The sequence below is a fragment of the Saccharopolyspora antibiotica genome (assembly GCF_047200635.1).
Classification (GTDB): Bacteria; Actinomycetota; Actinomycetes; order Mycobacteriales; family Pseudonocardiaceae; genus Saccharopolyspora_C.
Genome location: NZ_JBJZOI010000012.1, coordinates 1 through 56,082 on the forward strand (window position 1 = coordinate 1; position 56,082 = coordinate 56,082).

The 56,082-nt window shown below is 73.5% G+C and carries 56 protein-coding genes (1 of these 56 only partly in view); 21 read left to right on the forward strand and 35 right to left on the reverse strand.

All coding sequences use genetic code 11. The features are described from left to right. Nucleotides 1-90 precede the first annotated feature (90 nt). A complete protein-coding gene (locus ACL03H_RS11635) occupies nucleotides 91-1,056 on the forward strand; it encodes a hypothetical protein (RefSeq protein ID WP_412811186.1) in 966 nt (321 codons plus the stop codon). Nucleotides 1,057-1,221: 165 nt separating this feature from the next. On the opposite strand, the gene ACL03H_RS11640 is transcribed toward ACL03H_RS11635, so the two are convergent. The 5 genes from ACL03H_RS11640 to ACL03H_RS11660 form a co-directional block, all read right to left on the reverse strand. Beyond that, nucleotides 1,222-1,746 carry a hypothetical protein gene (locus tag ACL03H_RS11640; protein WP_412811187.1) on the reverse strand — a complete coding sequence of 175 codons (525 nt, stop codon included), beginning with the start codon at nucleotides 1,744-1,746 and terminating at the stop codon, nucleotides 1,222-1,224. Next, nucleotides 1,743-2,576: a RecB family exonuclease gene (locus tag ACL03H_RS11645; protein ID WP_412811188.1), complete on the reverse strand. Its 834-nt coding sequence runs from the start codon at nucleotides 2,574-2,576 to the stop codon at nucleotides 1,743-1,745. The genes ACL03H_RS11640 and ACL03H_RS11645 overlap by 4 nt, the downstream gene beginning before the upstream one ends. Before the next feature lie 84 nt (nucleotides 2,577-2,660). After that, complete coding sequence (locus ACL03H_RS11650; RefSeq protein WP_412811189.1) at nucleotides 2,661-3,533, reverse strand: PHP domain-containing protein; 873 nt, start codon at nucleotides 3,531-3,533, stop codon at nucleotides 2,661-2,663. A 179-nt stretch (nucleotides 3,534-3,712) separates the two neighbouring features. Next, nucleotides 3,713-4,282 carry a PH domain-containing protein gene (locus ACL03H_RS11655; RefSeq protein WP_412811190.1) on the reverse strand — a complete coding sequence of 190 codons (570 nt, stop codon included), beginning with the start codon at nucleotides 4,280-4,282 and terminating at the stop codon, nucleotides 3,713-3,715. A 21-nt stretch (nucleotides 4,283-4,303) separates the two neighbouring features. After that, the gene (locus ACL03H_RS11660; RefSeq protein ID WP_412811191.1) at nucleotides 4,304-4,465 is read right to left on the reverse strand and encodes a hypothetical protein; all 162 of its coding nucleotides are present in this window, start codon (nucleotides 4,463-4,465) and stop codon (nucleotides 4,304-4,306) included. Nucleotides 4,466-5,444: 979 nt separating this feature from the next. Between ACL03H_RS11660 and ACL03H_RS11665 the strand changes: the two genes are divergently transcribed. Then, a complete protein-coding gene (locus ACL03H_RS11665) occupies nucleotides 5,445-6,524 on the forward strand; it encodes a magnesium and cobalt transport protein CorA (RefSeq protein WP_412811192.1) in 1,080 nt (359 codons plus the stop codon). Between the two features lie 650 nt (nucleotides 6,525-7,174). Then, a complete protein-coding gene (locus ACL03H_RS11670) occupies nucleotides 7,175-7,666 on the forward strand; it encodes a CAP domain-containing protein (protein ID WP_412811193.1) in 492 nt (163 codons plus the stop codon). A 4-nt stretch (nucleotides 7,667-7,670) separates the two neighbouring features. On the opposite strand, the gene ACL03H_RS11675 is transcribed toward ACL03H_RS11670, so the two are convergent. From ACL03H_RS11675 to ACL03H_RS11705, 7 genes are all read right to left on the reverse strand, one after another. After that, nucleotides 7,671-8,510 (reverse strand): carbohydrate ABC transporter permease, encoded by an 840-nt coding sequence (locus tag ACL03H_RS11675; RefSeq protein ID WP_412811194.1) that lies wholly within the window; start codon nucleotides 8,508-8,510, stop codon nucleotides 7,671-7,673. Then, on the reverse strand, nucleotides 8,510-9,403 hold the full coding sequence (locus ACL03H_RS11680; RefSeq protein ID WP_412811195.1) for a carbohydrate ABC transporter permease: 894 nt from the start codon (nucleotides 9,401-9,403) through the stop codon (nucleotides 8,510-8,512). Before ACL03H_RS11680 ends, ACL03H_RS11675 begins: the two co-directional genes overlap by 1 nt. Continuing rightward, nucleotides 9,403-10,671 (reverse strand): ABC transporter substrate-binding protein, encoded by a 1,269-nt coding sequence (locus tag ACL03H_RS11685; RefSeq protein ID WP_412811196.1) that lies wholly within the window; start codon nucleotides 10,669-10,671, stop codon nucleotides 9,403-9,405. The genes ACL03H_RS11680 and ACL03H_RS11685 overlap by 1 nt, the downstream gene beginning before the upstream one ends. Before the next feature lie 271 nt (nucleotides 10,672-10,942). Further along, a complete protein-coding gene (locus ACL03H_RS11690; protein ID WP_412811197.1) occupies nucleotides 10,943-11,470 on the reverse strand; it encodes a YflT domain-containing protein in 528 nt (175 codons plus the stop codon). A gap of 80 nt (nucleotides 11,471-11,550) precedes the next feature. Further along, nucleotides 11,551-12,582 (reverse strand): CPBP family intramembrane glutamic endopeptidase, encoded by a 1,032-nt coding sequence (locus tag ACL03H_RS11695; RefSeq protein WP_412811198.1) that lies wholly within the window; start codon nucleotides 12,580-12,582, stop codon nucleotides 11,551-11,553. A gap of 17 nt (nucleotides 12,583-12,599) precedes the next feature. Next, on the reverse strand, nucleotides 12,600-16,184 hold the full coding sequence (locus tag ACL03H_RS11700) for a patatin-like protein (protein WP_412811199.1): 3,585 nt from the start codon (nucleotides 16,182-16,184) through the stop codon (nucleotides 12,600-12,602). A 174-nt stretch (nucleotides 16,185-16,358) separates the two neighbouring features. After that, entirely contained in the window at nucleotides 16,359-17,321 is a 963-nt protein-coding gene (locus ACL03H_RS11705; RefSeq protein ID WP_412811200.1) for an HpcH/HpaI aldolase/citrate lyase family protein, read from the reverse strand. A gap of 134 nt (nucleotides 17,322-17,455) precedes the next feature. Here ACL03H_RS11705 and ACL03H_RS11710 point away from each other — a divergent pair, with 134 nt between their 5' ends. Together ACL03H_RS11710 and ACL03H_RS11715 are read left to right on the forward strand one after the other, a co-directional pair. Further along, complete coding sequence (locus ACL03H_RS11710) at nucleotides 17,456-18,760, forward strand: magnesium transporter MgtE N-terminal domain-containing protein (RefSeq protein WP_412811201.1); 1,305 nt, start codon at nucleotides 17,456-17,458, stop codon at nucleotides 18,758-18,760. Further along, entirely contained in the window at nucleotides 18,753-19,280 is a 528-nt protein-coding gene (locus ACL03H_RS11715) for a DUF1003 domain-containing protein (protein ID WP_412811202.1), read from the forward strand. The genes ACL03H_RS11710 and ACL03H_RS11715 overlap by 8 nt, the downstream gene beginning before the upstream one ends. 53 nt (nucleotides 19,281-19,333) lie before the next feature. Here ACL03H_RS11715 and ACL03H_RS11720 read toward each other — a convergent pair whose 3' ends face one another. Further along, nucleotides 19,334-19,825: a MarR family winged helix-turn-helix transcriptional regulator gene (locus ACL03H_RS11720; RefSeq protein ID WP_412811203.1), complete on the reverse strand. Its 492-nt coding sequence runs from the start codon at nucleotides 19,823-19,825 to the stop codon at nucleotides 19,334-19,336. A gap of 274 nt (nucleotides 19,826-20,099) precedes the next feature. Between ACL03H_RS11720 and ACL03H_RS11725 the strand changes: the two genes are divergently transcribed. Then, the gene (locus tag ACL03H_RS11725) at nucleotides 20,100-21,239 is read left to right on the forward strand and encodes an Mrp/NBP35 family ATP-binding protein (protein WP_412811204.1); all 1,140 of its coding nucleotides are present in this window, start codon (nucleotides 20,100-20,102) and stop codon (nucleotides 21,237-21,239) included. A gap of 73 nt (nucleotides 21,240-21,312) precedes the next feature. On the opposite strand, the gene ACL03H_RS11730 is transcribed toward ACL03H_RS11725, so the two are convergent. Further along, nucleotides 21,313-21,939, reverse strand: a complete 627-nt coding sequence (locus tag ACL03H_RS11730; protein ID WP_412811344.1) for an O-methyltransferase — start codon at nucleotides 21,937-21,939, stop codon at nucleotides 21,313-21,315. Nucleotides 21,940-22,255: 316 nt separating this feature from the next. On the opposite strand from ACL03H_RS11730, the gene sigE reads away from it, so the two are divergent. The 4 genes from sigE to ACL03H_RS11750 all read left to right on the forward strand — a co-directional run bounded on the left by sigE (nucleotide 22,256) and on the right by ACL03H_RS11750 (nucleotide 25,700). After that, entirely contained in the window at nucleotides 22,256-22,840 is a 585-nt protein-coding gene (gene sigE, locus ACL03H_RS11735; RefSeq protein ID WP_412811345.1) for an RNA polymerase sigma factor SigE, read from the forward strand. Continuing rightward, the gene (locus tag ACL03H_RS11740; RefSeq protein ID WP_412811205.1) at nucleotides 22,837-23,538 is read left to right on the forward strand and encodes a zf-HC2 domain-containing protein; all 702 of its coding nucleotides are present in this window, start codon (nucleotides 22,837-22,839) and stop codon (nucleotides 23,536-23,538) included. The genes sigE and ACL03H_RS11740 overlap by 4 nt, the downstream gene beginning before the upstream one ends. A 142-nt stretch (nucleotides 23,539-23,680) precedes the next feature. Beyond that, nucleotides 23,681-25,222 (forward strand): S1C family serine protease, encoded by a 1,542-nt coding sequence (locus ACL03H_RS11745; protein ID WP_412811206.1) that lies wholly within the window; start codon nucleotides 23,681-23,683, stop codon nucleotides 25,220-25,222. Between the two features lie 91 nt (nucleotides 25,223-25,313). Further along, nucleotides 25,314-25,700: a sec-independent translocase gene (locus ACL03H_RS11750; protein ID WP_412811207.1), complete on the forward strand. Its 387-nt coding sequence runs from the start codon at nucleotides 25,314-25,316 to the stop codon at nucleotides 25,698-25,700. Here ACL03H_RS11750 and ACL03H_RS11755 read toward each other — a convergent pair. Further along, nucleotides 25,679-26,884: an MFS transporter gene (locus ACL03H_RS11755; RefSeq protein ID WP_412811208.1), complete on the reverse strand. Its 1,206-nt coding sequence runs from the start codon at nucleotides 26,882-26,884 to the stop codon at nucleotides 25,679-25,681. The genes ACL03H_RS11750 and ACL03H_RS11755 overlap by 22 nt on opposite strands. Before the next feature lie 66 nt (nucleotides 26,885-26,950). Here ACL03H_RS11755 and ACL03H_RS11760 point away from each other — a divergent pair, with 66 nt between their 5' ends. Continuing rightward, nucleotides 26,951-27,868, forward strand: coding sequence for a LysR family transcriptional regulator (locus ACL03H_RS11760; protein WP_412811346.1), 918 nt, complete (start codon nucleotides 26,951-26,953; stop codon nucleotides 27,866-27,868). 49 nt (nucleotides 27,869-27,917) lie between these two features. Here the strand turns inward: ACL03H_RS11760 and ACL03H_RS11765 are convergent, their stop codons facing one another. Then, nucleotides 27,918-29,498, reverse strand: a complete 1,581-nt coding sequence (locus ACL03H_RS11765; protein ID WP_412811209.1) for a leucyl aminopeptidase family protein — start codon at nucleotides 29,496-29,498, stop codon at nucleotides 27,918-27,920. Between the two features lie 132 nt (nucleotides 29,499-29,630). Beyond that, complete coding sequence (locus ACL03H_RS11770) at nucleotides 29,631-29,798, reverse strand: DUF3117 domain-containing protein (protein WP_009949794.1); 168 nt, start codon at nucleotides 29,796-29,798, stop codon at nucleotides 29,631-29,633. Between the two features lie 374 nt (nucleotides 29,799-30,172). Here ACL03H_RS11770 and ACL03H_RS11775 point away from each other — a divergent pair, with 374 nt between their 5' ends. Beyond that, nucleotides 30,173-30,961 carry an enoyl-CoA hydratase-related protein gene (locus tag ACL03H_RS11775; protein WP_412811210.1) on the forward strand — a complete coding sequence of 263 codons (789 nt, stop codon included), beginning with the start codon at nucleotides 30,173-30,175 and terminating at the stop codon, nucleotides 30,959-30,961. 44 nt (nucleotides 30,962-31,005) lie between these two features. On the opposite strand, the gene ACL03H_RS11780 is transcribed toward ACL03H_RS11775, so the two are convergent. From ACL03H_RS11780 to ACL03H_RS11790, 3 genes are read right to left on the reverse strand one after another with little or no spacing between them, the layout of a single operon-like run. Beyond that, entirely contained in the window at nucleotides 31,006-31,458 is a 453-nt protein-coding gene (locus tag ACL03H_RS11780) for an SRPBCC family protein (RefSeq protein WP_412811211.1), read from the reverse strand. A 5-nt stretch (nucleotides 31,459-31,463) separates the two neighbouring features. Then, entirely contained in the window at nucleotides 31,464-31,805 is a 342-nt protein-coding gene (locus ACL03H_RS11785) for a DivIVA domain-containing protein (protein ID WP_412811212.1), read from the reverse strand. Between the two features lie 36 nt (nucleotides 31,806-31,841). Beyond that, a complete protein-coding gene (locus ACL03H_RS11790; protein ID WP_412811213.1) occupies nucleotides 31,842-32,192 on the reverse strand; it encodes a PadR family transcriptional regulator in 351 nt (116 codons plus the stop codon). Between the two features lie 336 nt (nucleotides 32,193-32,528). Here ACL03H_RS11790 and ACL03H_RS11795 point away from each other — a divergent pair, with 336 nt between their 5' ends. Next, nucleotides 32,529-32,948: a hypothetical protein gene (locus ACL03H_RS11795; protein ID WP_412811214.1), complete on the forward strand. Its 420-nt coding sequence runs from the start codon at nucleotides 32,529-32,531 to the stop codon at nucleotides 32,946-32,948. Here ACL03H_RS11795 and folP read toward each other — a convergent pair whose 3' ends face one another. The 3 genes from folP to ACL03H_RS11810 all read right to left on the reverse strand — a co-directional run bounded on the left by folP (nucleotide 32,949) and on the right by ACL03H_RS11810 (nucleotide 35,216). Continuing rightward, entirely contained in the window at nucleotides 32,949-33,818 is an 870-nt protein-coding gene (gene folP / locus ACL03H_RS11800; protein WP_412811347.1) for a dihydropteroate synthase, read from the reverse strand. It lies immediately after the preceding gene. Between the two features lie 67 nt (nucleotides 33,819-33,885). Next, nucleotides 33,886-34,458, reverse strand: coding sequence for an LOG family protein (locus ACL03H_RS11805; RefSeq protein WP_412811215.1), 573 nt, complete (start codon nucleotides 34,456-34,458; stop codon nucleotides 33,886-33,888). Then, complete coding sequence (locus ACL03H_RS11810) at nucleotides 34,440-35,216, reverse strand: LOG family protein (protein ID WP_412811216.1); 777 nt, start codon at nucleotides 35,214-35,216, stop codon at nucleotides 34,440-34,442. The genes ACL03H_RS11805 and ACL03H_RS11810 overlap by 19 nt, the downstream gene beginning before the upstream one ends. A gap of 192 nt (nucleotides 35,217-35,408) precedes the next feature. On the opposite strand from ACL03H_RS11810, the gene ACL03H_RS11815 reads away from it, so the two are divergent. Further along, a complete protein-coding gene (locus tag ACL03H_RS11815; RefSeq protein WP_412811348.1) occupies nucleotides 35,409-36,320 on the forward strand; it encodes a slipin family protein in 912 nt (303 codons plus the stop codon). A gap of 1 nt (nucleotide 36,321) precedes the next feature. On the opposite strand, the gene dapE is transcribed toward ACL03H_RS11815, so the two are convergent. Beyond that, nucleotides 36,322-37,398: a succinyl-diaminopimelate desuccinylase gene (gene dapE / locus ACL03H_RS11820; protein ID WP_412811217.1), complete on the reverse strand. Its 1,077-nt coding sequence runs from the start codon at nucleotides 37,396-37,398 to the stop codon at nucleotides 36,322-36,324. Between the two features lie 198 nt (nucleotides 37,399-37,596). On the opposite strand from dapE, the gene dapD reads away from it, so the two are divergent. Then, nucleotides 37,597-38,586 (forward strand): 2,3,4,5-tetrahydropyridine-2,6-dicarboxylate N-succinyltransferase, encoded by a 990-nt coding sequence (gene dapD, locus ACL03H_RS11825; protein WP_412811218.1) that lies wholly within the window; start codon nucleotides 37,597-37,599, stop codon nucleotides 38,584-38,586. A 66-nt stretch (nucleotides 38,587-38,652) separates the two neighbouring features. Then, the gene (locus ACL03H_RS11830; protein ID WP_412811219.1) at nucleotides 38,653-39,567 is read left to right on the forward strand and encodes a CHAD domain-containing protein; all 915 of its coding nucleotides are present in this window, start codon (nucleotides 38,653-38,655) and stop codon (nucleotides 39,565-39,567) included. 6 nt (nucleotides 39,568-39,573) lie between these two features. On the opposite strand, the gene dapC is transcribed toward ACL03H_RS11830, so the two are convergent. From dapC to typA, 6 genes are all read right to left on the reverse strand, one after another. Next, nucleotides 39,574-40,671: a succinyldiaminopimelate transaminase gene (gene dapC / locus ACL03H_RS11835; RefSeq protein WP_412811220.1), complete on the reverse strand. Its 1,098-nt coding sequence runs from the start codon at nucleotides 40,669-40,671 to the stop codon at nucleotides 39,574-39,576. Continuing rightward, entirely contained in the window at nucleotides 40,668-40,988 is a 321-nt protein-coding gene (gene fdxA / locus ACL03H_RS11840; protein ID WP_412811221.1) for a ferredoxin, read from the reverse strand. The genes dapC and fdxA overlap by 4 nt, the downstream gene beginning before the upstream one ends. A 299-nt stretch (nucleotides 40,989-41,287) precedes the next feature. Next, a complete protein-coding gene (locus ACL03H_RS11845; protein ID WP_412811222.1) occupies nucleotides 41,288-41,653 on the reverse strand; it encodes a hypothetical protein in 366 nt (121 codons plus the stop codon). Further along, on the reverse strand, nucleotides 41,650-42,561 hold the full coding sequence (gene mshB / locus ACL03H_RS11850) for an N-acetyl-1-D-myo-inositol-2-amino-2-deoxy-alpha-D-glucopyranoside deacetylase (protein ID WP_412811223.1): 912 nt from the start codon (nucleotides 42,559-42,561) through the stop codon (nucleotides 41,650-41,652). The genes ACL03H_RS11845 and mshB overlap by 4 nt, the downstream gene beginning before the upstream one ends. A 121-nt stretch (nucleotides 42,562-42,682) precedes the next feature. Beyond that, nucleotides 42,683-44,392, reverse strand: coding sequence for an ABC transporter family substrate-binding protein (locus ACL03H_RS11855; protein WP_412811224.1), 1,710 nt, complete (start codon nucleotides 44,390-44,392; stop codon nucleotides 42,683-42,685). 162 nt (nucleotides 44,393-44,554) lie between these two features. Next, nucleotides 44,555-46,480, reverse strand: coding sequence for a translational GTPase TypA (gene typA / locus ACL03H_RS11860; protein WP_412811225.1), 1,926 nt, complete (start codon nucleotides 46,478-46,480; stop codon nucleotides 44,555-44,557). Nucleotides 46,481-46,837: 357 nt separating this feature from the next. On the opposite strand from typA, the gene ACL03H_RS11865 reads away from it, so the two are divergent. Continuing rightward, the gene (locus tag ACL03H_RS11865; protein WP_412811226.1) at nucleotides 46,838-47,008 is read left to right on the forward strand and encodes a hypothetical protein; all 171 of its coding nucleotides are present in this window, start codon (nucleotides 46,838-46,840) and stop codon (nucleotides 47,006-47,008) included. 46 nt (nucleotides 47,009-47,054) lie between these two features. Here the strand turns inward: ACL03H_RS11865 and ACL03H_RS11870 are convergent, their stop codons facing one another. From ACL03H_RS11870 to ACL03H_RS11885, 4 genes are all read right to left on the reverse strand, one after another. Next, nucleotides 47,055-47,378: a YciI family protein gene (locus tag ACL03H_RS11870; RefSeq protein WP_412811227.1), complete on the reverse strand. Its 324-nt coding sequence runs from the start codon at nucleotides 47,376-47,378 to the stop codon at nucleotides 47,055-47,057. 602 nt (nucleotides 47,379-47,980) lie between these two features. Next, a complete protein-coding gene (locus ACL03H_RS11875; protein WP_412811228.1) occupies nucleotides 47,981-48,820 on the reverse strand; it encodes an NUDIX domain-containing protein in 840 nt (279 codons plus the stop codon). Nucleotides 48,821-48,881: 61 nt separating this feature from the next. After that, nucleotides 48,882-50,270, reverse strand: a complete 1,389-nt coding sequence (locus tag ACL03H_RS11880) for a sensor histidine kinase (protein ID WP_412811229.1) — start codon at nucleotides 50,268-50,270, stop codon at nucleotides 48,882-48,884. Then, a complete protein-coding gene (locus tag ACL03H_RS11885) occupies nucleotides 50,267-51,004 on the reverse strand; it encodes a response regulator transcription factor (RefSeq protein WP_412811230.1) in 738 nt (245 codons plus the stop codon). Before ACL03H_RS11885 ends, ACL03H_RS11880 begins: the two co-directional genes overlap by 4 nt. Nucleotides 51,005-51,141: 137 nt before the next feature. Here ACL03H_RS11885 and ACL03H_RS11890 point away from each other — a divergent pair, with 137 nt between their 5' ends. The 4 genes from ACL03H_RS11890 (at nucleotide 51,142) to ACL03H_RS11905 (ending at nucleotide 55,119) form a co-directional block, all read left to right on the forward strand. Next, nucleotides 51,142-52,266: a LolA family protein gene (locus ACL03H_RS11890; protein ID WP_412811231.1), complete on the forward strand. Its 1,125-nt coding sequence runs from the start codon at nucleotides 51,142-51,144 to the stop codon at nucleotides 52,264-52,266. Continuing rightward, the gene (locus ACL03H_RS11895; RefSeq protein ID WP_412811232.1) at nucleotides 52,263-53,231 is read left to right on the forward strand and encodes an ABC transporter ATP-binding protein; all 969 of its coding nucleotides are present in this window, start codon (nucleotides 52,263-52,265) and stop codon (nucleotides 53,229-53,231) included. Before ACL03H_RS11890 ends, ACL03H_RS11895 begins: the two co-directional genes overlap by 4 nt. After that, nucleotides 53,228-54,085 (forward strand): ABC transporter permease, encoded by an 858-nt coding sequence (locus tag ACL03H_RS11900; protein ID WP_412811233.1) that lies wholly within the window; start codon nucleotides 53,228-53,230, stop codon nucleotides 54,083-54,085. The genes ACL03H_RS11895 and ACL03H_RS11900 overlap by 4 nt, the downstream gene beginning before the upstream one ends. Nucleotides 54,086-54,483: 398 nt before the next feature. Further along, entirely contained in the window at nucleotides 54,484-55,119 is a 636-nt protein-coding gene (locus tag ACL03H_RS11905) for a maleylpyruvate isomerase family mycothiol-dependent enzyme (protein WP_412811349.1), read from the forward strand. A gap of 408 nt (nucleotides 55,120-55,527) precedes the next feature. Here the strand turns inward: ACL03H_RS11905 and ACL03H_RS11910 are convergent, their stop codons facing one another. Beyond that, nucleotides 55,528-56,082, reverse strand: partial view of an ABC transporter ATP-binding protein gene (locus ACL03H_RS11910; RefSeq protein ID WP_412811234.1) — the 3' portion only. The gene runs 477 nt beyond the window's last position; 555 of the gene's 1,032 nt are visible here — the last part of the coding sequence; its start codon lies beyond the right edge, outside the window; its stop codon occupies nucleotides 55,528-55,530.

Sequence of the window (56,082 nt, forward strand, 5' to 3'; positions counted from 1 at the left end):
ACCGCGAGTTGTGGTGGGGTTGTTTTTGGGGGGGGGGGGGGGGGCCCCCCCCCCCCCCCCCGCAACTCCGACACCGAGTTCGGCACCCGGTTGCTCAGCGACGGCAAGTACCTCACCGCCACCGGGCACCGAGTGCTGGAGAGCTGGCGCTCGGACCTGGTGCGCACCCAGCAGTACGGGATCATGCCGGCGCTGAAGAACGCCGGGAACAACCTGCGCCGCCCGGACTGCTCCTACCCCTCGACGGCGGTGGGCGACGCGCGCATCGCGGTGATCGAGGACTGCCCCGGCGACCCGACGGACCGGCTGACCGTGATCAAGACGAAGCCGGAGGACGACGAGGAGCCCGAGGAGGTGGGCACCACCGTCCTCAACGCTTCGGACGCCACCGCCGTCGCCGTCACCCCAGATCTGGCGGCGGTCTACCTCCGGGATCGCGGAGCCCTCGTGGTCTACACGAACGCCACCGGCGGGGTGCGGGCCGACTACCCGGTGCCCGCGGACGGCGGCGCCGTCCCGCCCGGCGGAGTCGAGTCGCTCTCCCCGGACCGGACCTGGTCGGTGCGGCTGGGGCCGGTCGCGGGCCCGGAGCGGCCGCGCGCCGCCCGGGCGATCTCGGGCGCGCTCTCCCGCTTCGACGCCTCGATCACCGAGCAGCGGGTGTTCGCCGAGCTCTCCGGTCCGGCCTCGGGCAGGCCGCTGGCGGTGCTCGACGACGAGCAGTACCGGCAGGTCGAGAACGAGCTCGACGACGCGCCGGGGGTGCTGTCCGAAGGCCTGCTGTACTGGCACACCGGCACCAGGACGGTGGCCCTGGATGCCACCACCTTCGCTCCGCGCTGGACGGTCCCGGACGCGCTCGGAGCGGGCGCGGAGTTCGGCGGGCAGCTGCTGGTCCCGGTGCCGGGCGGGATCGCCGTGCTGGACCGGGTCACCGGTGCGCGGCAGCGGGTGATCCCGGTGGACCGCGGTCGCTGGCGCGGGCCGGTCGCGATCGACACCGCGGGCAGCACGCTGCTGGAGCAGCGCGGACCGGACCTGGTCGGCCTGGGCTGACCGGCTGGCGGGCGTCGCCGGGCGCGCCGACGGGCCACGCGCCCCACCGACAGCGGGTTCACCGGCGAGCGAGGAGCGGGGCGGAACCTCAGCTGCCCGCCGGTGGCGGGGCGGCGTTCCGAGCCAGCGGTGCTCGTTCCCGCCCCGGCTGGTGCGGAACGCGGGTCAGAGCCACCACCAGAACCACAGGATCCCGAAGACGACCAGGAGCTGAGCCAGCAGCGCGGCGGCGCCGCGGCGGTCCCGGTTCCGCTCCGCGAACCGCTGCAGCACCAGCGCCAGCACCGAGCCGATCACGTGGGTGGTGGTCATGCCGATGCCCGGACCGGCCTGGCCTTGCTGGTCCGCCCAGATCTGCACCGCGATCAGGGCGAGCGACACGAGCAGCAGCCCGAGCGCGAGCGATCCCGTCAACCCCCGGAACCAGGTCCCGGCCCGGGTCCCCCGGCTGGTGGCGGCGCCCCGCCGCCCCGCCGGTGCCTCGTCCGGCTCCTCGCCGTCGTGCCAGCGCACCTGCTGCTGGCGCAGCGGGCGGGTCCGGAACGGCACCGTGCCCGGTTGCTCCCCCGGGGAGAAGGAGCTCGCGCGCGGGGCGGGCGGCGCGTGCCGGTGCCGGCCACCGCGCTCTTCCTGAGCGGTGTCCTGCGGCCCTCGTCGGGGCATGTCCATGTCGTCCCTCTGGTCCCTCACTCGGCCAACCCGGCCCACGGCGCTTCGGCCGGGGCGGCCCGCTGCCCCTCGGGGCAGTGCGCGCGGAACTCGCACCACCCGCAGCGCGCGCCGGGCCGCGCGGGGAAGGTGCTGTCCCCGCCCGTCCCCTCCTCGAACGCATCGGAGGCGGTCCGGAGTTCCCCCGCCAGCTCCTCCGCCCGCCGCACGTGCCCGTCGAGGGAGTCCTCGGTGTGCTCCCAGCTCCCGACCCGGCCGGTGGGCAGGTGGTGCAGCTCGACCCGCCCGGTGCGGTCGCGCAGCGTCTTGCGCGCGGCGACCGCGTACAGGGCGAGCGCGCGCGAGTCGCGGGCGTCCTCGTCGGTGGGGGCGCGCCGCCCGGTCTTGTAGTCCACGATCACCAGCGCTCCGCCGCGCCGGTCGACGCGGTCCACCCGGCCTTCCGCGATGATCGTGCCCGCCGCGGCCGAGACCCAGCGCTCCACGGCGACCGGCTCCGCGGCGGGGTCGAGCCGCTCGACGTAGTCCGCGACCCACCGCTGCGCGCGCTCCCGGTGCTCGTCGGCCTGCCGGAGGTCGGCGAAGCCGTCGCTCTTCCAGCAGCGCCGGACCAGCAGCACCGCCTGCTCGGGGGTGCGCTCGGCCGCCGGCAGCTCGAAGAACGCCTTGAGCGCGTTGTGCACGACCGCCCCGAGGGTGGCGTTGGCGCGGGCGCCGGAGCGCGTCGGCGCGGGGCGGTCCAGGTAGGTCATCCGGAACTTGCGCGGGCACGCCTCCCACGTGGCGAGCTTCGCCGGGGTGACCCGGACCAGCTTGCCGGGGATGCCTTCGAGGCTGAGCTGTCCCTGCACCCGCTCCACCCTACGCAGGCGCGCGGTCGCGTCGCGTTTCCCCCTGCGACACCCCGGGAAAACCCCCCGACGGCGTCGTCGCGCTCAGTCCGAGGTGAGGACGGGGTGGCCGCTGCTGAGCTTGATCAGGCGCTCCAGCGACTCGGGGGCCGTGGTCTCCTGGCCGATCCGGATGGTCTTGTTGGTGCCGTGGTAGTCGCTGCTGCCGGTCGGCACCAGGTCCAGCTCGGCCGAGAGCGCCCGCAGCTCCTCGCGGGTCGGCTCGTCGTGGTCCGGGTGGTCGACCTCGATGCCGGTGAGCCCGCTGCCCGCGAGCTCGCGCACCACGTCGCGCCCGATCACCGGCCCGCGCGCCCGCGCGAAGGGGTGCGCGAGGACGGTGACCCCGCCCGCGTCCCGGATCATCTCGATCGCGCGCCGCACCGGGGTGTCGGTGCGCGGCAGGTAGTACCGGCCGCTGCTGCCGAGGTACCGGGCGAAGGCCTCGTCCACGCTCGTCACCAGCCCGGCGCGCACCAGCTGCCGCGCCAGGTGCGGACGCCCGCCCGGGGAGTCCGGCGGCAGGCCGGACATCAGCGCCTCCGGGTCGACCGGGAAGCCCTCCCCCGCCATCCGCTCGGCCATCTGCCGCAACCGGTCGCGGCGCTCCGCGCGCAACCGGGACTGCTCGGCGACCAGCGCGGGCGAGGTCGGGTCGAAGAGGTAGGCGAGCAGGTGGACGGTGATGGTCCGGCCCGCACCGTCCGCGCAGCTGCAGGACAGCTCGGCGCCGGGGAGGACGGAGATCGGGCGCGGCGCGGCGCGGACGGCCGCGGCGGCCTCGGCCCAGCCCGCCGTGGTGTCGTGATCGGTGATCGCGACGACGTCCAGCCCCGCGTCGAGCGCGGTGGCGACGAGCTCGGAGGGCGTGTCGGTGCCGTCGGACTGGGTGGAGTGGGCGTGCAGGTCGATGCGCAAGCGTGGCCTTTCCGTTCGGAGCCCCCACCGGGACTGATCACGGCCGCGCGGCGGACCGCGGGGAGCCCTTCCCCCGCGCACCAGTCTCGCCGATGGTCCCGGGACCGCACGCACCAGCCCACCGACGAGAACCGGGGCCGCAGGAGAACCCTGCGACCCCGGTTCACGAGCGACCGGACTCAGCTCGGAAGCTTGGCCTTCTTCTTGCCCACCGCGGCGCGCCTGGCCTTGAGCATGGAGAACCGCTCCTGCTGGGCCTTCTTCTCGCCGAAGACGAGGTAGGAGATCGCGTCCTCCACCTCGTCCGGGCTGGGCACGTACTCGATCCGGTTGAGCGCCTGGATCTGACCGGCCGACTCGACGACGAGCGTGCCGTAACCGAACATGCGTCCGGCCAGGGTCCGCTGGAAGGTGAGGTCGGTGACCTTGCCGATCGGCATCATGGCCACGTTGGTGGTGAAGATGCCCTCGGCGATCAGGAACCGCTTGTCGGTGACGACGATCCGCTCCACGTACCAGTCCAGAACCTGGTACGTGAACCGGATCAGCACGATCAGGCCCGCGTACCAGAGCACGTTCTGCGGCAGGTTCCCGTCCTGCGGCAGCAGTTGGGACACCATGACCACGCCGACGAGCAGCCCGATCGCCTCGAACAACTCCCAGACCAGGCTGGCCCAATGTCTGCGGAGCCGGATGACCCGGCGTTCGGTGTCGAGCAGGTACTCGTCTGGATCCCTCGGCGCGAACACGTCAACCGCCCTTCGGCGCTGCTACACGAAGATGTTCTGCATGAAGGTGATGACCGCCTGCGCAGCCCCTTCCAGGCTGGCCAGGATGTTGTTCACCAGGTCACCGGCCTGCTGTGGGGCGGAGAAGAGGAAGAAGAGGAGGAACGCGACCCCGGCCCAGGTCAGGATCTTCTTAAGGTTCACTGCGATACACCCCGTCCGAAATGCCATTGAACACGCTGGCGCCTGCCGATCTGTTGTACCGCACTCGGCGGCTGTAGGGCAGCATTGTCCCGCACTTGGGTCAGTCCCCAGCCGAACCGTCCGGAACGACTACCCTGCGTGAACACGATCTTAACCAACGGCCCAGCGATCCGGTCAGCCGGCGTGGCCCGATCAGCTGTCGGCAACGGGTCGTGACTGGCGAAACGGGAACCCGGGGTCCGGGCAGGACGGCCCGAGGTGCCCGACACGCCGATGCGACTTCGTACTACCGATCGATCGGCGGTACGAGACGACCCGGTGGAGCAGATCGAGACTCTCCGTGATCACCGCCCGCCCTCCCCGTCGACGCCGGGAGCTGCCCGCGCGAGCATCCGCCAGCCGGGCGATTGGTCGGTGCAGCCCAGTGACGTGGTGCTTTTCCCCGCCGGCGGGGACTCCGGCGCGCGGCGGACCCGGCCTGCGACCTTGACCACACCCGGAACCGGGACCGACCCCACCGCGAGCCCCCGAGCTCGGGTTCTCCGGCGCGCGGGCACCCGCTCGGCGCGTTCGCCCGCAGGGGAATCGGGCCAACCAGACGCAGCGGACTTTCTACGTCTTCCGGACAACGATGCGCGAACCACCCGCGCAGGTCGCGGGCCGGGCTGACCCGTTCCGCCGTGCGTCATCACACGCGGCACCGGCGCCGACCGGGCGGCGGCGGGCGGGTATCGTCAACGGCTGGCCGGTGCCGGCCACTCGCCGCGATGGCGACACGGGCAGAAGGAGGTGAGGGATCGTGAGCAGCAGTGCGGAGAGCGCCCTGCCGAGCAGTACCAACCGCATCCCCGCCCGGAAGGCCCGCGACTAGGCGGACTCCAGGCGCCGACCTCCGGGTCCAGCCGCGCCGGCGGGGATGCGCGATCCACGTGTTCGAGATCGCTCCGATCCGATTCCCTCCCCGCCCTTGGAGGTCGCCGTGCCCAGCCTTCCCTCGCTCGGACTGCGCAACCGCGCCGCTCGTGGCATCGCCCGCGCGGTCGCCGCACCGACCCCCTCCCCCGCCTACGTGATCGACTGCGGCGTCTACGTCGACGGCGTCCGCCTGCCGGGCACCTGGTCGCACTCCGCCGCGATCGAGGAGGTCCGCGCGCGCGGCACCGGTTTCGTCTGGATCGGGCTGCACGAGCCGGACGAGGGTCAGCTCAACGTGCTGGCCGAGACCTTCGGGCTGCACGAGCTCGCGGTGGAGGACGCGGTGCACGCCCACCAGCGCCCGAAGCTGGAGCGCTACGACGACACGCTGTTCATGGTGCTCAAGACGGTCCGCTACATCGCCAACGAGAAGCTCACCGCGAACAGCGAGATCGTCGAGAGCGGCGAGCTGATGGCCTTCGTCGGACGCGAGTTCGTGATCACGGTGCGGCACGGCAGGCACGCCAGCCTCGGCCAGGTGCGGGCCCAGCTGGAGCTGGACCCGGAGCAGCTGCGCCTCGGCCCCGCCGCGGTGCTGCACGGCATCGCCGACCACGTCGTCGACACGTACCTGGAGGTCACCGAGGCCATCCAGGACGACATCGACGAGATGGAGGCGGCGGTGTTCGCCCCGCGCACCAGGCTCGAGGCGGAGCAGATCTACCTGATGAAGCGGGAAGTCCTGGAGCTGCGCCGAGCGGTGATGCCGCTGGCGAAGCCGCTGCAACGGCTCTCCGAGGGGTACACGCCGCTGGTGCCGGAGGAGGTGCGCTCCTACTTCCGCAACGTCGAGGACCACCTCACCACCGTCTCGGAGCGGGTCGCCTCCTTCGACGAGCTGCTGACCACGCTGGTCGACGCGACCCTCGCCAAGATCACGCTCCAGCAGAACACCGACATGCGCAAGATCTCCGCGTGGGTCGCGATCGTGTCCACCCCGACCATGATCGCCGGGATCTACGGGATGAACTTCGACGTGATGCCGGAACTCGGCTGGAAGTTCGGCTATCCCGCCACGCTGCTGGTGATGCTGGGCGCCTGCGTGACGCTGTTCAAGATCTTCCGGCGGAACAAGTGGCTGTGATCGCGCGCCGTAACGGAATCGACCGTTCGAGCGATGGTGTTCGCGGAGGCTCGACCGCCGCGCGCAGCTCGCGCGGTCGCCGCACCACCGCCACCGTGCTGATCCCGGTGCGCGATGCGAGGAGCGAGGAGGTGGCCATGCCGATCGTCCGGTTCGACCGACCCGCGATGGGGCACCGGGTGCACGCCCGCCGCAGGCCACCGCTGACCAGATCGGGGAACGCGGAGCCAGGGCGAAGTCCCGTGCCGCGCCGGGTCCGAAAACCCGGCGCGATGTGGGCCGCGCCGCTCGACCGCTCGCGGGAGCGCACCTCGCGCTGATCCGCGCCCGGCGGCCGCGCCGACCCCACATCGTGAGACGACAGCTCGTCCTGCACCTGATCTCACGCTGCCGGGAGGCACCGCCATGACCCGTCTCGCCACGAACAAGATCGCCGTCCTCGCCACCCTGCTCATGGGGTGGATCCTGACGCTGTTCATCATCATCGCGCAGCAGTCCTGACACCATCCTCAATGGACTGATCGGTTCTCGATCGGGTGATCCGCGCCGCCTGCGCGGCTCACCCGTTCCGCCGGTTCCCGGCTCGGCGGCCGGAAATCCGGGTTAGAACTGTCCGCACCTGAGACCCGACTCGTCGAGGAGTGGTGCGGATGTCCGCCCTGTCCCGTCCCGCGTCCAGCAGGCCGCTCCTGCTGAGCGCGGTGCTCGCCGCGGCGCTCGCCGCGCCGTCCACGCAGGCGGCTCCGCCCGCCGGCGGCACGGCCGAGATCGTCGACCGCACCAACGCGGCCCGCGCCGAGTCGGGCTGCGGTCCGCTGGCGCCGGTGCCCGAGCTGGACCGCTCCGCGCAGGCGCACGCCGCCGACATGGCGACGAACGACTTCTTCGCGCACTCCGACGCCACCTCCCCCGCGAGGAGCGGCGGCGCCGGGCCCCCGGTACCGCTCCCCGAGGGCCGGGCGGGCGAGAACATCGCCGCGGGCAACGCCACCGCCGCCGAGACCTTCGACCAGTGGATGACCAGCCCCGAGCACCGGGCGAACATCCAGAACTGCGGCTTCACCGGTATCGGCGTGGGCCACGCCTTCGATCCGCGCAGCACCTACGGGCACTACTGGGTCCAGGAGTTCTCCGGGCCGTGATCCCTCACTCCTTCACCGCCCCCGAGGTGAGCCCGGAGACGATCCGGCGCTGGAAGAACAGCACGAACAGCACGATCGGCACGGTGATCACCACGGCGGCCGCGGCGATGGTGCCGGTCGGGTCCTCGAACTGCGAGTCCCCGGTGAAGAACTGCAGCGCCACCGGCACCGTGCGCGAGGCCTCGGTGGAGGTGAGCGAGATGGCGAACAGGAAGTCGTTCCAGCAGAAGATGAACACCAGGATGGCCGTGGTGAACACCCCCGGTGCCGCCAGCGGCGCGATCACCTTCCGGAACGCCTGCCCGGGCGTCGCGCCGTCCACCGCGGCCGCCTCCTCCAGCTGCCACGGGATCTCGCGGAAGAACGCCGAGAGCGTGTAGATCGCCAGGGGCAGCGAGAACGTGATGTACGGCAGGATCAGCCCCGGCCAGGTGTCGAACAGCCCGAGCGCGCGCTCGATCTCGAACAGCGGCGACACCAGCGAGACCTGCGGGAACATCGCGATGAGCAGGGAGGCCCCGACCAGCACCCGCTTGCCGGGGAAGGTCAGCCGGGCGATGGCGTAGGCGGCCATCGCGCCGAGCACCACCGCGACGGCGGTCGCGATCAGCGCGATGCCGATGGAGTTCAGCAGCGCGCGCAGGAACTCCCCGGTCTGGAAGATCGCCGCGTAGTTCTCCAGCGTCCACTCGGCGGGGATGAACCGGCCGTCGCTGAGCCCCGCGGAGGTCTTGAACGACAGCGACACGATCCACAGCACCGGCACCAGCGCGTAGACCACCACGATCGCGTTCAGCGCGGTCCACTTCGCCGTGTCGGCGGGCGTGCGGGTCCGGCGGCTCATCAGCGCCCCCCGTTCTCGTCGGCACCCGGCGCGGCGGCGCCGAACAGCTTCACGAACAGGAACGCGACCAGCGCCACCGCGAGGAAGATCAGCACGGACATGGTGGAGCCGATGCCGAGGTTCAGGCCCTTGATCAGGTTGTTGTAGGCCAGCACCGAGACCGAGGAGGTGTCCTGCGCGCCCTCGGTGAGCACCACGATGTTGTCGAAGACCCGGAAGGCGTCGAGCGTGCGGAACAGCAGCGCGACGAGGATCGCCGGCTTCATCACGGGCAGCATCACCCGGACGAACCGCTGCCAGCGGTTCGCGCCGTCGATCTGCGCGGCCTCCAGGAGGTCCTCGTTGACCAGCGCGAGCCCGGTCATCAGCAGCAGCGCCATGAACGGAGTCGTCTTCCACACCTCGGCGCCGATGATGATCGCCAACGAGGCCGCCCGCTCGGTCAGCGGTGCGGATCCCGGCGTGATCAGCTCGGCGAGGTAGCCGGTGTCCGGGGTCCAGGCGTAGCGCCAGCTGAACGCGGCCACCACGGTGACGATGCCGTACGGGATCAGGCTGACCGTGCGCACCAGGCCGCGGCCGATCAGCGCCCGGTGCATGATCAGCGCCAGCGCCATGCCGAGCACGAACTCGATCACCAGCTGCACAGCGGTGATGAGCACCGTGACACCGAACGCGGTCCACCAGTACTGGTTGCCGAGGACCGTGACGTAGTTGTCGAGGCCGACGAACTCCCGCTGGTCCGGGTACTTCAGGTCGAAGCGCTGGAACGAGAGCCACACCGCGTAGAGCACCGGCCAGCCGGTGACGGCCAGCATGACCAGCGCGGCGGGCGCGCACAGCGCCCAGGCCAGCCTGCGCTCGGCGCGGGCGGTGGTGTCCGGGGCGGACATCACGGCATCACCCCCTGCGAGTCGAGGGCGTTCTGGACCTCGGTGCGCATCCGCTCGGCGGTGCGCGGCGGGTCGATCTGAGAGGCGGGGGACAGCAGCTTCGCCAGCACCGTGGAGACGTTCTGGTACGCGGGGGTGATCGGCCGGATCGCCGGGTCCCGCAGCTCCTCCAGGATCGTCTCCCGCATCGGGTACTCCGCGGCCATCTCCGGCGCGGCGTAGACGGACTCGATGGTCGGCGGCACCCCGTCGTGGATCGCGGAGAACCGCTGGCTGTCCGGGCTGCGCAGGCACAGCGCGGCGTGGTGCGCGGCCTCCGGACGCGGCGAGTAGGCGCTGACGGCGAGGTTGAACCCGCCGATGGTCACCTTGCTGGGCCGCTGCGGGTCGGAGCTCGGGTAGCGCGCCCAGCGCACGTCGCGCGCGATCTCCGGTGCGTCCTCCTGCATCGAGGGGTAGACGAACGGCCAGTTCAGCTGGAAGGCGGCGTCACCCCGCTGGAACTCCAGCCGGATGTCGTCCTCCTGCTGGTTGGACAGGGACGGGCTGGTCAGGCCCGAGTCGGCGAGCGCCTTGAGCTGTTCGAGCGCCCGCACCGCTCCCTCGTCGACCACGGCACGGGTGCCGTCGTCGGAGATCAGCTTGCCGCCCGCCGAGGCGAGCAGGGTGTTGTACTGCACCACGTAGCCCTCGAACTGCGCACCGGGGATGAGGATCGTGGCGGGCTTGCCCTCGGCGTCGAGGCGCTTGGCCTGCTCGATCATCTCGTCCCAGGTGCGCGGGGGCTTGCGCACCACGTCGGAGCGGTACCAGAGCAGCTGCACGTTGGTGTTCTTCGGCGCCCCGTAGAGCTTCCCGCCGTAGCGCGCGGACTCCAGCGGGCCCGCGAGGGTGCCCGCCTCGGCCTGCGCCCGGTCCTCGCCGGTCCACTCCCGGATCCAGCCGGCCCGCGCGAACTCGGCGGTCCAGGTGGTGTCCAACCCCAGCACGTCCATGCCGTCGTCCTGCGCGGCGAGCCTGCGCACCAGCTGCTCGCGCTGGCCGTCGGCGTCGCGCGGCAGCTTGTGGTACACGATGTCGTACCGGCCCCGCGCTCGTTCGTTGCACTTGTCCACGACCGCCTGGAGGTTCTCCTCCGGCGCGTAGTACAGGTTCACCGTGTTGGCGTGCCGCGGTGGTCCGCAGGCCGTGACCGCGGAGGCGGCGAGCACCGCCACCCCCAGCGCCACGGCGCGCCGCACCGCGCTCCCGCGTTCGAGCACCCTCACCGTCGTCGGACCTCCCCAGACGTCCCACCGGTGCGGCAGGGGAGCGCGCCCGCGCCTCATCGCGCGCGGTGCCCGCGCCCCGTCGCACGTCACCGCCGCGCCGGGCTCCGGCGCGGTGAGAGCAACCTAGGCGCAGCGATCATCCCGGGCAAGACCCCCGCTCGGCGGGCCGGGAGGTGTTCAGCCAGTTCAGCGGGGGGAGGCCGTGATCACACCGGAGGCGAAACGTGATCGCGCGGAGGCATCCGGACCCCCGAACGGAGCAAGGGCGTCAGGAGGAGGCCTGGGGGCGCATCGCCAGGTGTGCCAGCAGGTTCCGGCCGTGTTCGGCGTGCCGGGGCTGGGCGAGGACGTCATAGCGGCCCGCGACCAGCTGGCTGGCCGAGGAGAAGTCCCGGCGCCCGCGCATCGCCGCGTACCCGGCGGCCGCGAACCCGATGCCGATCACGATCCCGCCACCGAGCCCGGCCAGCATCGAACTCAGCGCACCCGCCCCCGGCGGGGCCGCGATGCTCATGACCAGACCGATGAGCAGACCGATCCAGGCGCCCGAGGCGGCGCCGCCCGCGAGCACCTTGCCCCAGGTCAGCTTGCCCGTGACGCGCTCGACCAGCATCAGGTCGACGCCGACGATGGTGACCTCGCGAACGGGGAAGTCAGAGCCGGCGAGGTGGTCGACCGCGCGCTGCGCCTCCTCGTACGTTCCGTAGGAGCCGATCGGCCACCCGGTCGGCGGGGTGGGCATGTTGCTCGGTGAACCCGGCGCCGGCCGAGCCGAGCCGGAAAACGGGTAGGACACCGCTGACACCTCCGTGGAGCGCACTGGCCGACTGGGCCCGGTCGAGGCCCGATTCGTCCCCGATCGTCCCTGCCACCAGGCTACCCCGTCACCTCGGCGTGGAGATCGACTCGGGTGGCGGGTCGCAGCGACCACGGGTTCAACGGCACCCGGCCGCCGGTCACCGTCCACGCTCCCCGCCGCGCCGCGCGGCGGTCGGCCCACCAGCCGTAGACCAGCACCGCGGCGATGAACGGCACCACGTCGCCGAGCGCGAAGTCCCCGGCCTGCTCGATGCCCGGCACCCCGGCCAGGCCCCCGACCAGGACGGTGAGCACGTTGTTCAGCACGTGCAGCGCGATCGCCGCTTCCAGCCCGCCGGTGCGCAGCGTCAACCAGCACATCACGGCGGCCATCACCAGCAGCTCGCACCACACCAGCGGGTCGGTGTAGCCGTGGCCGAACAGGAACAGCACCGAGGTGACCGCGATCGCCACCCACGGCGTGCGGAACCACGCGGTCACGGTCTGCAGCAGGAACCCGCGGAAGGCGATCTCCTCGGCTGCGCTCTGGAACGGGATCACCAGCAGCGCCAGCGCCGCGATCCGCGCGTAGTCGGCCCAGCCCGGGAAACCCGGCCCGAAGGAGCGCCCGGTCAGCACGGTGAGCAGCGCGGAGAGCGCGAACGCCGCGCCGAGCACGACCAGCGCGCCGAGCAGGCACTCCGCCAGCCACCGCCAGCGCAGCCGCCCGGTCACCCCGAGCAGCTCGCGCGGGCTGCGCCGCTGCGCCCAGGCGGCGCTCAGCAGCGCGGCCGGCATCAGCGCGACGATCGCGCCGAACGAGACGAACAGCAGTGCGAAGGGGTCCTGCACCAGCGTCTCGACCAGCTCCGGATCCCACCACAGCGAGGCCACCCGCAACTCGGCGAACCCCGCCGGGAACAGCACGAACAGGCTCAGCGCGCTCATCGTCACGGCCAGCAGCACGAGGGTCAGCGCCCCGAACACCAGCAGCGCCACCAGCGGCCGCCACCAGCGGTGCGGCCGCGTCCCGTGCTCCCTGGCGAGCAGGTGGTAGGGGGTGCCGGTGGCCTCCGGCGTCGGTTCGGCCGCGGCCGGGAAGACGTCCACGCCTCGGATCCTAGTGTTCAGCCACCCGCCGCCGGAGTCACCGAGGCGGCACCCGATCGAGCGGAATCGGGGTTCGCCGCACCGGTTCCGGAGGACTCGCGCGCCGGACGCGGGCGGGGGCGCAGCAGGTCCACCGAGGACAGGAGAACCATGTGCGCGTAGGCGGTGGCGATCGTGGCGGGCACCAACCAGCCGACCGCCCCGACCGCGGGCTCCGCGAGCCGCAGCGCCACCGCGAACACCACCGCGGTCACGAGCGCCACCACCGCGCGCCCCACCGGTCGCAGGCCGAGCGACCCGAGCCAGGTCAGCAGCACCGCCACCAGCACCAGCGCCTGCGGCCCGAGGGTGAACCCGGTGTTCGCGACCCACCCCACCAGCGCGGTCGCGGCCACCGCGAGGAGCGCGCCCAGCGACCAGCGGGCCACTCCACTCCCGCGCCCGGCCAGCCGGAACCCGAGCCACAGCCCGGAGCCCGCCACAAGCAGCAGCGCCACCAGCACGCCCGCGTTGATCTCGAACGGGTCGAAGGTGAACGGACGCAGCAGCGACACCGACGAGGGATCCGGCGGCAGCACCGCGATCCGGGAACCGAGCCCGGTGGCGGGCTCGGCGAGCAGGCAGCGCATCGTCGCGTCCGGATCGGCCGGTGCCTCGGCGGGGCAGTTGAGCGTGTACTCCCTCGGATAACCGGCCGAGTCCGTCCCGGCGGGCGCGACGCCGCTGAGCACCACCGCGGTGGCGCCGAGGAGCCCGGCCAGCGCGACCCGGCGCGGCGCCGCCAGCGCCAGCACCACCAGCAGGAGCACCGGCTTGACCACCGTCATCGCCACCCGGCCCAGCAGCCGCAGCACCCCGGCCGTGCCGGGCCGGACCGCCCGGTAGGCCAGGAGCGCCGCGCGGGTCGCCATCGAGGCCAGCCTGGGCTCCCCCAGGTCCTCGACCCGCTGGCGGCCCACGTCGTAGCGCTCGACGTCGCGGATGAGCCGCCGGGGATCCGGCGTCTCCGGCAACCGGGGCTCGCCCGGATCGGCCCCGGGCGAGACGGTGTGGACGAAGGGCAGCTCCTGGGCGACGATCGTCCAGTGCAGCCGCTCGACGACGACGGCCTTCGTCGCGGTCAGCGGGTGCTCGTCGGCGGGATCGGCGAACATCGCCGCGAGCTCGGCGCGGACCCGCTCGGCGTGCCGCTCCCACAGCTCGCCGAGGAACGCCCGCCACTGCTCCGATCCGGCCTGCTCGGCGAGCTCGGCGCGGGTCGGGGTGGTGACGATCGAGCGCAGCCGCCGCGCGATGCCCTCCGGGCCGAGACCACCGCTGTGCCGCAGCAGCCTGGCGGGCACCACGAGCAGCCCGACCAGTGCGGACGCCGCGTCCAGCCGTCCCCACATCCAGTCGTTCGCGCGCCACCGCGCGGACAGGAAGGCACCGAAGTTGCCGAGGTCGCCGCCGCGCACCTTGTCCTCGACGCGCAGCCTGCCGCCGCCGCGCAGCGCGTCGAACGGGAGCGGTGAACTCGCGTCGCTCACCACCCGCAGGAAGTTGATCCGGTCCCCCGGCGAGCGCCCCACGTCCAGCGGGGCGGTGAGCACCACGAGCGCGCGCAGCACGGCGGGTCGGCGCGCGGTGGCCTCGAGCAGCCCGTAGCCGAGCTGCTCGGGCGCGTCGGCGCCGACGCGCGGCCCGGCGGCGGCTGCGAGCCGGTCGGCGATGCGGTGCAGCGCGGTGCGCGCCTCGGCGACCGCGTCCACCCCGCGCGGCGCCGCGTCCGTCCCCGGAGGCGCCGCGGACGCGAGCCCGGCGGCGAAGTCCTCCAGCGCGCCCTGGAAGCGCTCACCCCGTTCGACCTCGGCGAGCACGGTCTCCAGCAGCGGCCGCATCGCCGGGGGCAGCGCGTGCTGCAGGCGTTCGCGGCGCTCCGCGATCCGCAGCACCCAGCCCGCCAGCTCCCCGAGCTCCACGACCGGCTCCAGCCGGGCGCCGTCGACCCAGTACCGGTCGGCGTGGCCCTCCAGCACCTCGGCGAAGGTCCGCAGCCGGTACAGCGCCGACTTGCACGCGCCGATCACCGGCAGCCGCTCCGCGCTCGCCCAGCGGCCCAGGTCCCGCGCCCAGCCCAGGCACTCCTGGACCCCTGCCGCGAGCCCGCGCACGTCGTCGAACACCCGCGCGGGTCGTTCCGCCGCGAGCCGGGCGAGCCCGGTCGCCAGCCGCCGCCCCAGCACCGTGCGGACCTGCGGGGACCAGGCCGCCAGGGGTTCGCCGACCACCGGCGGGAGCAACCGCCCGTCCTCGCTGCCCGCGGGGCGCACCAGCAGCCGCAGCACCGCCTGCGCGTCCAGCTCGGCGCGCACCACGGCGTACTCCGCCTCGACCTTCCCCGCCTGCGCGAGCAGCTCCTCCTCCCGGTCGGCGGACTCCGTCGCCAGCAGCGGGGCGAACACCGAGCGGCGGCGCAGCTCGGTGCGCTGCACGGCGACGTTGTGCTCCTCGAGCGCCCTGATGTCGGCCAACAGCGATTCCTGGGACATGCGGGCGCTCATCGCCGTGGACACCACCGGCAGCGCCAGCTGGCGGCTCAGCGGGTGGCCCTCCTCCCCGGGGACCTCGGGTTCCGGGTTCAGGTACAGCAGCCAGCGCGCGCTGGGACGTTCGGTGGGGACCGCGGCCATCGCCCGCACGGCGGCGGTCACCGGGATGTTGTCCAGCACGCCGCCGTCGATCACCCGGAACGGCCGGGACTCGGGGCTGGTCTCGGAGAACACCCCGAACATGTCCGGCTCGCCGTCCGGCGGCGCACCGGTGCCGGAGTGCACCTGCGCGGGTTCGAAGGCGAACGGGAACGAGGAGGTGGCGCGCGCGGCCTGCGCCATCCGCAGCGCGGTGGCGGGGAACCGCTCCCCGGTGCCGAAGTCCGACAGCGGCTGCCCGGAGCGGCCGCGGTGCCGGAACCGGAACGAGGCGGTGCGCCGCTCCTCGACCAGCGGCCCCGAGCGGCCGTCGAAGTGCCGCTCCAGCACCGGGTCCAGCAGCGTCGCGGTGAGCAGCAGGTCCAGCCGGTCACCGAGGTTGCGGGCGTCCCGGGGCGCCGGGGTGAGCTCGGTGATCAGCCGGGCGAGCTCGGCGCGGAAGTAGTCGTCGCCCTCCAGCAGCGAATCCGGGCGGCGGTGCCAGAACTTGGGCACCGCCCGGCACATCGCCTCCAGGTCGGCGAGGCGCACCCACAGCTCGCGCATGTCCTCGAAGGGCATCCCGTAGACGATCGAGGCGGACAGCAGGGTCGCGTTCAGCCCGCCCGCCGAAGCCCCGGCGAGCACGTCCACGGTCACCGACTCGTAGCCCGCGAGACCGGCCAGCGCCGCCCAGGGGTGCGCGTCGTCCTCCCCCGGGGGCCCGGAATCGGTGGTGGCGCAGCGCAGCAGGTCGATCTCGGCGACCGCACCGCCGATCCACACCGCGAGGCTGGCCCCGCCGCGCATCGCCAGCGCCAGCCGCAGCTCCTGGTCGTTCTCGATCCCGCTCCCGGGGCCCGGCTCGCGCGAGCCCGGACGCTCGTCCGCCCGCTGCCCGTCCTGCCCGGCCCCCGGATCCTGGTCAGCCATGCCGCCGCCCCTCGGTCGACTCGGACGCCGGAATCGGGCCCGGGCACGGCGTCCGCTGCCCCGGCGATCGCTGTTGATCAGAACGTACCCCGCCGCACCGGCCGCGGGATCCTCCACACGGGCGGCGCGACGCGCACCTGCTCCGTTCGAGCGAACCCGGACGCAGCCCGGCGCTCAGCCCTCCTCGGGAGGGGTCCACGGGTCCTGGCGGACCATCCCGGCCGCGCGCCCCTTGTTCGCGATCACCAGCGCCATCTTCCGGGAGGCCTCGTCGATCATCTCCTCGCCGAGCATCGCCGCGCCGCGCCTGCCCCCGGCGTCCGAGGTGCACCACTCGTAGGCGTCCAGCACGTTCTCCGCGTGGTCGTAGTCCGCCTGGCGCGGGGAGAACAGCTCGTTCACCGCGTCCACCTGCCCCGGGTGCAGCACCCACTTGCCGTCGAACCCCAGCGCGGCCGAGCGCCCGCCCGCCCGGCGCAGGCCGTCCACGTCCTTGATCGCCAGGTACGGCCCGTCGACGGCCTGCACGTCGTGCGCCCGCGCCGCCATCAGGATCCGCATCAGCGGGTAGTGGTAGGCGTCGCCCACGTCGTAGCCCGACGGCTGCTCCCCCACGACCATCGAGCGGATGCCGACCGAGGCCATGAAGTCCGCGGGTCCGAACACCAGCGACTCCACCCGGGGCGAGGCCGCCGCGATGGCGTCCACCTCGACCAGCCCGCGGGCGTCCTCGATCTGGGCCTCGATGCCGATCCGGCCGACCTCCAGCCCGGTGGCGCGCTCGACCTGGCTCAGGGTGAGGTCCAGCCAGCGCACGTGGTCGGGCCCGGTGACCTTCGGCAGCACGATCGCGTCCAGGTTCTCCCCGGCGCCCTCCACGACCTCCACCACGTCCCGGTAGGTCCACCGCGAGGTGAGGTCGTTGACCCGCACGGTGCGGACCTTGCCGTCCCAGCCGCCCTCGTTGAGCGCGGCCACCACCCGGCTGCGGGCCTCGTCCTTGGCCAGCGGGGCGACCGCGTCCTCCAGGTCCAGGAAGAAGGAGTCCACCGCCAGCCCGCGGGCCTTGTCGATCATCTTGGCGCTGGAACCGGGCACGGCCAGGCAGCTGCGGCGGGCACGTCGGCGGTCGACCACGGGAACCTCCTCGTCGGGCCCGGCCCCGGCCGGGCGCGGGCACCAGGTATCTACCACGCGGTCGCCGCGCCCGGCTGGCACCGGGTTCGCCGCCGCGCCTGCCCAGCGGGTTCCCGCGGACTAGCCTGATCGCCGTGGCAGCCACAACCCGGGTCTACGCGGCGCGAGTCGCCGGACTCGCCGTGTTCGGTCCCGACGGCGAGTCCATCGGCAAGGTCCGCGACGTGGTCGTCGGGCTGCGCACCGCCGGCCAGGCACCGCGGGTGCTGGGGCTGGTGATGGAGATGGCGGCCCGCAGGCGGATCTTCGTGCCGATGCTGCGCGTGGTGCGCATCGAGCCGAACGCGGTCACCCTCGCCACCGGCTCGGTCAACACGCGGCACTTCCACCAGCGCCCCAACGAGGTGCTGGTGCTCGGGCAGCTGCTCGACGCCAAGGTCACCATCGCCGCCTCCGGCGCCTCGGCGGTGCTGGTGGACGCGGCGCTGGAGCAGACCCGCACCCGGGACTGGCGGTTGAGCAGGCTCGCCGTGCGCGAGCGCACCGGCCGGCTCGGCCGCCGAGGCCCGGTGCAGGTGCTGGAGTGGGACCAGATCACCGGCCTCGCCGCCATCGAGCTCACCAGCCGGCCGCAGGGCGTGGAGCAGCTGCTGACCCTGCTGGACTCGATGCGGGCCGTCGACGTGGCCAGCACCCTGCACGAGCTGCCGCCGAAGCGCCGCCACGAGGTCGCCGAGGCGCTCGACGACGAACGGCTCGCCGACGTGGTCGAGGAGCTTCCGGAGGACGACCAGAAGGACCTGCTCGGTCACCTCGGCGAGGACCGCGCGGTGCGCGTGCTGGAGGCGATGAACCCGGACGACGCGGCCGACCTGCTCGCCGAGCTGCCCGAGGTGGACAAGAACCGGCTGCTGGAGCTCATGGAGCCCGCCGAGTCCGCACCGGTCAAGCGGCTGCTGGCGTACTCCGCCGACACGGCGGGCGGCCTGATGACCCCGGAACCCGTGGTCGTCGGCCCGGACGCCACCATCGCCGAGGCGCTGGCCCTGGTGCGCAACGTGGAGCTGCCGGTCGCGCTGTCGAGCATGGTCTTCGTCTGCCGCCCGCCCTCGGCGACGCCCACCGGGCGCTACCTCGGCTGCGTGCACATCCAGCGGTTGCTGCGCGACCCGCCGTCTACCCTGGTCGCGGGCGCGCTGGACACCAGCCTCGCGAGCCTGCCCGCCACCGCTTCGCTGGCGGAGGTGACCCGCTACTTCGCCGCCTACAACCTGGTGTGCGGCCCGGTGCTCGACGATCAGGAGCACCTCATCGGCGCCGTGACCGTGGACGACGTGCTCGACCACCTGCTGCCGGAGAACTGGCGGGAGGGCGGACTGCCCGACGACCTGCACGCCGCGGGATCCCGGGGCGCGCCGAAAGCGAGCGACGATGCCTGAACTGCTCTCCCGGCAGCGGCTGGACCAGCCCCGGATGCCCCGCCGGTTCACCGTGGAGTTCGACCCGGAGCTGTTCGGCCAGGTCTCCGAGCGGGTGGCCCGCTTCCTCGGTACCGGCAAGTTCCTGTTCTGGATGACGGTGTTCGTCATCTGCTGGATCGGGGCGAACCTGTTCGCGGTGGGCCTGCGCTGGGACCCCTACCCGTTCATCCTGCTCAACCTGGCGTTCTCCACCCAGGCCTCGTACGCGGCACCGCTGATCCTGCTCGCGCAGAACCGGCAGGACGACCGGGACCGGGTCTCGCTGGAGGAGGACCGGGCGCGCGCCGAGCAGACGAAGGCGGACACCGAGTACCTGGCGCGGGAGCTCGCGGCGCTGCGGCTGGCCCTCGGGGAGGTCGCCACCCGCGACTACCTGCGCGGCGAGCTGGACCGGCTGCGCGACGACCTGCCCGGCACCGAGAGCCCCAGCGCCCGGAGGCGCCGCCAGGGCGCCGCCGACCGCGAGGATCGCGGGTGACCGCCGCCGCGGGGCCGGCGCCCCGGGCGCGGTTCGCGCGCGGGCGGTGAGGTTCAGGCCTGCGCGCGCTGCCCGGGTGGGGCGGGGACGCCGCCCGCGGCGAGCTTCTCGCAGGTGCGGGCGAACTCCTCCAGCTCCTGCGGCTCCGTCACCGAGAGGAAGTACCGCGTCACCCCGCCGAGGTGTGTTCCGGCTGCGGTGCGCAACCGATCCTCACCGGCGTCCGTGATCACCGCGAGCACTCCCCTGCCGTCCGAATCGACCCGGACGCGGTGGACCAGACCGATCCGCTCCAGCCGATCGACCAGCCGGGTCACCCCGGATCTGGAGAGCAGCACGGCGTCCGCGAGCTCGGTCATGCGCAGCCTGCGCTCGGGCGCCTCCATCAGCGCGTGCAGCACGTCGTAGGCGGCCAGCGTCAGCCGCTGCTCGGCGATCAGCTCCCCCTCCAGGCAGCGCGTGACGCGGGCGTGCGCGCGCAGGAAGGTGCGATAGGCCAGCAGCTCACCACGAGTGGGTAATCGATCAAGACCCGTCTCGGTCACGATGAGTGATACTACGGAGGGCAGTCACACGAATGCGAAGCGCCCCCGCATTTCACGATGTGAGCACGTCGGGGCCGGTGCCTGGAATAATCCAGCGCACAGCCCCACCGGACCCGCCGCGACGCCCCCTCCGGGGCCCCGGAACCGGCCGACGAGCCGTCACGCGCTGCGCACCTCGCCCGCGTTCGCCGGGCTACCGGCCCGTAACATCGGGGGCCGGTCCGTAGCATCAGGGGCAAGCACAGCCGCAGGAAGGGTCGGTGTCACCGCAACCGTGACCAGCACGCACTCCTCTCCCACCGAAGAGGCCGTCCGCCAGGCCCTGACCAAGGTCGACGACCCGGAGATCCACAAGCCGATCACGGAGCTCGGCATGGTCAAGTCCGTCACCGCGGGCGAGGACGGCCAGGTGGCCGTGGCCGTGTACCTCACCGTCCAGGGCTGCCCGATGCGCGAGACGATCACGCAGCGGGTCGAGGCCGCGGTGCGCGAGGTCGAGGGCGTGCGCGGGGTGACCGTCGAGCTCGACGTGATGAGCGACGAGCAGCGCTCCGAACTCCGCAAGAAGCTGCGCGGCAGCTCCGAGGAACCCCGCATCCCGTTCGCCGAGCCGGGTTCGATGACCCGGGTGTACTGCGTCGCCTCCGGCAAGGGCGGGGTGGGCAAGTCGAGCGTCACCGTGAACCTCGCCGCGGCGATGGCCCAGCGCGGCCTGTCGGTGGGCGTGGTCGACGCCGACATCTACGGCCACTCCGTCCCCCGGATGCTCGGCTCCGGCGGCAAGCCCACCCAGGTGGAAAAGATGATCATGCCGCCGCAGGCGCACGGCGTGAAGGTCATCTCCATCGGCATGTTCACCCCGGGCAACACGCCCGTCGTGTGGCGCGGCCCCATGCTGCACCGCGCGCTGCAGCAGTTCCTCTCCGACGTGTTCTGGGGCGATCTGGACGTGCTGCTGCTGGACCTGCCGCCCGGCACCGGCGACATCGCGCTGTCCACCGCCCAGCTCATCCCGAACGCCGAGATCCTGGTGGTGACCACCCCGCAGCAGGCGGCCGCCGAGGTCGCCGAGCGCGCGGGCGCCATCGCGATGCAGACCCGGCAGCGGCTGGCGGGCGTCGTCGAGAACATGTCCTGGATGGAGCTGCCCGACGGGCAGCGCGTGGAGGTCTTCGGCAGCGGTGGCGGGCAGATCGTCGCCGACTCGCTGAGCCGCGCGGTGGGCTCCGAGGTCCCGCTGCTGGGTCAGGTGCCGCTGGACACCCGGCTGCGCGAGGCGGGCGACAGCGGGACCCCGCTGGTCCTGGAGGCCCCCGATTCCCCGGCGGCCCAGGTGCTCAGCGACGTCGCCAAGCGCCTCTCCACCCGCGCCCGCGGCCTGGCGGGCCAGCTCCTGTCCGTGTCTCCCGCCTGATCTCGACGGAGCAGGTGAACGGCCCGTTCGCCCGGTGCGGCGGGCCGTTCGCCCCGGCGGGTGCGGTGCTCCCTCAGGCCTCCGCCGAGCGGGCGGCGGCGAGCAGGCCGCCGTCGACCGGCAGCGCGACCGGGACCAGCGCCTCATCGGCGCGGATCGCCCTGATCAGCTCGCGCAGGGCCTGGGCGCGCGGCTCCTGGCTGCGGGCCGGGTCGGCCGGCCCGGCGAACACGATGGCCCCGCCCGGCCGCAGCAGCGGCGCGCCGAGTTCCAGGAACGTCGCGTACCTGGTGGGCATCGCATCGACGAAGACCAGGTCGTAGGCGCCCTCGGTGAGCTTCGGCAGCACCCGTTCGGCCAGCCCGGCGATGAACCGGGTGCGACCGCGCGGCACGCCCTCCGCCGCCAGCGCCTGCCGAGCGACGTGCTGCGCGGCGGCGTCGACGTCGATCGAGGTCAGAACGCCCTTCGGGGCCATCCCGCTGAGCAGCCAGCTCGCGGAGGCGCCCGTGCCTGATCCCACCTCCACCACCGCCGTGGCGCGCAGCGCCGTCGTCAGGAAGCGCAGCGCGGCGCCTGCGGACGAGTCGATGGTGTCCTCGGCGGGCTCCGCGGAAGGCCCGATGGATCCGCGGGCGTCGCCGAGCACGTTGCCCGGCCGGTCCTGCGGACCGGTGCTGATCGACGTCTCGGGTATCACGACGGTCAAGATTATCTTCGCCGGGCCGTTCGGTTGCCCGGTTTCAGAAGATCGTTAGGCGCCTGTTTCCGCGGGTTGGGCCGATCAGGTGAACGTCAGGTTCTCAGCTTGCTCTCAGCGCTCTATCATCCGCGGCTCACGTGCGCACGCGAGAGTGGGAGCAGTCGGGGGCGGATCACCGCCCCCAGCGACCAGCATCGCGGACCGCGCCCGCGCGGCCGGTGCGGGCGCGACCGGGAACAAACCCGTACCCGCGTTCGTTCCCCCGATGCAACCGCCGCAGGAGGTGGCTTCTCGTCCGATGCCCACACAGTCGATGAGTCCGGCCCCGGCCGACCAGCACACCGCGCCCACCGCACCCGTCTCGGAAGCGGCGTGGACGCCGCCTTCCTGGGACGAAGTCGTCCGGGAGCACGCCGACCGGGTCTACCGGCTGGCGTACCGCCTCACCGGCAACCAGCACGACGCCGAGGACCTCACGCAGGAGACCTTCATCCGGGTCTTCCGCTCGCTGGCGTCCTACAAGCCGGGAACCTTCGAGGGCTGGCTGCACCGGATCACCACCAACCTGTTCCTCGACATGGCTCGGCGCCGCTCCCGGCTGCGCATGGAGGGCCTGCCCGAGGACACCGACCGGCTGCCGAGCACGGGCCCCAGCCCGGAGCAGGTGTTCTCCGACACCCACCTGGACCCGGACCTGCAGGCCGCGCTCGACGAGGTGCCGCCGGAGTTCCGCGTCGCGGTCGTGCTCTGCGACGTGGAAGGTCATTCGTACGAGGAGATCGGAGCCACCCTCGGGGTGAAGCTCGGTACTGTGCGCAGCAGGATCCACCGCGGCAGGCAGATGTTGAAGGCCACGTTGGAAGCTCGGCGGCAGCAGGCTCGGGAGGACTCGGCATGACGGCTCGGCGAGGGTGGGGGCTGTCCGAACAGCACCTCGCACTGGACGCGCTCGTGGCATTCGTGGACGGCGAGCTCAGCGCCAACGCCCACGACCGCGCTGCCGCCCACCTCGCCAGGTGCTCGTCCTGCGCGGCGGACGCCGCGGCCCAGCGGCAGGCGCGGACGGCGGTCCGCTCGGCAGCGGTCCCCTCGATCTCCGCGGGGCTGTTGCAGGCCCTGCAATCCATCCCCTCCAGCGCCGAACTGCCCGCGCAGCCCGACGGGCTGGCGTTGACCGAGGACGGGCAGCTCGTCGCCATCAACCCCGGAGCGCGGTCCGGCCGCTTCGGCTCGGGCGCCACGATCGGATCCAGCACCCCGCTCGGCGGTGGCCGGCAGCTCGGCGATGCTTCCGGTCCTCCGGAGACGCGCCCAGCCCGCGGCAGGCGGACCGGCGCGGGCGTGGTCTTCTCCGGCCTGATGCTCGGCGCGCTGGCGCTGGTCTCCATCCCCGACGAGCACCTCCCGCCGACCGACGCGGGCCCGCTGCCGCAACCCGGCGAGGCCTACGACTCGGCCCTCGTCCCGGCGTCCGCCCGGATGAACCCGCCGGTCCCCGCGGCACCGGCCCCGGCGGCTCCTGCCCCCGCCACCAGCGCGGAGCTCCCGGCACCCCCACCCGGCGCGCCGCTCATCTCCGCCTCCGTGCACCCCTGACCGCGCGCGTACGCGGACTTCACCTCCCCCCGGGCAGGATGGCTCGGGGGACACCGCGCACCGGTACCGGTGCGCGGGAGACCACCCGCATGTGATCCACTCACGTGCCGATGTGTCGACGACTTCGCAGGTCCGGGGAGCGATGAGCGAGCAGCCGAGGAAACCCGCGCAGGAAGCCGATCCGGTGCGGCCCGAGGCCGCCGACTCGACCCCGCAGCGGCTCGACCCCCGGCCCCCGCACCGACCCGAGGTGGACCCCGAGCAGGAGGCCGCGTTCGGCAGGCCCGACGGGGTGGACGGCAGCTTCGACCCCGACGCCGCCGGGACGCCGACTCCCGGCGTGGCGCAGGGACCGCCGCCCTCGGATGCCCTGGCGAGGGCGTTCGGCCGCCCCCGGGACGCGGCGGAGTCCCTCCAGCGCGAGCCCGGCGAAACCGCCCCGGACCCCGCGGGCGACCGGCCCGCGACCTTCTGGAGCGACCGCGGCGACCGCGATCCGTGGCGCAACCCCTCCGCCAGTTCCGTGATCGGCCCGCCCGCGCTGGCCGAGGACCAGCCGGAACCGACCGCCGAGCCCGGTCCCGGGCCGCTGCTGAGCGCCCGCGAGGTCCTGTTCGGCCGCCGGGTGCGCCCGCGCTCGCTGGCCGCGCTCGCGGGCGTCGCCGTGCTGCTCGCCGGCATCGGCGGGTTCGTCGGCCGCATCACCGCCGAGGAGGGAAATCCGCTCACCAATCCGGACGTGACCTTGGCCGAGGTCGAGCCGGGCGTGGACCGCCCGAGCGGCGGGGTCGCCGGGGTGGCCCGCCGCATCGTGCCCGCCGTGGTCTCCGTGGAGGTCCACGTGGGCGCGCAGGGCGGCAGCGGTTCCGGCGTGGTGATCGACGGCGAGGGTTACGTCGTCACGAACAACCACGTGGTCTCCATGGCCGCCGACACCCCGGGCGCCACGGTGTCCGCGGTGTTCAGCGACGGCACCCGCGTGCCCGCCCGCATCGTGGGCCGGGACGTGAAGACCGATCTCGCCGTGATCAAGGTCGAGGTCGCGAATCCGACCGTGGCCCAGCTGGGCCGCTCCGCCGACCTGGCCGTGGGCGACCAGGTCATCGCCGTGGGTTCTCCGCTGGGGCTGGCCAGCACGGTCACCACCGGCATCGTCAGCTCCGTGCACCGGCCGGTCCGGCTCGCGGGCGAGGGGACCGACACCAACGCGGTGGTCGACGCGATCCAGACCGACGCGGCGATCAATCCCGGCAACTCCGGCGGTGCGCTGGTCGACGGCAACGGCGCGGTGATCGGCATCAACAGCGGCATCCGGACCATCGGCTCGGGTGGCGAGGGCGGTTCGATCGGTTTGGGGTTCGCGATCCCGATCGACGACGTGCGACGCATCTCGCAGGAGCTGATCCGCACGGGCCGGGCCGCGCACGCCGACCTCGGCGTGAACGCCAAGTCGGTCAACGACGGCACCACCGACGGCGCCCAGGTGCTCAACGTGCGCGACGAGGGCTCGGCCGCGGCGGCGGGGCTCGCCGAGGGCGACGTGATCATCCGGGTGGCGGACCGGAAGGTCAGCACCGCCGACGAGCTCGTGGTCGCCGTCGACCGGCACCCGGTGGGCGCGACGATCCCGGTCACGGTGGTGCGGCAGGGGCGGGAGCTGGTGCTGGACGTGACCCTGCGCTGAAGGTGGGAAAAGCGGTGTTCCCGCGAACTCCCCCGGGGTGGGTAGGCTGGCGGGCGCGCCACGCCAGGCACGGAACGGAAGGTGACCCGAGGTGTTCGACAGCATCGGCTGGGGTGAGATCCTGGTCCTCATCGTCGTCGGTCTGTTCGTGCTGGGCCCGGATCGGCTTCCCGAGGGCGCGGCCTGGCTGGGACGCACGATCCGCCAGGTCAAGCAGTACGCCACCGGTGCGCGCGAGCACCTGCGCTCCGAACTGGGCCCCGAGTTCGACGAGCTGCGCAAGCCGCTGGAGGACCTGCGCGGGATCCGCGACTTCAACCCGCGGAGCGCGGTCACCAAGCACCTGCTGGACGGGGAGAACCCGCTGAACCCGCCGCTGAACAACAGCGGCAGCACTCCGCCGCCCCCGCCGAAGCCCCAGGCCTCTCCGCCGCTGAGCCCCGGCGAGCGCCCCCCTTACGACTCGGACGCCACCTGAGCAGCGGGCTCCCGAGCCGCTGACCGCGCGCCCCGGGCGACCACCACCCCGGCGAGCAGCAGCCAGCACCCGAGCACCGAGCTCATCCCGGCCCAGCCCCAGGCCGCGTAGGCCACGCCGCCGAGCACCCCGCCGACGCTGCTGCCGCCGTAGTAGGCCAGCTGGTACATCGCCGAGGCCTGCCCCCGCGCCGAGGGCGAGGCGAGCAGCCCCACCCAGCCGCTGGCCACCGAGTGCGCCGCGAAGAAGCCACCGGTGAACACGACCAAACCGAGCAGGATCACCACCAGGTTCCCCGCCAGCATCAGCAGCAGCCCGAGCAGCGCGGTGCCCAGCCCGGACAGCAGCACCGGCCGACGCCCCCACCGGTCCGCGAACCGGCCCGCCAACGCCGAGGTCACGGTGCCCGCCGCGTAGGCGAGGAAGGCCAGCGCCGCCAACGCGGGCGGCACCGACAGCGGCGGTGCCACGAGCCGGAACCCGAGGACGTTGTAGACCGCCACGAACGCGCCCATGCCGAGCGCGGCCACCAGGAACGGCGCGCGCAAGCCCGGATCGGTCGCGGCGGCCCGCACCCCCACCAGCAGCGGTGTGATCCGCGGTGCCTGCCGCCGCTGGTGGCGCTCCCGGGGCAGCAGCAGGACGAACGCGATGGTGCAGATCCCGGCGAGCACCGCGACCGCGCCGACGCCCCCGGCCCAGCCCGCGAAGTCCCCGACGACGCCGCCGAGCAGTCGCCCGGACATCCCGCCGAGGGTGGTGCCCGCCACGTAGAGGCCCATCGTGGCGCCGAGGTCGCGGCCGCCGGTCTCGTCGGCCAGGTACGCGGCGGCGACCGCCGCGAGGCCGGCGACGGCGGCCCCCTGCACCAGGCGCAGCCCCACCATCAGCGGGAAGTCGCCGACGAACGGCAGCAGCAGCCCGATCAGCTCGGCCAGCAGCAGCGAGCAGACCATCACCCGGCGCCTGCCGACCACCTCGGAGAGCGTGCCCAGCGGGATCGCCGCCACCGCGAGGCCGAGCGTGCCCGCCGAGACGAGCAGCGCGACCGTCCCCGGTTCGAGCCCGAAGGCATCGGCGAACTGCGGCAGCACCGGTTGCGGCGCGTACAGCAGCGCGAACAGCGCGAGCGCCCCGGCCAGCAGGGCGAGGCGGATGCGGCGGATCCGGGTGGCGTCAGGCACGAGTCGGACCGTAAGAGCCGCTAACTAATGCGTCCAATGCGCGCCGGGACCACAATTCATGCCGTGATGGATGATTCCCGCCAGCCTCCCGACGCCGCCCAGCTCAGCGCGCTGCTCGCCCCGACCCTGGACCTGCTGCGCGCGGTGGCCGCAGAGGGGCATCTCACACGCGCCGCCGACCGGCTCGGCATCCCGCAACCCACCGTGAGCCGCACCCTCGCCCGGTTGTCGGCCCGGCTCGGCACCGAGATCACCGCCCGGGACGGGCGCGGCGTCCGGCTGACCCGCGCAGGGGCGCAGCTGGCGGCGGCGGCCGAGGAGTCCTTCCGGGTGCTCACCGATCGCTGTCGCGAACTCGTCGAGGAGCTGGACCCGGACCGGGGGCGGGTCGCGCTCGGGTTCCAGCACACGATGGGCACCGCGCTGGTCCCCGGTCTGATCCGCGCGTTCCGCGCCGCGCACCCCGGGGTGCGGTTCCGGCTGGCGCAGGGCGCGCGGGACGACCTGCTCGCCGACGCTCGCGCGGGCTCGCTCGACCTGTGCCTGGTGTCCCCGCCACCTGCCGGGGCGGAGTGGGAGTCGGGGGCGGTGACGCGAGACGAGCTGGTCGCGGTCGTGCCGCCCGGGCACCGGCTCGCCGACCGGCCCGAGGTGGAGCTGGCCGACCTGGCCGGGGAGGACTTCGCCCTGCTGAGCCCGGGCTACGGGCTGCGGCGCATCGTCACCGAGCTCGCCGAGGTCGCCGGGGTGTCGCTGCGCTCCTCCTGGGAGGGGCAGGACGTGGACACGGTTCGCGGCCTGGTCGCGGCGGGGCTAGGCGTCACCGTGCTGCCCCGCGCGCTCGGCGGCGCGGCAGCCGGCACCGTGGAGCTCTCGCTCTCCCCGGCGGCGCACCGCACCGTGAGCATCGCCTGGCCCGCCGGCCGCACCCCGCCGCCCGCCGTGCGCGCCTTCCGCGACCACGCGATCTCCGGACGGCGGTGATCCCGCGGGGAACGAGTCCACCGCGGGATCATCCGGGAGCGCGACGCGCTCAGTTCGACAGCGACGCCGCCAGCTCGACGAGCGTCCGGGCCGCGAAGCCGGTGGCCCCGGCCACGACCTCGTCGTAGTTCTTGTCCGCACGGCCCGGACCGGCGATGTCCAGGTGCGCCCACGGGATCTCACCGACGAACTCGCGCAGGAACAGCGCGGCCGTGATCCCGCCGGGCCCCTGCGGCGCCTGGCGCACGTCGGCGAGTTCACCGCGCACGTCGGCCGCGTGGTCCTCCAGCAGCGGCATCGGCCACCACTTCTCACCCACCCGCTCGCCGGCCTCGCGGACCGCGCGGCCGAGCTCCTCGTCGGTGCTGAACAGCCCGCCGGTGCGCAGCCCCAGCGCGACCTTCATCGCCCCGGTCAGCGTGGCCACGTCGACGAGGTAGTCCGGGGAGAGGCGGCGCACCGCGTAGGCCAGCGCGTCCGCGAGCACCATCCGGCCCTCGGCATCGGTGTTGCCGACCTCGGTCGTCGTCCCGCCGTAGTGGCGCACCACGTCGCCGGGCCGGTAGCTGCTGCCGGAGACGTGGTTCTCCGCCGCGGGCACCAGTGCCGTGACCCGCACCGGCAGCCGCAGCCGGGCGATGGACAGCAGTGCGCTGAGCACCGCCCCGCCGCCGGCCATGTCGGTGCGCATCAAGTGCATCCCGTCCGCGGGCTTGATCGAGATGCCGCCGGTGTCGAAGGTGATGCCCTTGCCCACCAGCACCAGGTGCGGCCCGGTCTTCTTGCCCTCGGGACGCCAGGTCAGCTCCAGCAACCGGGGCGGGCTCGCCGAACCGCCGCCGACCGCGAGCATCCCGCCGAACCCCTTGTCCGCGAGCCACTTCTCGTCCCGGACCACCGACGTCACCCCGGGCAGCGGGCGGGCGAGCTCGGTGCCCGCGGCGGCCAGCCACACCGGGTTCTTCACGTTCGAGGGCGCGTTGGCCAGGTCCCGCGCCAGCGAGGTCGCGGCGGCCCACTCCTCGGCCCGCGCCACGGCCACGCGCAGCGGATCCGCGTCCGCGCCCTTCGGGGTCACCAGTAATGCCTTGCGCATCCGCGGTGCCACCGGTTCGACCGACACCCGGAACCGGTAGTCGCCCAGCGACAACCCGAGCGTCAGCTCCGAGACCAGCTCGGCGTCGGCGCCGTCGGGCAGCCGGACCTGCACGTACTCCGCGTCCGCCCCGTCGCCGAGGTCCGCGGGGTCGGCGTCGTCCTCCGCGATGCCCTCGCCGAGCTTGGCGCGGGCCGCCCGCGCGATCGCCGCGCCGACCGAGCGCCACCCGCCCGGCGCACCGGACCCGGCGCCCACGACCCAGCCGAACCGCCCGTCGGACAGCGGCACCGTGCGCACCTCGCCCACGGACGACGTGGCGCCCAGCGACACGAGCAACGAGGGATCCACTCCCCACGGTTCGGCGGCCGCGGCGAGATCGGGCCCGTCGGCCCCGTCGAACACCGGCACCGCCGTCGGCACGCCGTCCCGCCACCGCGAGACCACGTCCACTTCGACCAGCGCTGTCGGGATCACCGGCAGCGCTGCCTGCTCCGGGGATCGCGACGAACCGAACACCGAGGAATCGGACACGGATTGAAATCCTTCCCGCACTTGAAGACAGGGCTGACTCGGGCCACTCCACGAACGCCGGCTCCGGCAATCGCGGCGCGAATGCCGGAGCCGGTGACGACCGGATGCACGCCGATCGCTTGCGCAGCGGCCTCAGCCGGTGGCAGATTCCAAGGCGTCGCCCAGGTTCTTGGCCTCCTCCACCGACATCTCGACGACGAGCCGCCCACCGCCCTCAAGGGGGACGCGCATCACGATTCCGCGACCCTCCTTCGTCACCTCGAGGGGACCGTCACCGGTCCGGGGCTTCATGGCCGCCATAGCGTGCTCCCTCCGTGAACTCTTCCCACCCGCTGATCGCCCACAATCAGACGGGTCCAGCACCATTCTCCCCCATCCGGACGCAGCCGCGAAACCGAACCGATCAACTCGTGTCGCTCGTGCGCTGGTCGAATGCCGAGCCGGGGTGGCAGACTCGGCCGACGTGCGGGCTTGTTCGGGGATTTTCGGCGCTGAGCGCGATCACTCGTGCGGGCGTCGTGCCGCCGCCGCGGGACGTCCGCTCCACCGTCCCTTCAGGACCTCCCCCGCGATGCGCACCGTCACCGCTCCGGCACCCCTCGTGCGCGTCCACTGTGGATGCGCTGGTCGGAGGGGTCGTGGCCCGCGCACCTCAGGCGACGAAAGGACGAGATGTGTCCGAAGTACTGCTGACCCGGGACACCGGTGGCGTGCGGCTGCTCACGCTGAACCGGCCGGAGTCGTTCAACGCGCTCAACGTCGAGCTCAAGCTCGCGCTGCTCGCCGCGCTGCGGGAAGCGGCGGCGGACGACGCGGTGCGCGCGGTGGTGCTCGCGGGAGCCGGGCGGTCGTTCTGCGTCGGGCAGGACCTCAAGGAGCACATCGCGCTGCTGGACAACGGTGATCCCAGTCCACTGCGGACGGTGGAGGAGCACTACAACCCGCTGATCCGCGCGGTGGCCACCATGCCGAAGCCGATCATCGCGGCGGTCAACGGCAGCGCGGCCGGGGCGGGCGCCTCGCTCGCGTTCGCCTGCGACCTGCGGGTTTCGGCCGCCGACTCCAAGTTCCTGATGGCCTTCGCCAACGTGGCGCTGTCCACCGACTCCGGCGCCTCCTGGACGCTGCCGCGACTGGTCGGCTACGGGCGCGCGATGGAGCTGCTGCTGCTGGCCGAGCCGGTCGCCGCCGAGGAGGCGCTGCGGATCGGCATGGTCAACCGCGTGGTGGACGCGGGCGGGGCCGCCGAAGCGGCGGTGGAACTCGCCGGCCGGATGGCCACCGGGCCGACCAGCGCCTACGCGCGGATCAAGGAGACGATGCGCGCCGCCGCCGCGGAGGGCCTGGACGAGGCCCTCGACGTGGAGGCGGGCGCGCAGATCGAAGCGGGTCAGACCCACGACCACCGGGAGGCGGTCGCGGCGTTCCTGGAGAAGCGGTCGGCGAACTTCACCGGCCGCTGACCCCGCACGTCCCGGGCCGCCCGCCACCGGTGGGCGGCCCGGTGTCACGCCGGGGCGCGGTGCTGCGGGCAGAACTCGGCGAAGCGCTCCAGCGAGCGCCGCAGGCCCCACGCGAAGCCGGGGCGCAGCACCGGCCACAGCGGGCCGGTGCCGGTGGGCATCGACAGGTCCTCCCACCACACGAAGACCGACTCGTCGGAGTCGCCTCGCGCGATCACCCGGAACCCGCCCTCGCCGGAGATCAGCGAGCCGGTGTGGCGCACCCGGCAGCACATCGGCGGGCGCATCTCCACGATCTCCATCGTGTCCAGGAAGCCGACACCGCCGATCCCGGTGAACGCGGCGAGCTCGCTGCCGGGACCACCGTCGCCGCGGACCACGTGCACCTGGGTGCCGAGCATCCACTCGCCCTGCCGCCGCCAGTCCGTCGCCGCCGCCCACACCTGCTCCGGCGCGGCGCGCACCGGCACCTCCAGCTCCAGTTGCGCGTTGCCCACCCGACTCACTCCTCCTGGTCCACCTCACGGGCGCGCCGCAGCTGCTCGCCCGCGATGTCGAGCTGCCGGTGCAGCACCGCGACCTGGCCGCGCAGGTCGTCGACCTCGTTGGCCAGCCGCTCCAGCGCCCAGTCCACCTCGGTGGCCTTGTACCCGCGCAGGACCTGTTGAAACCGCAGCGCCCGCACGTCGGCGCCCTCCACGTCCACGGCGGGGAGCCGGGTGGGGGTCGCGCCCGGCGGCAGCGCCTCCAGCTGCTCCCCCCGGCCGAAGACGAGGGCGGCGAGGAGGTAGATCACCGCGGCGACCACGAGCACGACGAACAGGTAGATCAGCGCACTAGCCACGCTCCGATCGTGGCACGGACGAGCGGCGGTGCTCGCTCAGGTCCCGGTCGGCGCCTGGGCGGGGATTATCTTCCCCTCCAGCACGCCCTCGATGGCGGAGGTGAACTCCCTCCAGGCGCGGCGCTCCGAGCGCAGCGCATCCACGCCGGCCGAGGTCAGGCGGTAGGTGCGGCGCTGCCTGCCGCCGACGGTGCTCCAGGCGCTGCTGACGAACTCCGCGCGCTCCAGGCGGCGCAGCGCCGGGTAGACGGTCCCGGTCGGCAGGTCCAGCGCACCCCCGCTGCGCTGCTGCAACGCCTCGATGATCGCGTAGCCGTGCAGCTGTCTGCCGTCGAGCGTGGCAAGCAGCAGAGCGTCGAGGTGGCCACGGAGCGCATCAGCCTTCACAGGTAGCGACTCTACGGTCATTCGCATCCACTGTCACCGTCGCGACGCAAGGGGCCGATGGTCCTTTCCTGGTCGCAAGTTCGGTGAGTTCGATCACTCACCCGCTCGGCGGGCGGCTGCCGCCGCGCGGGGCTGCGGCGATCGGCCGACCGGCCGACCGGCAGCATCGCGTTTCGTGACCGCTTTCCCGGCGTATGGCCCCGATCGTGGGTCGTTGCTGGACCGAACGAGTGGATCGATTCACAAGGGACTCATCGTCCCTCCCGGCGGCAGCACACTGCGGATCATCAGGCGCGCCCGAGGAGAGCGCGCCGACGAGGAGGCGCGGAGGTCGGCGTGCACGACGACAGCGAACGGCAGGCTCCCGGTCCGGTCGACGAGCGGGACGTCGTCCTGCCCGCTCCCCGGAGCCGCGCTGATGCGGAGGCCACGCTCCGCGTCATCGACCCCGATCACGACACCCGGCCCGCCCGCGACACCGCGGCCTCCCGGTGCGGTTCCTCCCGGAACGGCCTGGACGACCTGCGGGTGCGGATCGCGGCCCTGGTCGAGGCGGTGCACGACCTGCCCGCCACCGGCCTGGAGCTGGACGAGGCCCAGTGGCGCGTCGACGAGCTCGCCCAGGAGATCAACCGCCCCTACCCGAGCCCGCCCCGGGTGCGCTCGCGCTGGCTGAGGCTGGCCCCGCTGCTGCGCGAGCTGGACGCCGCGCTGCCCGTCACCGCGACCGGCGAGATGATCGACGACGCCTTCTGATCAGGCCAGCGCGCGCAGCACCTGGTCGGGCGGCCGGGTCCCGGCGATGCTGGCCACCACGTCCACCACCCGGCGGGTGGCGGCGACCTGGTGCGCGCGGAACACGCGGGCCCCGCTCCAGGCCGCGACGGCCGTGGCCGCCAAGGTGCCCTCCAGGCGCTCGGACACCCCCGCGCCGAGGGTCTCGCCGATGAAGTCCTTGTTCGACAGCGCCATCAGCACCGGCCAGCCGGTCGCGACCAGCTCCCCCACCCGGCGAACCAGCTCCAGCCCGTGCCAGGTGTTCTTGCCGAAGTCGTGCGTGGGGTCGATCAGCACCCCGGCCCGCGGCACGCCGAGCCGGACCGCCAGCTCGGCGCGCTCCACCACCTCCGCCGCCACCTGCGCCACCACGTCCGGGTAGCGCACCCGGTACGGGTCGGTGCGCGGCGGCAGACCACCGGTGTGCGAGCACACCACGCCCACGCCGAACTCGGCGGCGACCCGCGCCACCTCCGGATCCGCTCCGGCCCAGGTGTCGTTGAGCAGGTCCGCGCCCGCCTCGCACACCCGGCGGGCAACGGTGCCCCGCCAGGTGTCGACGCTGAGCACCAGGTCCGGGTGCCGCTCGCGCACCGCCGCCACGAACGGCACCACCCGGCGCGACTCCTCGTCGGCGTCCACCCGCTCGCCCTGCGCCCCGGCCCGGACCCCGCCGATGTCCACGATGTCGGCGCCCTCCTCCACCGCGGCGTCCACCGCCGCCAGCGCGGCCTCGGCGGCGAAGGTGGCCCCCCGGTCGAAGAAGGAGTCGCGGGTGCGGTTGACGATGGCCATGACCAGCGGTCGATCCCCGGCCACGTCCTTGTCCCCGAACCGCAGCGCGGGCATCGACGTCATGGCCTCGATCCTGGCACGTCCGCCCGCCGTTGCGGTCCGCCTCGGTGCGTGACCTCCGTCAGCCCGCCGCGCACGCGTCCAGGGCGGCGTCCACGTCGGTGACGACGGTGAGCGCGTCCAGCGAGCGCTGCGAGGCGAAGCCCGACTCCACGAGTCCGCGCACCCACTCCAGCAGGCCCGCGAAGTGCCCGTTGGGATCGAGGACCACCACCGGCTTCTCGTGCATCCCGATGTAGCGGGAGGTCCACACCTCGAACAGCTCCTCGCAGGTGCCGATCCCGCCGGGCAGCGTGAGGAACGCCGAGGCGTGCGCGTCCATCAGCCCCTTGCGCTCCCGCATGGTGTCGACGACGAGGAGCTCGTCGGCGTCGTCGTCGGCCACCTCGCGGTCCACCAGGGCGCGCGGGATCACTCCGACGGTCCGCCCACCACCGGCCCGGGTGGCCCGGGCGACCTCGCCCATCATCGAGACCCGGCCGCCCCCGGAGACCAGGGTCCAGCCGCGCTTGGCGATGGCCGTGCCGACCTCGGCGGCCAGGTCCAGGTGGTGCTGGTCCACCGGCCCCGACGCGCAGTAGACGCACACCGCGATCCCGGCGGCCTGCTCCTCGTTCAATGCGTCTCCTCCCATGCCTGGTACGCCTCCTCAACGACGCGCACGGCGTCCTCGACATCATCGGTCAGGTGCAGCAGCGCCAGGTCCTTCTCGCCGACCTTGCCGGACGCCAGCATGGTGTCCCGGACCCAGTCGTAGAGCCCCTGCCAGTAGGAGCGGCCGAACAGCACGACGGGGAACTTCGTGACCTTCTTCGTCTGCACCAGCGTGAGCGCCTCGAAGAGCTCGTCCATCGTGCCGAAGCCGCCCGGCAGGCAGATGAAGCCCTGGGCGTACTTGATGAACATGGTCTTCCTGGCGAAGAAGTAGCGGAAGTTCACCCCGAGGTCGACCCACGGGTTGAGACCCTGCTCGAAGGGGAGCTCGATGCCGAGCCCGACCGACAGCCCGCCCGCCTCGGACGCGCCCCGGTTCACCGCCTCCATCGTGCCAGGCCCGCCACCGGTGATGACGGCGCAGCCGATCCCGGCCATGGCCGCGCCGAGCCGCACCCCGATCTCGTACTCGGGGTGCTCGCGCGGGGTGCGGGCCGAGCCGAAGATCGTCACCGCCCTGGGGACCTCGGCGAGCGCGCCGAAGCCCTCCACGAACTCGGACTGGATCCGCAGGACCCGCCACGGGTCGGTGTGCACCCAGTCGGTCGGGCCCCGGGAGTCCAGCAGCCGCTGGTCGGTGGTGGTCGGTTCGTTCAGCCGGGAACGGCGCAGCACGACCGGTCCGCGCCGCTTCTCCTGCGGGCGCTCCGCGCCGTCGGGTGATCCCTCGATGGTCATGGGACGAGGGTAAGCACGCCCGGGAGAACGCCGGGTTCCCCGCCGGTGACGAGCTGGTGCGTGTCGGCGACGACCCGGTTGACCTGCACCGGAGGAGATGAGTCCTGGCTCGGCCGGGCGTACCGTGAGCGGTACGACGACCCGGCTCGAGCCGCTGGTCGGTGCGGCCGGGGATCCAGTTTGGGGGTCGCCATGCTCATCGAGGTGCTCGTCATCATCGCGGCCGTCTGCGCGGTGCTCGTCGGCTCCGCCGCGAAGGTCATCACCCAGTACGAGCGCGGAGTGGTGTTCCGCTTCGGCCGCCTGCAAGAAGCGGTGCGCGGCCCCGGGCTCACCTTCATCGTCCCGGTGGTGGACCGGCTGCGGAAGGTGAACCTGCAGATCATCACCATGCCGGTGCCCGCGCAGGAGGGCATCACCCGGGACAACATCACGGTGCGGGTGGACGCGGTGGTGTACTTCAACGTCACCGACCCGGCCCGGGCCCTGGTCAACGTCGAGGACTACCTGTTCGCGATGGGCCAGGTCGCGCAGTCCTCGCTGCGCTCGATCATCGGCAAGAGCGAGCTCGACGACCTGCTGTCCAACCGGGAGCGGCTCAACCAGGGGCTCGAAGTCATGATCGACAGCCCGGCGCTGGACTGGGGCGTGCACATCGACCGGGTGGAGATCAAGGACGTCTCGCTGCCGGAGTCGATGAAGCGCTCCATCGCCAGGCAGGCCGAGGCGGAGCGGGAGCGGCGCTCCCGGATCATCGCCGCCGACGGGGAGTACCAGGCGTCCCGCAAGCTCTCCGACGCGGCGAGCGTGATGGCCGACGCCCCCGCTGCGCTGCAGCTGCGGTTGCTGGAGACGGTCGTGGAGGTCGCGGCGGAGAAGAACTCGACGCTGGTGCTGCCGTTCCCGGTGGAGCTGCTGCGCTTCGTCGACCAGGTGACGCCGCAGGAGCGGAGTTCCGGGGGCGCCGAACACCCCGCCGCGAGCACCGACGTGGTGCCCCGGGTGCCGGAGCCCGCGGACGTCCCGGACGTCGAAGGCCTGCCCCCGGTGCACGACGCCCTGATCACCCCGGACGCCGTCCCCCGGGGCGCCGGGGCGCCCTGACTCAGCCGAGGAAGCGGGTGAGCACGTCCGCGCAGCGGCGGATCTCGGCGGTGCGCACGTGCTCCTGCTGGGTGTGCGCCAGCGTCGGGGAGCCGGGGCCGAAGTTCACCGCGGGCAGCCCGCGCGCCGCGAACCGCGCCACGTCCGTCCAGCCCAGCTTCGCCACCGGCTCCCCGCCCGCGGCGGCCACCAGCTCGGCGGCGGCAGGTGCGCCCAGGCCGGGCAGCGCGCCGCCGGAGCCGTCGACGACGGTGAGGTCGAAGCCCTCGAAGACCTCCCGGACGTGCGCTTCGGCCTCAGCCAGCGACCGGTCCGGGGCGAAGCGGTGGTTCACCGCCACCACGCAGGAGTCGGGCACCACGTTGCCCGCGACGCCCCCTTCGATCCGCACGGCCTGCAGGCCCTCGTGGAAGCGCAGCCCGTCGATCTCCGGCCGACGGGGCTCGTAGTCGCGCAGCCGGCGCAGGATCGGTTCGGCGGCGTGGATCGCGTTCTCCCCCATCCACGCCCGCGCGGTGTGCGCCCGGGAGCCCGAGGTCCGGATCTCCACCCGCAGCGTGCCCTGGCAGCCCGCCTCCACCGAGGCGTTCGAGGGCTCGCCGACGATGGCCAGGTCACCGTCCAGCCACTCCGGCAGATCCCGCTCGATGCGGTTGAGGCCGTTGCGCTCGGCCGCGACCTCCTCGCAGTCGTAGAACAGGAAGGTGAGGTCGTGCCGGGGCCGCGACAACGCGGCCGCGACGTGCAGCAGCACCGCGTCACCGCCCTTCATGTCCACGGTCCCGCAGCCGTGCAGCAACTCGTCCGCACCGGAGCCGGTGCGGCGGGAGGGCAGGTTGTCGTTGACCGGCACCGTGTCCAGGTGCCCCGCGAGCACCACCCGGGACGGCAGCCCCAGGTTCGTGCGGGCCAGCACCGCCTCGCCGCTGCGCACGACCTCCAGGTGCGGCGCCTGCTCGCGCAGCGCGCGCTCCACGGCGTCGGCGATGGGGCGCTCCTCGCCGGAGACGCTGGGAATGTCCACCAGGGCGGCGGTCAGCTCGACGGGCTCGGCGCGGAGATCCAGGGAGGGGGTCACGCCGCGCAGGTTACCGGGGGCGCGCGGCACGGCGCACCGGAGTGATCGCCACCACCCCGGTCGGTCCACGGTGGACACCGCGGGGCGCGGAATCCGCTGCCCCGAGCTGGAATCACCCGGTCACACCGCGTGCGCGCGTCGCCCGATGAGCCGACCCCTGCAGGGCAGCACCGGAATGCGCCGATTACCGTTTTTCGCATGAGCGCGCAGACACCCGACCCGCAGAGCACCGGCGCCCACGGCGTCGGCCTGGCCACCGTCACCGACGACGGCACCGTGCTGGACACCTGGTTCCCCACCGTCAAACTCGTGGAGGCGGCAGGCGAGTCCCGCACCACCCGCCTCACCGCGCAGGAGGCGACGAACTCGCTGGGCGAGGCCGGGGCCGCGCTGCTCGGCCGCGACGACGCCCGCGGAGTGGAGGTCGTCGCCGTGCGCACGGAGATCGGCAGGCTCGCCGACGAGCCCGCCGACACCCACGACATCTACCTGCGGCTGCACCTGCTCTCGCACCGCCTGGTCCGCCCGCACGGGCAGAACCTGGACGGCATGTTCGGCCTGCTCTCCAACGTCGTGTGGACCAACCACGGCCCCTGCCCGGTGGAGGGCTTCGAGGCGACCCGGCTGCGGCTGCGGGGGCGCGGCCCGGTGACGGTCTACAGCGTCGACAAGTTCCCCCGGATGGTCGACTACGTCACGCCGCCCGGGGTGCGCATCGGCGACGCGGACCGGGTGCGGCTCGGCGCGCACCTGGCCAGCGGCACCACCGTGATGCACGAGGGCTTCGTCAACTTCAACGCGGGCACGCTCGGCGCCTCCATGGTCGAGGGCCGCGTGTCGGCCGGCGTGGTCGTCGGTGACGGATCCGACGTCGGCGGCGGCGCCTCCGTGATGGGCACTCTCTCCGGCGGTGGCAAGGAGGTCATCTCCATCGGCGAGCGCTGCCTGATCGGGGCCAACGGCGGCATCGGCATCACCCTCGGCGACGACTGCGTGGTGGAAGCCGGGCTCTACATCACCGCGGGCACCAAGGTCGCGCTGCCGGACGGCACGCTGACCAAGGCACGCGAGCTCTCCGGTTCCGAGGGGCTGCTGTTCCTGCGCAACTCCGCCACCGGCGGCGTGGAGGTCCGCCCGCGCTCCGGCGGCAAGGTCGAGCTCAACGCGGCGCTGCACGCGAACGACTGACCACCGCGCCGATCCGACCGCCGAAGGACGGGGGACGTCCCGGGCCGGATCGGTGACACTGGTGGTATGAACCTCCACCCCGGCGCCCCCGGTCTGCCGCCCGATCCCGTGGTGGCAGGCCGGGCGGACCCGGTGGCCGAGCACGTGCGCGCCGCGCTCGACGCCCGGCTGCGCACCCTGCTCGACCAGGAGCTGGGGGTGCGGGACGCGGACCCCGAGGCGCTGCACCAGGCCCGGGTCTCGGTCCGCCGGATGCGGTCGGTGCTGCGGGCCGCCGCGCCCTTCCTGGACGAGCACTGGGCGGACCCGCTGCGCGCGGAACTCGGCTGGATCGGCCGCGAGCTCGGCGCGGTCCGCGACCTGGACGTGCTGCTGGAGCGGCTGCGCGGCGATCTCGCGGACTTCGACGAGGCGCACCGGGTCGCCGCCGGTCCGCTGCTGTCCGAGCTGGGACGGGAACACCGGGCCGCGCGCGAGGAGCTGCTGCGCGCGCTGGACGGGCAGCGCTGGGCGGAGCTGCTGGAAGCGCTGCTGGAGGCGGTGCGCGAACCGCTGCCCACCTCGGACGTCGCCCCGGGAGGGCCGCGAGAGCTGCGGGCGCTGGTCGCCAAGCAGTACCGCAGGCTGCGCCACGCCGTCGAGGTGAGCGGCGCCGAGCCCACCGATGCCCGGCTGCACGAGATCCGCGTCCTGGGCAAGCGGGTGCGCTACACCGCCGAGCTCGCCGAGCCCGCTTTCGGCAAGCCGATGCGGCAGCTGCTCGGGGCGGCGAAGCGGTTCCAGGACGTGCTGGGCGAGCACCACGACGCCTGCGTGGCCGAGCAGCGGGTGCTCGACCTGCTCAGCGCGCTGGGTCCGGATCCGGCGCTCGCCTTCGCCGCGGGACGCCTGGTCGAGCGCGCGCACGCCCGCCGCACGGCGGCCCGGGAGCGCTGGCACGACGCCTGGCGCGACCTCCGCGGCTCGGCCGCGAAGGTCTGACGCGCTTCAGAGGCGGTCGGCGGCCGCCCGGATCCGCTCGTCGGAGGCGGTCAGCGCGATGCGGACGTGCCGCTGCCCCGCCGGCCCGTAGAACGTGCCGGGGGCGACCAGGATCCCGCGCTCCGCGAGCCAGCCCACGGTCTCCCAGGCGTCTTCGCCTCGGGTGGACCACAGGTACAGCCCGCCCTCCGAGTGCTCGACGGTGAACCCGGCGGCCTCCAGCGCGGGCCGCAGCGCCGCGCGCCGGGCCGCGTACAGCTCCCGCTGCACCCGCACGTGCTCGTCGTCGGCCAGCGCCGCCGTCATCGCCTCCTGCACCGGACGCGGCATGATCATTCCCGCGTGCTTGCGCAGCTCCAGCAGGCGGGCCACCAGCTCCGGATCACCGGTCACGAACCCGGCGCGGTAGCCGGCGAGGTTGGAGGACTTCGACAGCGAGTGCACCGCCAGGATCCCGGTCGGATCGGTGGTCACCGAGGGGTGCAGCACCGACACCGGCTCGGCCTCCCAGCCGAGCGCCAGGTAGCACTCGTCCGAGGCCACCACGGCACCGACCGACCGAGCCGCGCGCACCGACTCCGCCAGCTCGGCGGAGTCGAGCACCCGGCCGGTGGGGTTCGACGGCGAGTTCAGCCAGACCAGCGCGGTGCCCGGCGGCGGGGTCTCGCCCGGGGCGAGCCGCACGACCTCGGCCCCGGCGATCGTCGCGCCGACCTCGTAGGTCGGGTACGACAGCTCGGGGATGGCCACCACGTCGCCCGGCCGCACGCCCAGCAGGGTCGGCAGCCAGGCCACCAGCTCCTTGGAACCGATCGTGGGCAGCACCGCGTCCGGCTCGGCGGGGATGCCGTGCCTGCGGCGCACCGACTCGACCGCGGCAGCCCGCAGCTCGGGCGTGCCGTGCGTCGCCGGGTAGCCCGGGACGTCCGAGACGGAGTTCAGAGCGGTGCGCAACGGCTCGGGAACCGGGTCGACCGGGGTCCCGACCGACAGGTTCACCAGCCCGTCCGGGTGCGCGCGGGCCGTGGCGGTCTGGGCGGCCAGGGAATCCCACGGGAAGTCCGGCAGCTGCGGACCGCGCAGCACCCGCGCTTCGGAGGTCATTCTCCCTGCGGGGGCAGGCTGGTGACGGGCTCCACGTCCTTCTCGACCTTGCCCACCTTGGCCGCACCGCCCGGCGAACCGAGCTCGTCGAAGAAGTCCACGTTCGCCTTGGTGTAGGCGGCCCACTCGTCGGGGACGTCGTCCTCGTAGTAGATGGCCTCCACCGGGCAGACCGGCTCGCAGGCTCCGCAGTCGACGCACTCATCGGGGTGGATGTAGAGCATCCGCCCACCTTCGTAGATGCAGTCGACAGGGCATTCCTCGATGCACGCCTTGTCGAGCACGTCGACGCAGGGCTCGGCGATCACGTAGGTCACGGTTGCTCTCCTGCTAGTTCTCGATCCGGACCAGGCTTCCGCTACCCGGCCCACGACAGTATCCCCCGGGGCCGGCGCGGCGGGCCAAGGTGGTCCCTCGCGGCTCGGGCCGGGTCGACCATACGTCGGTCCGCGGAGGGCGGTAAACGGCATGAACCCCGGGCCGCGAGGGACGCCCGGCGGCCTCCCGGCCCTCGTTCCGGGACGTCGTGCCTGGTGATCCGCTCCGACCCGGTCGACGCGGCCCACCCCACCCGGCTCGTCCGTTCGGGGTGGAACGTGCCGTTCGCCACACCTGGCTACTTCGCCGCCGACCGGCCGAGGACGATCCCGAGCATCATCGCCGACGGCAGCGTGCCGGCACCGATCAGCAGCAGGGTCCGCAAGTCGTCGCCCAGCAGCACGACGTCCCCCCCGGGACCGAAGAGGCCGAAGACGAACACCGTCGCGAACCAGACCACCAGGGGCGCCGCCGCGACCCGCCTGCGCGGGGCCAGCCGACCCGCTTCCGAGACCAGCAGCGGCGTGGTCACCGCGGCCACCGCCGTGGTGATCGGGAACGGGGTGGAGCCGATCCACAGCGGCAGGAACAGCAGCTCGGCCAGCGCCAGCACCACCGCGTCCAGCAGCAGGAACGCGAACACCAGCCGGTCGAGGCCGGTCACCGCGGCTCCACCGGTTCCGTGCCGCTCACCCCGAGGCCGCCGAACAGGTCGCGCTCCCCGCCGTCCGGATCCCCGGTGGCCAGCACGTAGTGCTCGGTGCTCGTGAGCGGCTGCGCCACCCCGTTCGACAGCGCGTAGGCGGCGGGGCCCTCCCCGTTGTTCCACTCGTCGAGCCACACCCGCACCTGGGTGCCGTGGGCCCGCAGCGCGCGGATCTTGCCGGACAGGTGGTCGGCGACGTCGATGACCGTGGTGATCGACTCGTCGGGGACGCTCGGCAGCTCGTCGGGGGCGGGCAGGTCGAAGGGCATGGCGCCCGCGTCGGCCAGCACGGCCAACCCCTCCTCGACCCGCTCGCGGGACGGAACGGCGTGGAAGACCCGCAGCACGTCCGGCACCAGCGCCGAGGCCGCCATCGTCACCTCGTGCGCGCGAACGTGGTCGGGGTGCCCGTAGCCCCCGTCGGCGGCGTAGGTGACCACGACCTGCGGGCGGACCTCGCGCAGCACCTCGGCGAGCGCCTCCGTCTGCTCCGCCAGGTCACCGATGGCGAAGGCCCTGGGGTGCGCGGTGTCGGCCGCTCCGGCCCGGCCCGGCTCCTCCCACAGCATCCCGGAGTCCCGCCACCGTCCGATTCCCCCGAGGAAGCGCTGATCGGCGACCCGGAGCGCGGCGCAGGCGGAGCGCAGTTCACCGACCCGGTAGCCGCCGAGCTGATCGGCCTGGTCGGCGGCCAGCCCCCGCAGGCTCTCCGGGATGACCTCGCCCTCTTCCCCGAGCGTGCAGGTCACGACCGTGACGTGCACCCCGCGCGCCGCGTAGCGGGCGATCGTCCCGCCGGTCCAGAGGGTCTCGTCGTCCGGATGCGCGTGCACCAGCAACAACCGGGGTGGAGCCGTCAGCGTCACCGGCCCAGCCTAATCGGCGGAACGGCCGCTCCGACGCGGTGGTCCGCCCGCCCTGTCAACCTGCGGGATAGAACTTCACCCACCTCGGCGGGCGGAATCGCCCGGACGACTGCACTCCTGCTCAGTAGCCGTCGTTGTCGCTCGGCGTACCGCGCCACCGGTCGGCGGTGGAGAAGGGGCCGGCCAGGCCGTTGCCGCGCTGCACCCCGCTGACGTCGCGGCCGAACGCGAGCACCTGCGCCTGCTGGTACAGCGGCAGCGCCACGGCCTGCGACCACAGCACCGACTCGACCTTGGCCGAGGCCTCCTCGAACGGGATCGCCCCGCTCAGCGCCGCGTCGATCGTCGGCTGCAGCAGCTGATCGCAGAAGCCCAGCGGGGTGAAGGGGAACGGCTGGTCGTCCGAGTCGACCCCGGGGCAGCCGTAGGAGGCCGCCATCATGCCCGCCGGATCCCCGTCCGCGGGCCGCGGCGCGATCGCCATGTCCACCGAGCCCGCGGTCGCGCCCGGCTCCTCCGCGAGCGGGTTCGTCGGCAGCACCTCGCCGAACAGCTGGTCCCCGGTCGGCGTCACCACGGTCGCCTGCACGTCCTGCGCGCGCAGCTGCGCCGCGGTCTCCTCGGCGATCCGGACGTACTGCTCGTGCTCGAAGGGGGCGGCGATGACCAGGCTGAGCGTGCGCCCGTCCTTGGTCCACGCGCCCGCGCGGTGCTCGTACCCGGCCTCGGTGAGCAGCCGCCGCACCTGCTCCGGATCGGGCCCGTCCGTCCCGGGTGGCTCGGTGGGCGTGTACCCGCGCTCCGAGGGCGCGAGGACCTGGGCGTGCGCGTGCAGCTGGTCCCCGGGGCCACCCCCGCTGCCCGCGTCGATCAACGCCTCCCGGTCCAGCCCGGCGACCACGGCACGGCGCACCCGCGCGTCGGCGAGCTGGGCGCTGGTCGGCCGCAGCAGCACCTGCATCGTGGCCGGGCGGGGCACCGTGCTGACCTGCACCGAGGAGCCGAGTTCGCGTAGCGCGGCCATCGTCGCCCGGTTCGCGCCGAACACCGCGAGGTGGCTGTCCCCGCTGCGCAGCGCGGCGACCTGACCGGCCTGATCGCTGGCGCGGAGCACGATCCGGTCGGAGACCGCGGGCCGCCCCCAGAACCGGTCGTTGCGCTCCAGGATGATCTCCCCGCGCTGCAGGTCGACCTGGCGGATCGCGAACGGCCCGCCCGAGGCGGGATAGCCGTTGTCGAGCGCCGTAGCCCAGCCACGGGGCGCGTCCCGCAGCAGGTGCGCGGGCAGCAGGTTCGCGAACAGGCTGCGCCAGCCCGGGTAGGGCCTGGTGAAGGTGACCTCGACCGCCTTCCCGCCCTCGCGGGACTGCACGTCGTCGATCAGCTGGTACCCGGCCGGGTCGGCGACGCCGGGCTGCGAGCGCAGCTGCTCCCACAGGTAGACGAAGTCCTCGGCGGCGATCGGCGCGCCGTCGGACCAGCTCGCCTCCTTGCGGATCCGGTAGCGGACGGTGAACCGCTCCGCGTCCGGCACCACCTCCGCCGAGTCCATCAGCGTCGCGTCCAGCGCCAGCGCGCCGTCCGGACCGGGCCGGAACACCGACGGCAGCATCAGGCTCGACAGCGCCGAGCTGGTGGGCGAGAGATCGGACAGGGTGTGCGGGTTGAACCCGCCCTCCAGCGAGTCGACGCCCACGACCACCTCGGTCGGCATGGGCTGCGTCGACGGCGCGGTCTGCGGGCTCGGCTCCGGCGGAGCGACCAGCGGAGGCGGCGGCGCATCGGTGCAGGCCACCACCAGACTCCCGATCGTGACCAGCAAGCTGACCACGGTGAACGGACCTCGACCCTGGTGCACGCTGCCGAACCCTCCCCTCTCTCCCGGTCGCCGAATCCAGTCGGGCGCGTTGCCCCTGAAGGGGGACGCGCGGCACCGCTCATGGTTCCGCGCGTCCCGTCGGCACTGCACACCGGGGTGTGCGGGCGAGGTCGCTCAGCCGTTGTCGCGCGCCTTGGCCCGGGAGCGCTCGCGGCCCCGGGTGGTGGCGTCCAGCACGACCTTGCGGACGCGGATCGCGGCGGGGCCGACCTCCACGCACTCGTCGGCGGAGCAGAACTCCAGCGCCTCCTCCAGGCCGAGCGTGCGGGGGCGGGCCAGCCGCTCCAGCTCGTCACCGGTGGCCGAGCGCATGTTGGTGAGCTTCTTCTCCTTGGTGACGTTGATGTCGAGGTCCTCGGCACGCGGGTTCTCGCCCACGACCATGCCCTCGTACACGTCGGCGCCCGGCTCCACGAAGAAGGTCCCCCGGTCGGCGAGCTGCATCATCGCGTAGGAGGTCACCGGGCCGGTGCGGTCGGCCACCAGCGAACCGGTGTGCCGGGTGCGCAGCTCCCCGACCCACGGGAAGTAGCCCTCGAAGACGTGGTTGGCGATGCCGGTGCCGCGGGTCTCGGTGAGGAACTCGGTCCGGAAGCCGATCAGGCCGCGCGCGGGGATCACGTAGTCGAGCTTGATCCGGCCGGTGCCGTGGCCCTCCATCGTCTCCATCCGGCCCTTGCGGCCGGCCAGCAGCTGAGTGATCGCGCCCAGGTGCTCCTCGGGGGAGTCGATGGTCAGCCGCTCGAACGGCTCGCACAGCTTCCCGTCGATGGTCTTGGTGACCACCTGCGGCTTGCCGACGGTGAGCTCGAAGCCCTCCCGGCGCATGGTCTCCACGAGCACGGCCAGCGCCAGCTCGCCACGGCCCTGGACCTCCCAGGTGTCGGGGCGCTCGGTCGGGACGACCTTGACGCTGACGTTGCCGATCAGCTCGGCGTCGAGGCGGTTCTTCACGAACCGCGCGGTGACCTTGGTGCCGCCGTTGCGCCCGGTCATCGGCGAGGTGTTCACGCCGATGGTCATCGAGATCGCCGGGTCGTCGACGGTGATCCTCGGCAGCGGCTCCGGGTTGTCCGGGTCGGCCAGGGTGTCGCCGATGGTGATGTCCGGGATGCCCGCGATGGCGACCAGGTCACCGGCGTGGGCCTCGGCGGTCGGCACCCGGTCCAGGTTCTCGGTGATGAGCAGCTCGGTGAGCCGCACCTTCTCGACGCTGCCGTCCTCGCGGCACCAGCCGACGGTCTGCCCCTTGCGCAAGGTGCCTGCATGGATGCGGCACAGCGCGATGCGGCCGAGGAAGGAGGAGGCGTCGAGGTTGGTCACCAGGGCGCGCAGCGGAGCCTCGTAGTCGCCGACCGGGGCGGGAACGTGCTCCATCAGCGTGTCGAACAGCGCGGTGAGGTCCTCGTCCTCCGGCAGCTCGCCGTCCGCCGGCTGGGTGGTGCTGGCCCGCCCGGCGCGCGCCGAGGCGTAGATCACCGGCAGGTTCAGCACGGCGTCCATGTCCACCGCGTCCGCGCCGTCGTCGAGCTCGGAGGCGAGCTCCAGCAGCAGGTCGTGGGCCTCCTCGACGACCTCGGCGCAGCGCGCGTCGGGGCGGTCGACCTTGTTCACGACCAGGATCACCGGGAGCTTCGCGGCCAGCGCCTTGCGCAGCACGAAGCGGGTCTGCGGCAGCGGGCCCTCGCTGGCGTCGACCAGCAGCACCACGCCGTCGGCCATGGACAGGCCGCGCTCGACCTCACCGCCGAAGTCGGCGTGGCCGGGGGTGTCGATCACGTTGATGGTGACCGGACCGTCCTCGGTGATCCGCCGCACGGCCGTGTTCTTGGCCAGGATCGTGATGCCCTTCTCGCGCTCCAGGTCGTTGGAGTCCATGACCCGGTCGACCAGTTCGGCGCGTTCGGAGAAGGCACCCGATTGCCGCAGCATGGCGTCCACCAAGGTGGTCTTGCCGTGGTCGACGTGCGCGACGATCGCGACGTTGCGCAGATCCGCGCGGATCCGCTGGTTCGGTTCGGCGACGCTGGTGGCGGGCACGCGAGCACTCCAGTGAGTTGGAAGATTAGGTCTGGCGGCGGCGTCGGCCGACTGGGCTGCCCGCGGCTCCGCTGCCGCCGCTGCGGAGCGCGCGACCGGGACCCCGTGCTCCGGCGATCCGCCCGTCAATCAGGGGCGACCGGTGTCCGACCGCGGGGCCCGTCATGCCGAAGGCCCGACCTTGCTGGGGCCCGGTGTTGTCGACACGCGGCCCTGTCCAGCGTAGAGCACTCGATGCGGGGTCCCGCGAACAGGTGTTGAGCGCAACACCCGGGCACGCCGCGCGGGCTTCCCGCTAGATCTACGCTGGCGGCGTCCGGTCCCCGGCGGGACCTCTCCGGCAGCGGGAAGCAGGACGTGGGCAAGAAAACGATCAAGGTGAAGCGAAAGTGCTGCCATTCGCGCCCACCGTGCAAGCGATGCCCGATCGTGGTGCTGCGCGAGGCGCTGAAGGACTCGAAGGAGCAGGAGGTAAAGAAAGCGCAAAAGAAGTCAAAGAAAGAGCCAAAGGACAAGAAGTCCGACTGATCCGCACCTCACCGCGAAGGAGGCGCGGATCAGCCTCGAAAACTCGCTACTCGGGCACCGGGACCAAGGGATCGGCGTACTTCGCCATCTCGGGCACGGTGCGCAGCGCCTGAAATTCGATCACCTCGTGCCGAGCCAGTTTTCGCAGTTCGAACGGGTCCGTGGCGAGGATCGCCTCCAGCCTGCCGCGAGACATCGACCGGGCGATGAGCACGCCTCCGGTCAGCTGCCCGCCCGGTCCGGGAGTTCGGTGCCCGGTCGTGATGAAGTCACCGGCCTCATAATGCCGAGTCGCCCACTCGTAGTGATCCACCAATGCGCCATCGATGTCTGATCGCGGAGCCGTGTAGTTCAGCAATACGACGAACATGATTCCACGATAACCCTCACCGGCCGCGAACGCCGATATAGTTCTGGTAACGCGCGCGCCGTGCACGAAATGTCGCGACCGCGCCCGAGCAACCGGCGGGCCGCCCGAGGACGGCACGGACTCTTCGCGCGCCGGTCACCCGCGAGCGCAGCGGTCGCCACCGGGCGACCGCACGGCGCGCGGACTCGGCTTGGCGGGCGCCCATCGCCCCGGGAGCAGGAGGAGATCCCCTGCCGGCGCACCCGGTCCCGGCCACGTCCGCTCGGTGCGCCGCGCGTGCGGGCCGCGGACGGCCCCGGAAGGCTGGTGCTTCCTCACCGGTCCGCGCGCGATGACCCCGCGGTCCGGCTCGCTTCAACCCCGCGTCGCGGTTGGCCGGTCCGCGCTGACGCGCGGCCGGACGAGGCCGGACGCGCCACGACTCCGTTCGTTCACCAGTTCGAGTGCAGTGCGCCTGAAACGCTGGCGAACACCTGGTCGAGCGCGGCAGCCTGGCTCCATGACCACCGAGAACCCACCCGGCCCGCTGATTCCCGGGACGTCCCGCTCCGGCCGACCCGCTCCGCCGGATCCGGCGCGCCCGATTCCCGCTGCCGCCCCGGTCAGTCCAGGAGCTCGCGCAACGAGTGCACCAGCACCCGGTCCGCCTCCAGCCAGTCCAGGTCGCCGAGCTCGCCCGCCCCCGCCCACCGCACCGCGCGGTGCTCGACCGCTCGCGGCGCGAAGCCGCCCTCCGCCGGCTCCGCGGTGTGCACGCGCAACAACATCCCGTTGCGCAGCGGTACGTCCGTCCCCAGGCGTCCGGTCGGCACGACCTCGACGTCCAGCTCCTCCTTGCACTCCCGCACGACGGCGTCCTGCTCGGTCTCCCCCGGCTCGACCCGACCGCCGGGCAGCTCCCAGCACCCGGCGTCCCGCGCCGGGAAGCGCCGCTGCTGCACCAGCAACCGCCCGTCGCTGGTGATCGCCGTGCCGACCACGATCGGCCGGGCCGCCCAGGACTCGGCGAGCGCCCCCACCTCGCGCAGCCTGCGCGCCAGCACCGCCAGCACCACCCGTCGACCGATCGCCACGTCGATCGCCCGCCCGAGCGGCCCGAACGGGGTCGTCCAGCGCAGCGAGTCGGTCAGCAGCGTGTGATCACCGGCCTCGGCCAGCACCGACTCGTGCCGCAATTCCCGGAGAGGACCCGCGATGAGCACCGATTCCAAGCGCCCCGCATCGGCCCGCACGACCCGGGTGCGCAGCCTCGCCCACGGCGCCTTCTCCAGCCGGAACGCGAGGTCGTCCCCCGGCACCAGCAGTTCGGCGGCCCCGGTGAGCGCGCTCCCCCGGATGCCCAGCTCGCGCAGCCCCTCCTCGGCGGTGCGGGTGTGGCGCAGCGCCGCCCCGACCGTGCTCAGCGGGGCGGCGACCAGACCTGTGCTTCGCAACACCGACACGGCAGCACATCCTGCCGCACCTCGGCGAGCGCGATTCCGGGGGTGGCAGCGCCGCGCCGCCTCAGCGCTCGGGCGGTGCCGGCCGAAGCGGACCGGGCAGCGGCCAGCGGATCTCGAACCGGGCCCCGCCTTCGGGCGACTCCGCCGCCTGCACCGAGCCGCCGCGGCCGCGCACGGCCTCGGCCACCAGCGCGAGCCCGAGCCCGGCGCCGCCGGAACGGCGCGCGCGATCGGACTGCACCCGGTGGAACCGGTCGAACACCCTGGCGCGGTGCTCGGCGGGGATGCCGGGACCGTCGTCGTCGACGAGCAACCGGACGGCGTCACCCGCGGGCAGCAGCGAGACCCGCACCAGCGCCCGCCCGTAGCGCACCGCGTTGCCGATCAGGTTGTCCAGCACGGTGGCGACCTCCGCCGCCCCGGCCAGGACGACCACCGCCCCGGTGGGCGCGGTGACCTGCACCCGGGGTCCCGTCCCGCGCAAGTTGGCCCGGTCGACGGCGGCGCGGACCGCGCTGACGAGCTCGACCGGCTGATGACTCGGCCGGGAACCCGATTCGGCCCTGGCGAGGGCGAGCAGACCGTCGACGAGGTCGGACAACCGCTGCGCCTCAGCGGCGATGTCCTGGAGCGTCTCCTGCGCCAGCTCGGGATCGGGGTGCACCACGGCGACCTCGGCTTGCGCCCGGATCGAGGCGACGGGGTTGCGGAGCTCGTGCGCGGCGTCGCCGGTGAAGCGGCGCAGCCACTCCGTGTCGCCGTCCCGGCGGGCCAGCATCTCGTTCAACGCCTCGGCGAGGGCGCGCAGCTCGTCGTGCGCCTCCGACACGGGCAGGCGCCGCCCCTCGGGCAACCGCACCGCGGCGGACCGCATTCGCTCGACCGGGCGCAGCGAACGGCGCACGACCAACCAGGTCGCCGACCCGACCGCCGCGGCGGCGAGGACCGGGCCCAGCGCGAGGGCCCGCGTCGCGGTGCGCAGCGCGTCGGTGTGCCCGACCAGCTGCGCCCCGGCCAGGACCAGCCTCGGCTGGCCCGCCGGGTCCGGCACCACGGTGCCGAGCCAGCGGTGCAGGTCGCGGTAGGCGCCCTCCCCCGGGGTGTCGACGACCCCGCCACCGCTCTTGAGCTCGCTGACCTGCTGCTCGTCCAGAGCCGGCGTCGGCAGGCCGTCCACGGGCGTGCCCGCGATGTCCAGGATCCGCAGTTCGCTGTCCGCCATGCGGGCCGGGACCGCCCCCGCGGCGACCCGGCGGGAAGCCTCGGCGACCGTGCTCCGCAGCTCGGTGTCCACCGACTCGAGCAGCACGCGGCCGATCATCCCGACCGCCGCGTGAGCGAGCACGCCGAGCCCGACGAGCGCGACCAGCGTGGCGACCGCGCTGGTGCGGAACTGCACGGTGCGGCGCGACCACCACGATCGCAGCCGCCGCAGCGGCGACCACGTCACCGGGAGCCGTCCCGGGCACCACCGGGGAGCTCGCCGGTTCGGTCGTCCAGTTCCGGACCGTCGCTGACCTGGTAACCGTGGCCGCGCACCGTCCGCACCAGGTGGCCGGCTCCCACCGCGGTGAGCTTGCGGCGCAGGTAACCGATGTAGACCTCGACGACGTTGCGGGTGACGAACTGGTCGGCGCCCCACACCTCCCGCAGCAGGTCTTCCTTCGGCACGACCGCGCCGGGGCGGCCGGCGAGCGCCACGAGCAGCCCGTACTCGCGCGGGGAGAGCGCGATTGGCGTTCCGGCCCAGGTCACCTCGCGGCCGTTGCGGTCGATCTCCAGCTCGCCCACGCGCAGCACGCCTTGGCGCGCGGAGCTCTCCCCGCGCCGCGCCAGGGCGCGCACCTGCGCCGTCAGCACCAGGAAGGAGAAGGGTTTGACCAGGTAACCGTCGGCACCGAGGTCGAGGCCGTCCGCTTGGTCGACCTCGCCGTCCTTCGCCGAGAGAAGCAGCACCGGCGTGCGGACGCCCCGCCCGCGCAGGTGCTCCAGTACCCGGTACCCGGAGAGACCGGGCAGCATCACGTCCAGCACCACGACGTCGAACGACCCGGTGGCGGCGAGCCGCAGCGCCTCGACGCCCTCGACGGCGACCGTGACCTCCATGCCCTCCGCCGTGAGCCCGCGCCGCAGCGCGGTCCGGACTCCCGGCTCGTCGTCGACCACCAACACCCGCGGCTGCATGGGCTCAGCATGACGGTGCCGGGCCCTCCGGCACACCCACGGCTGAGACCGCTCTCAGCTCGGGAGGCCCGCTCTCAGGTCCATCTCAGCCGGGCCGGGTCATCCTCTGACTGAGATCGGATCACCAGGAGGACCGGATGAAGCGCAAGAACGTGGTGTACGCCGCGTCCGCGGCGGGACTGGCGGGGTTGCTCGGCCTGACCGTGCTCAGCCTGCCCGCGGGAGCGGACGAGGATCCGCAGCTCCCCCAGGTCGCCCCCGAGCAGCTGGTCGAGTCGGTGCTGACCTCGACGCCCCCCGCGCTGACGGGAACCGTGCGGGTGGACAACGCGCTGGGCCTGCCCGCGCTGCCCGGGGTCGGCGAGGGGACCAGCGGCATGCTGGGCGACGGGACCAGCACCCTGCGGTTGTGGAACGACGGGCAGGGGCACAAGCGCGTCGCGGTGCCGTCGTCCGACGGCGAGGTCACGATCGTCGACGACGGCAGCGCGGTGTGGAAGTGGGACTCCGCCTCCCGCACCGTGACGAGGACCGACGAGGGGGACCGCGGTCCGGGGCGGCACCCCGGCGGACCGGGGGCTCCGGGCGGCGACCCGGCGGCGCAGGATCCGGCGGCGCTGTCCCGCGAGATCGTCGGCCAGCTGCGCCGGAGCAGCGAGGTCGCGGTGGACGGCACGGCGCGGGTCGCGGGCCGGGACGCCTACGAGCTGGTGCTGACGCCGAAGCCGACCGAGCGCACCGTGCTGCGCGAGGTCCGGTTCGCGGTGGACGCCGAGACCCGCTCGCCGCTGGAGGTCACGGTGCTCACCAACGGCTCGGACGAACCGGCCTTGCGCGCGGGCTTCTCGGAGCTGGAGCTGGGTGCGCCGGACCCGGCGATGTTCCGCTTCACCCCGCCGGCCGGCGCACGGGTCGAGGAGCATCCGCGCGGCGAGCGGCCGGAGCACCGCGGGCCCGGGCACGCCGACGGCCGACGGCCGGCAGTGGTGGGCGAGGGCTGGGACACCGTGGTGGTGACCGAGCTGCCGGACTTCTCCGGGGGCCAGGCACCGCCGGAGTCCCCGCGCGGCGGGCACGGCGCTGAGCGGCCCGACCCGCAGGCGATGCTGCGGCAGGTGGGCAAGCCGGTCAGCGGACCGTGGGGCGAGGGTCACCTGATCAGCACCGAGGTCGGTTCCGCGCTGGTGACCTCGGACGGACGGGTCGCCGCGGGCGCGGTGCCGGAGCAGGTCCTCACCGAGGCGATCGGGACGCCGCGATGACCGGCTTGGCCGAACAGGCGGGGGTGGCCTCGGCCGCCCCCGCCCCGGTCGAGTCGTACGCCGCGCGGACCTCCGGGCTGCGCAAGGTCTACGGCGGGACGGTGGCCGTGGCGGGCGTCGACCTCGCCGTGCCGCGCGGTGCCGTGGTGGGCGTGCTCGGGCCGAACGGTTCCGGCAAGACCACCACCATCCGGATGTTGCTCGGGCTGATCCGGCCGACCGCGGGCTCGGTGGAGCTGCTGGGGCGCGCGCTGCCCGACGAGACCGACCGGGTCCTTCCGAGGGTCGGCGCGCTCGTGGAGGGGCCGGGCTTCCACCCGTTCCTGTCCGGGCGGGAGAACCTGCTGCGGTGCGCGGCGTTCGAGCCGGACCTGGCGGGCGCGGAGATCCGTCCGGCGGTGGAGGAGGCGCTGGCGCGGGTGGGCCTGGACGCGGCCGCTGGCCGGCGCTTCCGCGGCTACTCGCTGGGCATGAAGCAGCGACTGGGTCTGGCCGCCGCCCTGCTGGTGCCGCGCGAGCTGGTGGTGCTCGACGAACCCACGAACGGCCTGGATCCGGCGGGGACCAGGGAGATCCGGCAGATCATCGCCGATCTGCACGCGGTGGGCACGACGGTGCTGGTGTCCTCGCACCTGCTCTCCGAAGTGGAGGCGACCTGCACGCACGTGGCCGTGATGCACCGCGGCTCGCTGGTGGCCCAGGGCGAGCTGGCGGGGCTGCTGGAGTCCGGCGGCCCGCACCTGATGATCTCCACCCCGGACCTGGCCACCGGGCTGGAGGTGCTGCGGGACAACGGCATCCCGGCCAGGGTCGAGCGGGGCGAGCTGCGCGCGGAGCTCTCCGACGTGGACGCTCCCGAAGTGGTGGCGGCGCTCGTTCGGGCCGAGGTCGGAGTGCACGAGGCCCGGCGCGGACGCGCGGGGCTGGAGGACCTGTTCGCCAGGCTCACCGAGGAGGAGTCATGACCGCGACCGCCGAGCTCGCCCCGCGGACCGCCGGGCGCCGGTCGGCGCCGCTGGGACGAGTGCTGCTCGCCGAATTCCGCTGGGTGCTGCGCCGCCCGCGCAACCTGCTCGCGCTGCTCATGCTGGCCGGGCTGCCGGTGCTGATCGGGATCGGCATCGCGCTCACCGGGGGGCCGGGGGCCGGGGGTGGACCGCCGGTGCTGAGCGCCGTCGCCGGCAACGGGCTGGTGCTGCCGGTGGCGAGCATCGTGCTGGCGCAGACGTTGCTGCTGCCGCTGGTGGTGGCGATGGTCGCGGCGGACGCCCTCGCGGGTGAGGCCTCGCACGGCACCCTGCGCGGGTTGCTGATCGCACCGCTGGGGCGGGTCCGGCTGGTGTGGGTGAAGGCAGCGGGCGTCCTGCTCATGGTGCTGCTGTCGGTGTTCGTGCTGGCGCTGAGCGGCCTGCTGACCGGGCTGGTCGTCGTGGGCGGGGACGGCCTGGTGACGCTGTCCGGCACGACGCTGTCGCTGGGCGCGGCGCTGGGCCGGATCGCGCTGGCAGTGCTCTGGTGCGCCGCGCAGATGGCGGCGATCGGCGCGGTGGCGCTCGCGGTGTCCTCGCTGACCGAGCACCCGCTGGTGGTGATGGCCGGAACGATGGCCGCGCTCATCGTGTTCGGCGTGCTGGGGACCATTCCCTCGCTGGAGTGGCTGCGGCCGCTGCTGATCACGACGGACTGGTCGGCGGTGATCGACGTGCTCCGGGATCCGATCTTCACGGACACCCTGGCCACCGGCCTGCTGCGCGCCGGCTGCTACCTGGTCGTGGGCCTGTCCGCGACCGTCCTCCGGATGGTCACCCGAGACGTGTGAGCGAGGGCCCGCCCGGATCAGGTCCGGGTGGGCCCACCGCTGCCCTGCGCTGCCCGCGGTGTGAGCGGGAGAGCGACGACGCCCCGCGTCCGCGCCCACCTCTCACCGAGGAGATCCAGAGCGTGAGCCGCGGCCCACCCTCAGCTGCGGGGCCGCGGGAGCGGCGCACGCTCCTGCCGCCCCCTCGCCCGCGTTCGCGATCGACGTTCGGCAACGACGTCGCGCGCCTGCGCGTGTCGGCGCGGAACGTGCCGTTCGCGTCGACGGGACTGCCGACGGCATCCCGTTCGAGAATGCCGGGCTGGTGGTGGCAGGGCCGAGTTCAGCGAGCAACTCGGCACGGAGATCGGCGATACCATGCGAGTCCACTCGCAGCGTCGATCGAGCTAGGACGGATCATGACGCTTTCCGCATCCGACTGCTGGGACCTGATCCACGCCGAGCGCGCCCGGGTCGCGAGCGCGCTGGACGGTGTGACCGCGCAGCAATGGCGTTCCGGATCGCTCTGCGCGGAGTGGACGGTCGAGCACGTGACCGCCCATCTCACCGCGGCCGCGAACACCGGCACCTGGGCCTGGCTGCGCAGCATCACTCTCGCGGGCTTCAACTCCGAGAGGCACAACGCTCGACGGCTTGCCCAGCACCTCGGCAGCACACCCCAGGAGACCGGTGAGAAGTTCCGCGACTCGGTGATGCTCACCGTTGCGCCGACGAAGGACCACGCGGCGTGGCTCGGAGAGGTGATCGTCCACGGTCAGGACATCGCCCGGCCGCTCGGCGTGGAACTGGTCCCCGACCCCGAGGCCGTTCGCGAAGTCGCAGCGTTCTTCGTCGCGAAGGACTTCGCCGTCAACAGCCGCCAGAAGACCAGGGGTCTGGCGCTGGAAGCCAGCGATGCCGATTTCACCGCGGGGAGCGGCCCGCTGGTGCGCGGCCCGCTCCTGAGCCTGGTGATGGCGATGGCAGGTCGCGGCGATTGCTGCGCGGAGCTCGACGGCGACGGAGTCGCCGAGCTCCGCCGCAGAATCGGATGAGCCGGGAGAGCCACCGGTGACACCGCCCCATCACACCGGACGACCTGAACGCGAGGACGACGGCGGGCGCCTCCCGTGCCGCGCGCAGCGGCAACCGAAGCGCCGGATTCTCGCGGTTGGGGTCATCCACGGGTCGCAGATCAGTGACTTCCCGCGGCAGCGCGCTGCGTCGAGATCAGTGGTGAGCAGGCGACGAGGTCCTTTCCCGCCCGCCGCGCGGGGGTTCGGTGCGGGGGCCGCGCTGGTCCGGGCGACGGCCGGAGGGGTCGGGGCGGGACTTCCGCTGGATGCCGCGCACGGCGGGCGCCCGCTGCCCGCACCTCCGGTTCGGCTTCGCAGCACCCGGCCCGGACTTTCTCGAACGAACTCGGCCCGACCCGGCGCCTGACCTCCCCCGGTGCGGTGCGCTCAGTCGGTGCCGATGAGGGCCAGACCGTCCGCGTCGAGCCGCAGGCAGACCTGCTCGCCGAGCGCGGGGGCATCGGCGATGTGCGCGACGGCCTCCACCTGCCCGTGGTTCGGCACGTCCACGGCGAGGCGGACGTGGTCGTGGCGGTGCACCCGCTCGCGCACCGTGCCGAGCGGGCCGCCCCCGGCGGGGCCCTGGGCGGGGGCGCGGCGGGCCCGCACCCCGGTGGCGCGGAGCCCGAGGCGGGCGGTGCCGTCCTTCGCCGCCATCTCCACCGAGCCGAGCGCGCAGGTGGCGATCCCGTCGCGGACCTCGGCGGGCAGGAAGGTGGTGCACCCGAGGAAGGCGGCGACCTCCTCGTCGGCGGGGTTCCGCCAGAGCAGGTCCGGGGCGTCGACCTGGAGGATCGCACCCCGCGCCATGATCGCGACCCGGTCGGCGAGGGTGAACGCTTCGTCGTGATCGTGGGTGACGACCAGCGCGGTCGTATCGGTGAGCAGGGCGGCGAGGTCCACGGCGAGGCGCTCCCGCAGCATCCGGTCCAGGGCGGACAG

Coding starts and splice junctions, on each gene's coding strand:
- ACL03H_RS11670 (WP_412811193.1), top strand. CDS start 7,175: ATGTCCGCCCTGTCCCGTCCCGCGTCCAGCAGGCCGCTCCTGCTGAGC.
- ACL03H_RS11675 (WP_412811194.1), bottom strand. CDS start 8,510: ATGAGCCGCCGGACCCGCACGCCCGCCGACACGGCGAAGTGGACCGCG.
- ACL03H_RS11680 (WP_412811195.1), bottom strand. CDS start 9,403: ATGTCCGCCCCGGACACCACCGCCCGCGCCGAGCGCAGGCTGGCCTGG.
- ACL03H_RS11700 (WP_412811199.1), bottom strand. CDS start 16,184: ATGGCTGACCAGGATCCGGGGGCCGGGCAGGACGGGCAGCGGGCGGAC.
- ACL03H_RS11715 (WP_412811202.1), top strand. CDS start 18,753: ATGCCTGAACTGCTCTCCCGGCAGCGGCTGGACCAGCCCCGGATGCCC.
- sigE (WP_412811345.1), top strand. CDS start 22,256: ATGAGTCCGGCCCCGGCCGACCAGCACACCGCGCCCACCGCACCCGTC.
- ACL03H_RS11740 (WP_412811205.1), top strand. CDS start 22,837: ATGACGGCTCGGCGAGGGTGGGGGCTGTCCGAACAGCACCTCGCACTG.
- ACL03H_RS11745 (WP_412811206.1), top strand. CDS start 23,681: ATGAGCGAGCAGCCGAGGAAACCCGCGCAGGAAGCCGATCCGGTGCGG.
- ACL03H_RS11760 (WP_412811346.1), top strand. CDS start 26,951: ATGGATGATTCCCGCCAGCCTCCCGACGCCGCCCAGCTCAGCGCGCTG.
- ACL03H_RS11770 (WP_009949794.1), bottom strand. CDS start 29,798: ATGGCGGCCATGAAGCCCCGGACCGGTGACGGTCCCCTCGAGGTGACG.
- folP (WP_412811347.1), bottom strand. CDS start 33,818: ATGCCCGCGCTGCGGTTCGGGGACAAGGACGTGGCCGGGGATCGACCG.
- ACL03H_RS11805 (WP_412811215.1), bottom strand. CDS start 34,458: ATGGGAGGAGACGCATTGAACGAGGAGCAGGCCGCCGGGATCGCGGTG.
- ACL03H_RS11810 (WP_412811216.1), bottom strand. CDS start 35,216: ATGACCATCGAGGGATCACCCGACGGCGCGGAGCGCCCGCAGGAGAAG.
- ACL03H_RS11815 (WP_412811348.1), top strand. CDS start 35,409: ATGCTCATCGAGGTGCTCGTCATCATCGCGGCCGTCTGCGCGGTGCTC.
- dapD (WP_412811218.1), top strand. CDS start 37,597: ATGAGCGCGCAGACACCCGACCCGCAGAGCACCGGCGCCCACGGCGTC.
- ACL03H_RS11830 (WP_412811219.1), top strand. CDS start 38,653: ATGAACCTCCACCCCGGCGCCCCCGGTCTGCCGCCCGATCCCGTGGTG.
- dapC (WP_412811220.1), bottom strand. CDS start 40,671: ATGACCTCCGAAGCGCGGGTGCTGCGCGGTCCGCAGCTGCCGGACTTC.
- ACL03H_RS11870 (WP_412811227.1), bottom strand. CDS start 47,378: ATGTTCGTCGTATTGCTGAACTACACGGCTCCGCGATCAGACATCGAT.
- ACL03H_RS11885 (WP_412811230.1), bottom strand. CDS start 51,004: ATGCAGCCGCGGGTGTTGGTGGTCGACGACGAGCCGGGAGTCCGGACC.
- ACL03H_RS11890 (WP_412811231.1), top strand. CDS start 51,142: ATGAAGCGCAAGAACGTGGTGTACGCCGCGTCCGCGGCGGGACTGGCG.
- ACL03H_RS11895 (WP_412811232.1), top strand. CDS start 52,263: ATGACCGGCTTGGCCGAACAGGCGGGGGTGGCCTCGGCCGCCCCCGCC.
- ACL03H_RS11900 (WP_412811233.1), top strand. CDS start 53,228: ATGACCGCGACCGCCGAGCTCGCCCCGCGGACCGCCGGGCGCCGGTCG.
- ACL03H_RS11905 (WP_412811349.1), top strand. CDS start 54,484: ATGACGCTTTCCGCATCCGACTGCTGGGACCTGATCCACGCCGAGCGC.